The organism is Pseudoalteromonas sp. SaAl2, from assembly GCF_052947895.1.
Genome location: NZ_CM129605.1, coordinates 173,014 through 230,684, shown reverse-complemented (window position 1 = coordinate 230,684; position 57,671 = coordinate 173,014). Strand labels below are relative to the sequence as shown.

The 57,671-nt window shown below is 36.9% G+C and carries 47 protein-coding genes, 2 tRNA genes and 6 pseudogenes (2 of these 55 only partly in view); 9 read left to right on the top strand and 46 right to left on the bottom strand.

The genetic code is table 11. From position 1 onward, the window contains the following. The 7 genes and pseudogenes from ACU8V8_RS01080 to ACU8V8_RS01050 all read left to right on the top strand — a co-directional run. A protein-coding gene (locus ACU8V8_RS01080) for an O-antigen ligase family protein (protein ID WP_446888546.1) crosses the window boundary here: on the top strand, positions 1-885 show its 3' portion. Its footprint begins 432 nt before the window's first position; 885 of the gene's 1,317 nt are visible here — the last part of the coding sequence; the start codon falls outside the window, past its left edge; its stop codon occupies positions 883-885. Continuing rightward, positions 885-2,111, top strand: a complete 1,227-nt coding sequence (locus ACU8V8_RS01075) for a type II secretion system F family protein (RefSeq protein WP_446888545.1) — start codon at positions 885-887, stop codon at positions 2,109-2,111. Before ACU8V8_RS01080 ends, ACU8V8_RS01075 begins: the two co-directional genes overlap by 1 nt. A gap of 435 nt (positions 2,112-2,546) precedes the next feature. Beyond that, entirely contained in the window at positions 2,547-3,452 is a 906-nt protein-coding gene (locus ACU8V8_RS01070; protein ID WP_446888544.1) for a prepilin peptidase, read from the top strand. Position 3,453: 1 nt separating this feature from the next. After that, positions 3,454-4,092 carry a dephospho-CoA kinase gene (coaE, locus tag ACU8V8_RS01065; RefSeq protein WP_446888543.1) on the top strand — a complete coding sequence of 213 codons (639 nt, stop codon included), beginning with the start codon at positions 3,454-3,456 and terminating at the stop codon, positions 4,090-4,092. A gap of 121 nt (positions 4,093-4,213) precedes the next feature. Further along, positions 4,214-5,894: pseudogene (gene pilB / locus ACU8V8_RS01060) on the top strand (type IV-A pilus assembly ATPase PilB). A gap of 264 nt (positions 5,895-6,158) precedes the next feature. Then, positions 6,159-6,389, top strand: a complete 231-nt coding sequence (gene yacG / locus ACU8V8_RS01055) for a DNA gyrase inhibitor YacG (protein WP_087534398.1) — start codon at positions 6,159-6,161, stop codon at positions 6,387-6,389. 250 nt (positions 6,390-6,639) lie between these two features. After that, a complete protein-coding gene (locus ACU8V8_RS01050) occupies positions 6,640-7,116 on the top strand; it encodes an REP-associated tyrosine transposase (protein WP_446888542.1) in 477 nt (158 codons plus the stop codon). Between the two features lie 142 nt (positions 7,117-7,258). Here the strand turns inward: ACU8V8_RS01050 and ACU8V8_RS01045 are convergent. Next, positions 7,259-7,335, bottom strand: a tRNA-Ile gene (locus ACU8V8_RS01045). A 251-nt stretch (positions 7,336-7,586) separates the two neighbouring features. Here ACU8V8_RS01045 and ACU8V8_RS01040 point away from each other — a divergent pair. Further along, the gene (locus ACU8V8_RS01040; RefSeq protein WP_446888541.1) at positions 7,587-8,954 is read left to right on the top strand and encodes an MBL fold metallo-hydrolase RNA specificity domain-containing protein; all 1,368 of its coding nucleotides are present in this window, start codon (positions 7,587-7,589) and stop codon (positions 8,952-8,954) included. A gap of 525 nt (positions 8,955-9,479) precedes the next feature. Here the strand turns inward: ACU8V8_RS01040 and galU are convergent. The 43 genes and pseudogenes from galU to ACU8V8_RS00825 form a co-directional block, all read right to left on the bottom strand. After that, positions 9,480-10,391 carry a UTP--glucose-1-phosphate uridylyltransferase GalU gene (gene galU, locus ACU8V8_RS01035; protein WP_446888540.1) on the bottom strand — a complete coding sequence of 304 codons (912 nt, stop codon included), beginning with the start codon at positions 10,389-10,391 and terminating at the stop codon, positions 9,480-9,482. A 208-nt stretch (positions 10,392-10,599) separates the two neighbouring features. Beyond that, on the bottom strand, positions 10,600-11,607 hold the full coding sequence (locus tag ACU8V8_RS01030; RefSeq protein ID WP_446888539.1) for an NAD-dependent epimerase: 1,008 nt from the start codon (positions 11,605-11,607) through the stop codon (positions 10,600-10,602). A gap of 473 nt (positions 11,608-12,080) precedes the next feature. Continuing rightward, on the bottom strand, positions 12,081-13,247 hold the full coding sequence (locus tag ACU8V8_RS01025; RefSeq protein WP_446888538.1) for a nucleotide sugar dehydrogenase: 1,167 nt from the start codon (positions 13,245-13,247) through the stop codon (positions 12,081-12,083). 318 nt (positions 13,248-13,565) lie between these two features. Beyond that, positions 13,566-15,515, bottom strand: coding sequence for a polysaccharide biosynthesis protein (locus tag ACU8V8_RS01020; protein WP_446888537.1), 1,950 nt, complete (start codon positions 15,513-15,515; stop codon positions 13,566-13,568). Positions 15,516-15,753: 238 nt separating this feature from the next. Then, positions 15,754-16,101, bottom strand: a complete 348-nt coding sequence (locus ACU8V8_RS01015) for a four helix bundle protein (RefSeq protein WP_446888536.1) — start codon at positions 16,099-16,101, stop codon at positions 15,754-15,756. Positions 16,102-16,223: 122 nt separating this feature from the next. Beyond that, positions 16,224-16,772 (bottom strand): sugar transferase, encoded by a 549-nt coding sequence (locus ACU8V8_RS01010; RefSeq protein WP_446888535.1) that lies wholly within the window; start codon positions 16,770-16,772, stop codon positions 16,224-16,226. An 11-nt stretch (positions 16,773-16,783) separates the two neighbouring features. Further along, a pseudogene (locus tag ACU8V8_RS01005) lies at positions 16,784-17,730 on the bottom strand (UDP-glucose 4-epimerase family protein). Next, positions 17,720-18,475: a glycosyltransferase family 2 protein gene (locus tag ACU8V8_RS01000; protein ID WP_446888534.1), complete on the bottom strand. Its 756-nt coding sequence runs from the start codon at positions 18,473-18,475 to the stop codon at positions 17,720-17,722. Before ACU8V8_RS01000 ends, ACU8V8_RS01005 begins: the two are co-directional and overlap by 11 nt. Before the next feature lie 395 nt (positions 18,476-18,870). Then, positions 18,871-19,764 (bottom strand): glycosyltransferase, encoded by an 894-nt coding sequence (locus ACU8V8_RS00995; protein ID WP_446888533.1) that lies wholly within the window; start codon positions 19,762-19,764, stop codon positions 18,871-18,873. Between the two features lie 239 nt (positions 19,765-20,003). Next, positions 20,004-21,071 carry a glycosyltransferase gene (locus tag ACU8V8_RS00990; RefSeq protein ID WP_446888532.1) on the bottom strand — a complete coding sequence of 356 codons (1,068 nt, stop codon included), beginning with the start codon at positions 21,069-21,071 and terminating at the stop codon, positions 20,004-20,006. 6 nt (positions 21,072-21,077) lie between these two features. Beyond that, positions 21,078-21,922 (bottom strand): annotated as a pseudogene (locus ACU8V8_RS00985) (ATP-grasp fold amidoligase family protein). A 120-nt stretch (positions 21,923-22,042) separates the two neighbouring features. Continuing rightward, on the bottom strand, positions 22,043-23,056 hold the full coding sequence (locus ACU8V8_RS00980) for an EpsG family protein (protein ID WP_446888531.1): 1,014 nt from the start codon (positions 23,054-23,056) through the stop codon (positions 22,043-22,045). 155 nt (positions 23,057-23,211) lie between these two features. After that, positions 23,212-23,652: a hypothetical protein gene (locus ACU8V8_RS00975; RefSeq protein ID WP_446888530.1), complete on the bottom strand. Its 441-nt coding sequence runs from the start codon at positions 23,650-23,652 to the stop codon at positions 23,212-23,214. An 85-nt stretch (positions 23,653-23,737) separates the two neighbouring features. Further along, the gene (locus ACU8V8_RS00970) at positions 23,738-24,181 is read right to left on the bottom strand and encodes a glycosyltransferase family 2 protein (RefSeq protein WP_446888529.1); all 444 of its coding nucleotides are present in this window, start codon (positions 24,179-24,181) and stop codon (positions 23,738-23,740) included. A gap of 297 nt (positions 24,182-24,478) precedes the next feature. Next, a complete protein-coding gene (locus tag ACU8V8_RS00965; protein WP_446888528.1) occupies positions 24,479-24,838 on the bottom strand; it encodes a GNAT family N-acetyltransferase in 360 nt (119 codons plus the stop codon). Beyond that, the gene (locus ACU8V8_RS00960) at positions 24,792-25,028 is read right to left on the bottom strand and encodes a hypothetical protein (RefSeq protein ID WP_446888527.1); all 237 of its coding nucleotides are present in this window, start codon (positions 25,026-25,028) and stop codon (positions 24,792-24,794) included. The genes ACU8V8_RS00965 and ACU8V8_RS00960 overlap by 47 nt, the downstream gene beginning before the upstream one ends. 50 nt (positions 25,029-25,078) lie before the next feature. Then, entirely contained in the window at positions 25,079-25,615 is a 537-nt protein-coding gene (locus ACU8V8_RS00955; RefSeq protein WP_446888526.1) for a hypothetical protein, read from the bottom strand. A gap of 143 nt (positions 25,616-25,758) precedes the next feature. After that, a complete protein-coding gene (locus ACU8V8_RS00950; protein WP_446888525.1) occupies positions 25,759-26,031 on the bottom strand; it encodes a hypothetical protein in 273 nt (90 codons plus the stop codon). A gap of 4 nt (positions 26,032-26,035) precedes the next feature. After that, positions 26,036-27,220, bottom strand: a complete 1,185-nt coding sequence (locus tag ACU8V8_RS00945) for an ATP-grasp domain-containing protein (RefSeq protein WP_446888524.1) — start codon at positions 27,218-27,220, stop codon at positions 26,036-26,038. Positions 27,221-27,351: 131 nt separating this feature from the next. Continuing rightward, a complete protein-coding gene (locus tag ACU8V8_RS00940) occupies positions 27,352-28,791 on the bottom strand; it encodes a lipopolysaccharide biosynthesis protein (protein WP_446888523.1) in 1,440 nt (479 codons plus the stop codon). 124 nt (positions 28,792-28,915) lie between these two features. Further along, positions 28,916-29,998 carry a DegT/DnrJ/EryC1/StrS family aminotransferase gene (locus ACU8V8_RS00935; protein WP_446888522.1) on the bottom strand — a complete coding sequence of 361 codons (1,083 nt, stop codon included), beginning with the start codon at positions 29,996-29,998 and terminating at the stop codon, positions 28,916-28,918. Positions 29,999-30,001: 3 nt separating this feature from the next. Beyond that, positions 30,002-30,922, bottom strand: a complete 921-nt coding sequence (gene rfbA / locus ACU8V8_RS00930) for a glucose-1-phosphate thymidylyltransferase RfbA (RefSeq protein ID WP_446888521.1) — start codon at positions 30,920-30,922, stop codon at positions 30,002-30,004. Between the two features lie 8 nt (positions 30,923-30,930). Further along, positions 30,931-31,293, bottom strand: coding sequence for a four helix bundle protein (locus tag ACU8V8_RS00925; RefSeq protein ID WP_192532739.1), 363 nt, complete (start codon positions 31,291-31,293; stop codon positions 30,931-30,933). Between the two features lie 73 nt (positions 31,294-31,366). Beyond that, positions 31,367-32,509 (bottom strand): dTDP-glucose 4,6-dehydratase, encoded by a 1,143-nt coding sequence (locus ACU8V8_RS00920; RefSeq protein WP_446888520.1) that lies wholly within the window; start codon positions 32,507-32,509, stop codon positions 31,367-31,369. A 701-nt stretch (positions 32,510-33,210) separates the two neighbouring features. Further along, positions 33,211-35,450, bottom strand: a pseudogene (locus ACU8V8_RS00915) (polysaccharide biosynthesis tyrosine autokinase). Positions 35,451-35,464: 14 nt separating this feature from the next. After that, on the bottom strand, positions 35,465-35,899 hold the full coding sequence (locus ACU8V8_RS00910) for a low molecular weight protein-tyrosine-phosphatase (protein WP_446888519.1): 435 nt from the start codon (positions 35,897-35,899) through the stop codon (positions 35,465-35,467). Positions 35,900-35,908: 9 nt separating this feature from the next. After that, positions 35,909-37,024: a polysaccharide export protein gene (locus tag ACU8V8_RS00905; RefSeq protein ID WP_446888518.1), complete on the bottom strand. Its 1,116-nt coding sequence runs from the start codon at positions 37,022-37,024 to the stop codon at positions 35,909-35,911. 1,550 nt (positions 37,025-38,574) lie between these two features. Beyond that, positions 38,575-38,988, bottom strand: coding sequence for a transcription/translation regulatory transformer protein RfaH (rfaH, locus tag ACU8V8_RS00900; protein WP_446888517.1), 414 nt, complete (start codon positions 38,986-38,988; stop codon positions 38,575-38,577). Next, complete coding sequence (locus tag ACU8V8_RS00895; RefSeq protein WP_446888516.1) at positions 38,945-39,064, bottom strand: transcription termination/antitermination NusG family protein; 120 nt, start codon at positions 39,062-39,064, stop codon at positions 38,945-38,947. The genes rfaH and ACU8V8_RS00895 overlap by 44 nt, the downstream gene beginning before the upstream one ends. Positions 39,065-39,322: 258 nt before the next feature. Then, the gene (gene wecA, locus ACU8V8_RS00890) at positions 39,323-40,225 is read right to left on the bottom strand and encodes a UDP-N-acetylglucosamine--undecaprenyl-phosphate N-acetylglucosaminephosphotransferase (protein WP_446889560.1); all 903 of its coding nucleotides are present in this window, start codon (positions 40,223-40,225) and stop codon (positions 39,323-39,325) included. A 211-nt stretch (positions 40,226-40,436) separates the two neighbouring features. Next, positions 40,437-40,892, bottom strand: coding sequence for a PssE/Cps14G family polysaccharide biosynthesis glycosyltransferase (pssE, locus tag ACU8V8_RS00885; RefSeq protein WP_446888515.1), 456 nt, complete (start codon positions 40,890-40,892; stop codon positions 40,437-40,439). Continuing rightward, positions 40,889-41,383, bottom strand: coding sequence for a PssD/Cps14F family polysaccharide biosynthesis glycosyltransferase (pssD, locus tag ACU8V8_RS00880; protein WP_446888514.1), 495 nt, complete (start codon positions 41,381-41,383; stop codon positions 40,889-40,891). The genes pssE and pssD overlap by 4 nt, the downstream gene beginning before the upstream one ends. Further along, positions 41,376-42,125, bottom strand: a complete 750-nt coding sequence (locus ACU8V8_RS00875) for a polysaccharide lyase (protein WP_446888513.1) — start codon at positions 42,123-42,125, stop codon at positions 41,376-41,378. The genes pssD and ACU8V8_RS00875 overlap by 8 nt, the downstream gene beginning before the upstream one ends. After that, positions 42,100-43,305 carry a glycosyltransferase family 4 protein gene (locus ACU8V8_RS00870; RefSeq protein WP_446888512.1) on the bottom strand — a complete coding sequence of 402 codons (1,206 nt, stop codon included), beginning with the start codon at positions 43,303-43,305 and terminating at the stop codon, positions 42,100-42,102. Before ACU8V8_RS00870 ends, ACU8V8_RS00875 begins: the two co-directional genes overlap by 26 nt. Beyond that, positions 43,302-44,546: a hypothetical protein gene (locus ACU8V8_RS00865; RefSeq protein WP_446888511.1), complete on the bottom strand. Its 1,245-nt coding sequence runs from the start codon at positions 44,544-44,546 to the stop codon at positions 43,302-43,304. The genes ACU8V8_RS00870 and ACU8V8_RS00865 overlap by 4 nt, the downstream gene beginning before the upstream one ends. Next, a complete protein-coding gene (locus ACU8V8_RS00860) occupies positions 44,547-45,038 on the bottom strand; it encodes an acyltransferase (protein WP_446888510.1) in 492 nt (163 codons plus the stop codon). 9 nt (positions 45,039-45,047) lie between these two features. Next, a complete protein-coding gene (locus tag ACU8V8_RS00855; RefSeq protein ID WP_446888509.1) occupies positions 45,048-46,238 on the bottom strand; it encodes a hypothetical protein in 1,191 nt (396 codons plus the stop codon). Further along, positions 46,238-47,503 (bottom strand): UDP-N-acetyl-D-mannosamine dehydrogenase, encoded by a 1,266-nt coding sequence (gene wecC, locus ACU8V8_RS00850; protein ID WP_446888508.1) that lies wholly within the window; start codon positions 47,501-47,503, stop codon positions 46,238-46,240. The genes ACU8V8_RS00855 and wecC overlap by 1 nt, the downstream gene beginning before the upstream one ends. Before the next feature lie 163 nt (positions 47,504-47,666). Further along, positions 47,667-48,788, bottom strand: coding sequence for a non-hydrolyzing UDP-N-acetylglucosamine 2-epimerase (wecB, locus tag ACU8V8_RS00845; RefSeq protein WP_446888507.1), 1,122 nt, complete (start codon positions 48,786-48,788; stop codon positions 47,667-47,669). A gap of 37 nt (positions 48,789-48,825) precedes the next feature. Beyond that, a complete protein-coding gene (locus ACU8V8_RS00840) occupies positions 48,826-49,785 on the bottom strand; it encodes a Wzz/FepE/Etk N-terminal domain-containing protein (protein ID WP_446888506.1) in 960 nt (319 codons plus the stop codon). Between the two features lie 102 nt (positions 49,786-49,887). Further along, a pseudogene (locus ACU8V8_RS00835) lies at positions 49,888-52,567 on the bottom strand (SLBB domain-containing protein). A gap of 125 nt (positions 52,568-52,692) precedes the next feature. Next, the gene (locus tag ACU8V8_RS00830; protein WP_446888505.1) at positions 52,693-53,463 is read right to left on the bottom strand and encodes a DUF481 domain-containing protein; all 771 of its coding nucleotides are present in this window, start codon (positions 53,461-53,463) and stop codon (positions 52,693-52,695) included. Positions 53,464-53,550: 87 nt separating this feature from the next. Beyond that, positions 53,551-54,370 (bottom strand): annotated as a pseudogene (locus tag ACU8V8_RS00825) (mechanosensitive ion channel family protein). A 282-nt stretch (positions 54,371-54,652) separates the two neighbouring features. On the opposite strand from ACU8V8_RS00825, the gene ACU8V8_RS00820 reads away from it, so the two are divergent. Next, a tRNA-His gene (locus ACU8V8_RS00820) sits at positions 54,653-54,728 on the top strand. Between the two features lie 347 nt (positions 54,729-55,075). On the opposite strand, the gene nagP is transcribed toward ACU8V8_RS00820, so the two are convergent. Both nagP and ACU8V8_RS00810 read right to left on the bottom strand, forming a co-directional pair. Next, positions 55,076-56,365: an N-acetylglucosamine MFS transporter NagP gene (gene nagP / locus ACU8V8_RS00815; RefSeq protein ID WP_290210350.1), complete on the bottom strand. Its 1,290-nt coding sequence runs from the start codon at positions 56,363-56,365 to the stop codon at positions 55,076-55,078. 245 nt (positions 56,366-56,610) lie between these two features. Further along, on the bottom strand, positions 56,611-57,671 hold the final stretch of the coding sequence (locus tag ACU8V8_RS00810; protein ID WP_446888504.1) for a family 20 glycosylhydrolase. The gene runs 1,588 nt beyond the window's last position; only the last 1,061 of its 2,649 coding nucleotides appear in the window; the start codon falls outside the window, past its right edge; the stop codon is at positions 56,611-56,613.

The following is a 57,671-nucleotide window of genomic DNA, read 5'->3' as shown; positions in this document are numbered from 1 at the left end:
GGCGTTTTATATGGTTTTTATAACATTCGATTTTTTAATCAATTTCAAGTCCTAAGCATACCCTTTGTTATATTTTTTCTTTCACACTCTAAGTTACATCGAGTTGCTAAAGTCACTATGACTTTCAATTTCTTTTTGCTACTTTTTAGCAGTGCTCGAGGAGCTTTAATTGCAATATTGATAACTACAATAATTTACTGCTATTTCATAAATAGAAATATGATAAAAGAAATATTATTTTGTCTATTAGCTGCTGTTTTATTATTTTTACTTCATTATTTTTATCTTAGCTTTTACCACTCAGCTGAATACACAATAAGAACTAGTAGCTCTAAAAGATATGAATTATGGCTAGAAGTCATCAACAACATAAGCTTTAAAACACTACTTATTGGTAATGGCCCTGGAGGGTATAAGTCTACAACTTTCGATTTTGGCCATCCCCATAATAGCATCCTTCAAATTTTGAATAACTGGGGAGGAATTGTTTTATCTATTACTGTTTGGTTAACATATAAATTAATTAATCACTCACTAGACTTTATTAAAAAAAACAAAGATAACAGTGAGTTTTTAACCTGTTTTACTTCATTCTTGAGTTTACTAATTTACTCACTAGTCAGTGGCGTGATAGTAATGCCAATACCGCAGACTTTTTTATTTATTTTAGTTGGGATTTTACTTGGGTATTTAGGTTATAATTTATTTGATAACACAGATAAAAAAATAGCACTAATTATTACATTCACAATATCTTTACTTTATGCAGCATTAGTTTTATTGAGCTACAACTGTTTGGCCCCTAAACCGCATGGCCCTAACTTTTGGTCTAACGGGCAATTATCATTTGAACATTGTAAGCTTACTTACTTCGAGGATCAGTAATGGCAAAACAAGCAGATAAAAAAGGACTTGATACCTTCGAGTGGATCGGCGTAAGTGCCCGAGGTAAACGTCTTGAAGGCGAAATGACTGGTGCTAGTATTGCGTTAGTAAAGGCCCAGCTCCGAAAACAAGGCATCACCCCCTCTAAAGTCAAGCGTAAAGCCAAGCCGTTATTTGGCACACGTATGCAAAAAATCACGCCAAAAGACATAGCCCTGGTTACCAGACAAATTGCTACTATGTTGATGGCGGGTGTGCCACTCATTCAAGCGATTGAGATGATAGGTACCGGCTCCACTAATAAAAGCGTCGCTAAACTCATGGAAACCATTGGCGATGAAGTAAAAGCCGGTGGTACGTTATCGAACGCACTTCGTAAGCACCCGCGTTACTTTGATGATTTGTATTGTGATTTAGTTGCCTCTGGCGAGCAATCGGGCGCACTGGACAAAATATTTGACCGCGTTGCTCTTTATAAAGAAAAGTCAGAAGCGTTAAAATCAAAAATTAAAAAGGCCATGTTCTACCCCATCGCAGTTTTGGTAGTCGCCTTAATCGTTACCTCTATCCTACTTATTTTTGTAGTACCGCAATTCCAAGATATTTTCGCCGGTTTTGGTGCAGAATTGCCCGCATTTACCTTAATGGTTATTGGTATATCTGAATTTATGCAAGAGTATTGGTGGATGATGCTGATTGCCATTGTCGGATTTGGTTGGGCATATAAAGAAGCCCTGCTTAAAAGTAAAAAACTGCGAGATGCAAACGATAGAGCGATATTAAAACTACCGGTAATTGGTATGATTTTAAACAAAGCTGCGGTTGCACGTTATGCACGAACTTTATCGACCACGTTTGCTGCCGGTGTACCACTAGTTGATGCGCTTGATTCTGCGGCTGGCGCCTCAGGTAATGCAGTTTATCGCTATGCAATATTAGATATTAAAGCTGAGGTTAGCTCTGGTAACCAAATGAACTGGGCAATGCGTAACTCAAAAATATTCCCTGATATGGTAGTGCAAATGGTCGCCATAGGTGAAGAGTCTGGCTCACTTGATGGTATGCTTGCAAAGGTAGCCACCATTTATGAGCAAGAAGTGGATGATGCAGTAGACGGTTTATCAAGCCTGTTAGAACCTTTAATTATGGCTGTACTTGGTGTACTTGTTGGTGGTTTGATTATCGCTATGTATTTACCAATATTCCAACTTGGCTCGGTTATTTAATCGCTGTAATATATTTATTCACAAAGAGTTGGAAGGTGCTAGGTGCCTTGGCTTTGTGGGAACAGGCTTTAGCCGTGATTGTGTTTGAGGTTTGGAATATATGTAAAAGCTCATCGGCGCTAAAGCGCTCTCCTACAGGGTGTGGTGTGTGATTTGTCTTGTGGAACAGGCTTTAGCCGTGATTGTTTGGGTTTGGATATGTGTTGAACATCATCGGTGCTAAAGCACTCTCCTACAGGGTATAGAGTGTGATTTGTCTTGTAGGAACAGGCTTTAGCCGTGATTGTTTGGGTTTGGAATATGTGTAAAAGCTCATCGGCGCTAAAGCGCTCTCCTACGATGATAAATAGCTTGTATTCATAGCTCTTTACCCGAGCTTTCCTCTTTCAGTTATCTTTGTGAAAATGCTTTTTAACTTAATTTTTTAGGTATGTAATGCACGATTTTTTTCTTGATATAATTACAGTAATGCAAAACCAACTATGGTTTTACTTATTAACCATAGGCCTTGTTAGCTTATGTGTAGGTAGTTTTTTAAATGTGGTGATTTATCGCATACCTGAAATGATGAAACGTGAATGGCATAGTGAGTGTCGAATTTTACTTGCTGATGAGCTAAAACCAACTGAGCAAGCAAAGTCAAAAGCTGAGGTTTTTAACCTTATTAAGCCCAACTCCACTTGCCCTAAGTGTAAAACAGCCATTAAGCCTTGGCAGAATATCCCTGTTATTAGTTGGCTCTTATTAAAAGGCCGCTGCGCAAGTTGTAACACTCCGATATCAATTCGTTACCCCATTGTTGAAATGCTCACAGCTATATTGAGTCTAATTGTCGCCGCCACTTTTGGCGCAACAGATATCGCCTTGCTTTACGTCTTTGTAACCTGGGCGTTGATTGCCCTGACTTTTATCGATATTGATCACATGTTACTACCAGATCAACTCACCCTACCTCTAGTTTGGCTTGCTTTAATAGCCTCTGTATTTGGGGTGACGGAGCTCACAGCTACTGATGCAATAATTGGTGCCGCATGTGGCTATTTAAGCTTATGGAGCGTATTTTGGTTGTTTAAGCTGGTAACCGGTAAAGAAGGTATGGGTTATGGCGATTTTAAATTACTCGCCGTATTTGGTGCCCTACTTGGTTGGCAGGCGCTGTTAACTATTGTTTTGCTTTCAAGCGTAGTAGGTGCAGTGATTGGCATCGCGCTATTGAGCATTCAAGGTAAAGATAAAGCCACACCGATACCTTTTGGCCCCTACTTAGCCATCGCCGGATGGGTTACCTTACTTTGGGGTGAGCAAATTCAAAGCCTATATTTTAATTCTTTAGGTTACTAATATGACCCAAAAAAACAAAATTAATAACTGGGTGTTAGGGTTAACAGGCGGTATTGGTTCAGGCAAAAGCGCCGTAAGTGAAATGTTTGAAAAGCTCAATATAACGGTTGTTGATGCCGATATAGTTGCTCGCCAAGTCGTAGCGCCACAAAGCGAAGGTTTAAATGCTATAACTGCACACTTTGGTACTGATGTTTTAAACCCCGATGGCTCTTTAAATCGCAGTCATCTACGCGAAATTATTTTTGCACATAACGAACAAAAAACCTGGCTGAATAATTTACTCCACCCTTTGATTCGAGAAAAACTACTCACCGATTTAGCTAATGCCACCAGCGAATACGTTATATTAGTTGCCCCATTATTGTTTGAAAACAAGCTAGATCAATACTGTCAACGTACACTTGTAGTAGATGTACCAGAAGAAGTGCAGCTTGCCCGCACTACAAAGCGTGACGATGTAACAGAGCAGCAAACTAAAAGCATTATTGCAGCACAAATGTCGCGCCAAGATAAGCTAAAAAAAGCAGATGATATTATTGATAACAATCGCTGCTTGGACCTAGTAGAAAGTCAGTTGCAACAATTGCACTATCGTTATTTAGCCTTAGCTAAACAAGCTAAAGTAAACGCTAAATGATGAGAAAATCAAAAACATTTCATCTTTTTGTTTGCAAATTAAGCTAAATCAACAAGACTGATGTTATACCCTTCTTTTTTCTGATAAATTGCTAACATGAAAGGATCTTACCGGGTGCGCAATGAACATTAATTCACCATTATTACGAAAATTTATCACACTTGGTCGTGTTGACGCCGAAACAGTTAAATTAAAACAACGTGAATTTAGCTCTACCGCTGAGCTTATCGCTAAGTGCAGTGGAATTAACGGTCACGAGCTAGCTGAGCAATGTATTGATTTATTTCGTGTGCCTTATTTTGACTTACGTGATTTTAATGTTGAGTTAATCCCTAAAGAACTAGTTAAAGAAAAACTCATCAGGCAACACCATATTCTACCTTTAGTTAAAAAAGGCCGAAAACTTTATATCGCCGCCTCAGATCCTACAGACTATGGTGCCTTTGAAAACTTTGAGTTTAGTACAGGGCTTTCGTGCGAAGTCGTTGTTGCTGACTATCAGCAACTAGATAATAAAATTGAGCAATTACTCGATGCGTCTGGCAGTTTGAACTTAAGTGATGACGAGTTTAAAGAGTTTGCCGATTTAGATACTGACAGCTCTAAAGATCAACAAAATACAGGCGAAGACGAAAAAGACGACGCACCGATCATTGTCTACATTAATAAAATTTTAATGGACGCCATAAAAAAAGGCGCATCAGATTTACACTTTGAACCGTATGAACATAAATACCGTGTACGTTTTCGTATTGATGGTATTTTTGCACGAAATGGCAAGCCCACCTAATAGCTTAGCTACGCGGTTGTCAGCACGTATTAAAGTAATGGCGCGCTTAGATATCGCTGAAAAACGTAAACCACAAGATGGCCGCATAAAACTAAAAATTACCGAGCGTAAAAGCATCGATTTTCGTGTAAGCACCCTACCGACTTTATGGGGCGAGAAAATCGTAATGCGTATCCTAGATTCATCAAGTGCCATGCTCGGTATTGATGTACTAGGTTACGAACCCGAGCAGAAAAAGCTCTATATGGATGCCCTAGAGCAACCACAGGGGATGATTTTAGTTACCGGCCCTACCGGCTCTGGTAAAACAGTATCACTTTATACGGGCTTAAATATTCTTAATCAGCCTGAACGTAATATTAGTACCGCCGAGGATCCGGTTGAGATCAACCTTGAAGGGATTAACCAAGTACAAATAAACCCAAAAGCAGACATGACCTTCGCCAATGCACTTAAGGCATTCTTACGTCAAGATCCCGACGTAGTCATGGTCGGTGAGATCCGTGATCTTGAAACCGCTGAAATTTCAATAAAAGCGGCGCAAACAGGTCACTTGGTTATGTCTACATTACATACCAACTCAGCACCAGAAACCCTAACCCGCTTATTAAATATGGGTGTACCTGCATATAACGTAGCAAGCTCAATAACGTTAATTATCGCACAGCGCCTAGCGCGTCGTTTATGCCCTAAATGTAAAACACCCGAGACGCTGCCAGCTGAAGAACCAAAGCGCCAAGGATTTAGCGAGCAGCAAATAAATGAGTTAACTTTATTTGCACCTAAAGGGTGTGATAGCTGCACCGAAGGCTATAAAGGGCGTGTTGGTATATACGAAGTCATGCAAATCACGCCTGAAATTGCACAAATCATTATGCGTGGCGGTAACTCCCTAGAAATTGCAGAAGTGTCGTTAAAATCAGGGTTTAATAATTTACGTTTATCCGGCCTCAAAAAAGCAGCTGATGGAGTAACATCGCTTGCTGAAATAAACCGAGTGACAAGTTTTTAAAATAAGATTCTAGGTGCCTTAGCTCTTGTAGGAACAGGCTTTAGCCGTGATTTTGGGTTGAGGTTATATGTTAAAGCCCATCGGCGCTAAAGCGCTCTCCTACGATGGTAAAGATACTATGTATTGACAGCAACCTTTCTCATTTACCCTCATTCACTTCTCTTTGTGCAAATAGGTATTTTCTTTTATTTATGCCTTATCATTTACACTCATCCACTTCTCTTTGTAAAATAAGCCTCAATGCTTTATTCATGAGAATATATTATGCCAACAGTTGTAAACTGCCCTACTTGTAAAACCAAAGTTGAATGGTCTGAGCAAAGCCCTCACCGCCCATTTTGTTCAAAACGCTGTCAATTGATTGATTTAGGCGAATGGTCATTTGAGAATAACAAGATCTCAGCACCAATTACATCTGCTGAAGACTTAAGCCAAGATATGATTGAAGATATTGAAGAAATGCTCGCCAAAAACGACGACGATTTCTTTAAATAAACACCCAAAAATCACACTCCACATCCTGTAGGAGAGCGCTTTAGCGCCGATTGGCTTTTGCACACACCCCAATCTCAAACACAATCACGGCTGAAGCCTGTTCCCACAAGACAAATCACACTCCATACCCTGTAGGAGAGCGCTTTAGCGCCGATTGGCTTTAACCGCAATAATTTTTGAATCGTGGTGTAACACCTGTCTCTAATTTAATCTACACTTCATTAAATCGTTTTATATTTAATGGATTAAAATGAAACCTCATTCTTACAAATTACGCCAGCACCGCCAATCATGTATTAACAGTTATTACTCTGTCACTACATGCACGCACCTACGAACCAAATTATTTGAAGATTTTTATAGTGCACGAACTTTAATAAGCTCATTAAAACATTCAGATTCAAATGATTTAACACAAACAATCTGTTTCGTAATAATGCCAGATCATATGCACTGGTTATTTCAGCTTAAAACACAACAACCATTGTCTTCAGTGATAGCCAAAGTAAAAGGACGTACATCATTTCTTTTACACAAAGATAAGAAAGAAAAAATTTGGCAAACGGGTTTCTACGATTCATTAATTAGAGATGAAGCGCACTTATTGCATCAAGCAAGATATATCGCTGCTAACCCTATAAGAGCCGGCATTGTTAATAATTTAGGTAATTACCCTCATTGGGATTGTCTCTATTTGAATTCAGGGGGATTACCCAATCACGGCTAAAGCCTGTTCCCACAAGATAAATTACAACACACGAAGGGGTGATTACGGATTTCATTGGATAAAGCTTAAATTAATTAAGTACTTCAGAAGTAACGCAGAGACTTGGGTTGGTGATTTATTTGAAAATCTAAAAGTTGAAAAGTGGTGGCCCCTCCCAGACTCGAACTGGGGACCTAACGATTATGAGTCGTGTGCTCTAACCAACTGAGCTAAGGGGCCATATTGTATTAGCATGTATTAAACATAACTAAATTTTTTGAAGCGTTTAACCACCTAAGCGATTAAAGCGGATTGCAGTATAAAAAGTTTTTACTGGCTTGTCACTAGCAAAAAGCTTTATTTTAACAATCAACAAGCTGACTGCTTAAATTGTAATCGCAAAGCAGCTTTATTATTCATATTGACTATCTACTGTTTAAAATTTCCCTTTTACTGCTACACTTTTCATTTGCAGCTAAAAGGAGTTAACTATGCAAATAAAGCACCACGGAGCAGTAAACGGCGTAACAGGTTCTTGCCACGAGCTGATGGCATCTGAAAATACTTCAATATTAATCGATTGTGGGCTATTTCAAGAAGAAGATGCAGGTATTGATTTATCAATACAATTTGACGTATCAAATATAACGGCACTCATTGTTACCCACTGCCATATTGACCATGTTGGCCGTATTCCATACTTATTCGCAGCTGGCTTTACAGGGCCTATTTATACCTCTATAGCATCGGCGAGCTTGCTACCCTTAGTTATTAAAGATGCGCTTAAAGTTGGCGTAACCCGCGACGAAAATATTATTAACACATGCTTAAATCTACTTAATAAGCGGATAGTTGCCGTAGAGTTCGGCCACTGGTTTACACTACCTACTAATGATCAAGCTCCGCTCAAAGCGCGTCTACAACGAGCAGGACATATTTTAGGCTCCGCTTATGTTGAAATAGATATAGCTGATAGAAAAAATAAACACCGAGTGGTATTTTCTGGTGATTTAGGCGCCCCATACACGCCATTATTACCGGCTCCAAAACCGCTCTACAAAGCTGATACTTTAGTGATCGAATCAACCTACGGCGATAAAAATCATCAAGGCCGTAAACAGCGCACAAAAACGCTCAAAAAAGTAATTGAAACAGCAGTCGCAGATAACGGTATCGTACTTATACCGGCGTTTAGCATAGGCAGAACACAAGAGTTATTGTATGAGCTCGAGCAGCTAATTCACAGCTCAAGTAAGCAATCACCTTGGCGAACCATAGAAGTCATTGTTGACTCTCCTATGGCTGCAAATTTTACCCAGCAATATCGTCAATTTAAAAGCCTGTGGGATACCGAAGCCAAAAAGCGTTTAGCAAAAGGCCGCCACCCACTTAACTTTGAAAGCTTACATACAATCGACAGTCATAAAGAACATATGGCAGTGATCAATTATTTAAGCCAACGAAAAAAACCCGCGATCATACTTGCAGCAAGCGGCATGTGCCAAGGTGGTAGAATCGTCAATTATCTTGAAAGGTTTCTGCCAGACAAAACCACTGATGTTATTTTTGTTGGCTATCAAGGTAGAGGAACATTAGGGAGAGAAATTCAAAAATACGGCCCTCGCGGCGGCTATGTATTTATCAATGCTCACAAAATAATAATTAATGCCAAAATTCACACCATCAGCGGCTACAGCGCCCATGCTGACCAAAACGGATTAGTAAAATTTGTAACCGGCATGCGCAAAAAACCAAAGCATATAAAACTTGTACATGGTGATGATAATGCAAAGCAGGTATTAGCACAAAAGTATCGTGAGGTTTTAGGGGAAGGGGTTGAAGTTGAAATTGGGGAATAGGCTTTAGATATTATATTGCAGAAGAGGAACTGCTATGAACTTTGAACAATTAGATGTATGGAAGCGTTCTGCACGCTTAAGTGCCGATATTTATAAATCAACGATTCGTTAAAAGGCTTAGGGCTTCAACAAAGTATAAATACAATTTGCACAAAGAGAAGTGAATGAGAAAAAATGAGAAGAGTAATGGGCTACAGGAGCCATGCTATAAATCGTAGGAGAGCGCTTTAGCGCCGATTAGCTTTAATACATAAGCTCAAACATCATCACGGCTGAAGCCTGTTCCCACAAAGATAAAGTCCACCTTTAACCTCATAAACCCAGCGCCTCTTAACCACTGTGAATAAATCACTTGAAAAGACTACTAACAACGAGCTACAGGCGGTGCGCTATCAATACACCTAGAACCTAGTAACGTTCTCTTCCCTAGAACCTTTAGTATCCTCATCAGCGCAGCGTCTCTTAACCTCTTTGTGAATAAATCACTTAAAATCAACGCGGCATACAGCCGCGTCAAAGCTAAACTTACACTGCTTTTAAGTGACTCTTTTCTTTTGGCTTAACTAACTCAGACACAAAATTTGTAAAGTCAGTTCCTAAGTTTTCATCCCGCATGCTGTATTCAACAATCGCTTTTAAATAACCTAGCTTATCACCACAATCGTGAGAGTTCCCGCTCATGTGAAACGCCTCAACCGTTTCTTTTTCCATTAGCATATCAATAGCATCGGTAAGTTGAACCTCACCACCTGCACCCACAGGGGTTTTAGCCAGTAATTGCCAAATAGCTTTAGATAGCACATAGCGACCAACAACCGCTAAATTAGACGGTGCATCCTCAGTGTTTGGCTTTTCTACCATAGTTTTGATTTTTGCACTTTCGCCCGCACCAATTACAGCACCATCAATATCAGCAATACCATATTTGCTCACATCTTGCTGTGCAACTGGCTCAAGCATAATTTGACTTGCTTTAACGTCATTAAAACGTTTGATCATTGCCGCTAAGTTTTCAGTTTTTTGGTCAGCTGTGTATGCATCTAAAATTACATCAGGCAATACAACCACAAAGTCGTCATCACCAACGATTGGTTTAGCACATAATATCGCATGGCCTAAGCCTTTAGCTTCGCCTTGGCGAACGCTCATAATAGTTACATCAACCGGGCAAATTGAGCGTACTTCTTCAAGTAAGGTGCGTTTAACACGCTTTTCAAGTGTTGCTTCTAGCTCGTAACTAGTATCAAAATGGTTTTCAATAGCATTTTTTGAGTTGTGCGTCACTAATACGATTTCTTTAATGCCTGCAGCAACACATTCATTAACGATATATTGAATAAGTGGTTTATCCACCAGTGGTAGCATTTCTTTTGGAATTGCTTTGGTCATTGGTAGCATACGAGTGCCAAGGCCAGCTACAGGGATTACAGCTTTCATTATTAGTCCTTTATTCAAGTTTTTATTAATTCAATTTAAGTTTAAATTATCAGTATGAAGATTTATAGGAAGTGAATGAGTTCTAGGTTCTAGTCAAATTATAAAACTATTTGCCCAATAAGAGTAAATAAAAACAATTTACTATCATAACAGGCCTAATAATACTTAAACCTACAACCATTCAACTTATATTTTTTACTAAGCGCTTTTATTTATTATAAAACTCTTTATACCACTCAATTAGTGCTTTCACGCCCTGTTCAACCCCTACTTCGGGTGTATATCCAGTCGCTTTAAATAAATCTTGGGTATCAGCATAGGTTTTGTACACATCACCAGCTTGCATTTCGCGGAAGTTCTTTTTAGCTTCTATGCTCAAAGCAGACTCAATCGACGAAATAAATTCCATTAAATTAATCGGGCTACCATGGCCAATATTATAAACTTTAAATGGCGCTGAGCTTGATGCTGGTGAGCCTGTTTCAACTTTCCATGAATCATTTCGCTCAGGCACAACTTCAGCAGCTCGTACTACTCCTTCAACAATATCGTCTATGTAAGTAAAATCACGCCACATATCGCCATTATTATTTATATCAATTGTATCCCCAGCCAGTATTTTTTTAGTGAAAATATACGGTGCCATATCTGGGCGACCCCACGGGCCATAAACAGTAAAAAAGCGTAAGCCAGTTGTTGGTAAGTTATATAAATGAGAATAGCTGTGCGCCATTAATTCATTAGCTTTTTTAGTTGCCGCATAAAATGATACTGGGTGATCAACACTATCCGTTGTTTCAAATGGTGTTTTTTCATTTAAACCATACACAGAGCTTGAAGAGGCATACACTAAATGCTGTACGTTATTATGGCGGCAGCCCTCTAGTACGTTTAAATGACCTACAAGATTAGAATCAGCGTAAGCATCAGGGTTCTCAATTGAGTAACGTACACCCGCTTGTGCAGCTAAATGAATAACGCGATCAAATTGCTCACTTGCAAAAAGCTCAGTCATTGCTGGACGTTCAGCGATATCCATTTTAATAAAGGTAAATTCAGGATGGTCTTTAAACTGATTTAAGCGAGCCAATTTTAAATTTACATCATAATAGTCATTTAAATTATCAATACCCACAACAGTATGGTTTGCTGCTAATAGTTTTAAGCAAGTTGCTGCGCCAATAAAACCAGCGGCACCGGTTACTAAGTACTTCATGTTAATCCTTTTAAATTTTAGGTTCTAGGTTCTAGGTTCTAGGTTCTAGGTTCTAGGTTCTAGGTTCTAGGTTCTAGGTTCTAGGTTCTAGGTTCTAGGTTCTAGGTTCTAGGTTCTAGGTTCTACAAATTATAAAATATGACACAATGAAAGCTACGAGCCACGAGCTAAAAAGACTTCTAAATCCTAGCACCTTTATATCGTAAGAGAGCGCTTTAGCGCCGATTGGTTTGGAGCACATAACTAAAAAACAATCACGGCTAAAGCCTGTTCCCACAAAAGCTAGACACCTAGCCCCTTTGCTCTTTCACTTTCCGTCTTTAATCTTTTCCTCTGTGATCTCAGTGTTCTCTGTGGTGAATAAATCACTTAAAACAATTTTACCACCGAGGGCACCGAGGCGCTTCGCTACACCGAGAAGAAATGCCACGAGCAGTGGGTAACAACTGGCGAGCTATGAATACACCTAGCGCCTAATCACTACCAAATAAGTCGCGTGTATACACTTTATCAGCAACATCGCTAAGCTCTTCAGCCATACGGTTTGATACGATCACATCAGCAAGCTGTTTAAATTCATTAAGATCTTTCATTACGCGAGAGTTAAAAAATGCATCTTCTTGTAACGCAGGTTCATAAATAACCACTTCAATACCTTTCGCTTTTATGCGCTTCATAATTCCTTGAATTGCAGAGGCTCTAAAATTATCAGAGCCCGTTTTCATTACTAAACGGTATACACCCACTACTTTAGGGTTGCGATTAATAATTGAATCAGCAATAAAGTCTTTACGAGTAGTATTAGCATCAACTATTGCGCCAATCATATTATTAGGTACATCTTTATAGTTAGCTAATAATTGCTTGGTGTCTTTAGGTAAGCAATAACCACCATAACCAAATGATGGATTATTATAATGATTGCCAATACGTGGGTCTAAACTAACACCTTGTATAATTTGCTTTGCATTTAAGCCATGGCTTTCAGCGTAGCTATCAAGTTCATTAAAATAAGCTACCCGCATAGCAAGGTAAGTATTAGAGAATAGCTTAATGGCCTCAGCTTCGGTTGAGTCAGTAAACAAAATCTCAATATCTTGCTTTATTGCACCTTGAGCAAGTAAATTGGCAAACGTTTGCGCACGCTCACTTTGCTCACCTACAATAATGCGAGATGGATACAAATTATCATGCAATGCTTTACCTTCACGTAAAAACTCTGGCGAAAATATGATATTGTCAGTGCCAAACTTTTCTTTAACCGATTGAGTGTAACCAACTGGCACTGTCGATTTAATCACCATAGTGGCCGTAGGGTTTATTTTTATTACATCTTTAATAACCGACTCAACACTATTGGTATTAAAATAGTTGGTTTCTGGATCGTAATCGGTAGGTGTAGCAATAATAACAAATTCAGCGCCAACTAATGCTGACTCTTTGTTAGTTGTAGCGGTAAAATTAAGCTGTTTATTTTGTAAAAAGTCACTAATTTCAACATCTACAATAGGAGACTGCTTACTTTTTAAAAGAGCAACTTTTTGCTCATCTATATCTAACGCAACAACTTTATTATTTTGCGCAAGTAACATGGCGTTAGAGAGGCCTACATAGCCAGTACCAACCACTGCTATTTTCATTTCTTGATTCCTTTAATTTCTATATTTTGCTTCCTAGCACTGAGCGATCATTCTCAGAACCACAGCTATTTATTTAGTAACAGTAATTTGCACAAAGAGAAGACAATGAGGGTAAATGAGAAGACATAAATCTTATTATTTTCCTCTTAAGCCCAGCGTCTCTTTACCTCTTTGTGAATAATCACTTTAAAACATCTATTTGCACCAAGAGAAGTAAGGCACGGGCTGTGGGCTATGAAAAACCTTTAACCTAGCTCCTAGTCACTTTCCTAACACCTATTCATTTCTATTTAACCTTTCGCCTAGCACCTTTACTCTTTAACTCTTAATATTCACTACTTTTTGCTTACCGTCATCTGGTAATAGCTTTTTAGCATTCCATACCAAATCACAAATACCGTCAGTTGGGTTAAAACCTGTTGGTGCGTCTAATAATAACTGGCGAATGGTTTCATGGTCAAAATTATGACAAGCAATATCAAGCGCCTCTAAAAACACATTTAGCTCAGCAAACGGTAACATTACTTCGCTTGCGGTCATGATGCGCTCATGAGTTGTTTCACCCACGTTATCGCCAATAAGTAACTCTTCATATAGTTTTTCACCAGGGCGAAGGCCGGTGCACTTTATTACAATATCACCATGGGGGTTGTTTTCATCTTTAATTTCAAAACCAGATAGGCGCACCATTTTTGATGCTAAATCTTTTATTTTAACCGATTCGCCCATATCGAGCACAAATACATCACCACCTTTACCCATTGACCCTGCTTGAATAACAAGCTGTGCCGCTTCAGGTATGGTCATAAAAAAACGGGTGATGTCTGGGTGAGTTAGCGTTATTGGCCCGCCTTCTTGTATTTGCCTTCTGAATAAAGGCACAACCGAGCCAGATGAGCCCAACACATTACCAAAACGTACCATACAAAAACGAGTTCGGTGTTTAATACCTTTCTTTTGTGCGAGGCCTTGTAATACAAGCTCAGCCATACGCTTAGTAGCGCCCATAACATTAGTTGGGCGTACCGCTTTGTCGGTAGATATTAATACAAAGGTTTCAACCCCGGCATTAACCGCCGCTTTTGCAGCATAGTATGTACCAAACACATTATTACGCACGCCCTCTACCACATTATGCTCAACTAATGGCACATGTTTATATGCTGCGGCGTGATAAACGGTTTGCACACCAAAGGCAATCATTACAGTTTCAATCCGGTTTATACGCTGAACCGACCCCATAATAGGCACCAACTCTATATCAAGCTGATTACTAACAATAAACTCGTTGAGCTCTTTTTCGATTGAGTATAAACCAAACTCTGAGATTTCAAACAACACTAGTTTACTTGGCTTTTGTTTAACTATTTGCCTACAAAGCTCTGAGCCTATAGACCCGCCAGCGCCAGTTACCATTACTATTTTATCAGCAATATTCGCTTTCATTAGCTCGGGCTTTGGCGTAACAGGGTCACGGCCTAGTAAATCTTCAATTTCGACATCTCTAAATTCAGATAGCTTAGCTTTACCCTCAACTACATCTGCCATACCGGGGATTGAGAGTACTTTAATGCTGAGCGGTTCAAGTTGGGCTAACACCTCTTTACGACGTGAGCGACTGGCACTAGGTAATGCCAACAGCACTTTAGTCGCTTTACCTTTATTAATTAACTCGTAAATGCCTTTAAAACTAATTACTGGTACACCTTGTACTATTGAGCCTTGCTTTGTTTCATCATCATCTATAAATGCGCGTACATAATACTCAGGTCCTGCACCCAAAGCTGTAGCAAGTTGGCGACCTGCAGAGCCTGCACCATAAATAATAACCGACTCTTTATTAACCGTAGCCATTCTACCGATCATGGCACGCACTAAAATACGTGAGCCACCCACAGTTAATAAACATAACCAAGCAAATATAAATGGCATTGTTCGAGGAATAGTTATACCAACAAAAAACGAAAGCAGCACTAAGGCAATTGTGGTAATAAAAGTACCTAGTACAATGGCCCACAAAGCTTGTGAGTTCATATACCTAAGTACCGCCCTGTACAAGCCTAAACAAATAAATGCGTATAAACCTGTAGGTATAAGTATTGCGAGTAGCAACCAATTACCTATTTCATAAAAAGGCGCTAAGCTATCTAAGCGCACAATTAAAGCCAACCAAAAAGCAGCCGCAATAAACAGGGAGTCAATAAATAAGGTAATAGCGCGTTTTTTAGCCCGCGGAGCATTTAAAATAGACCGGATAAAACTATCCACAACAAGTTCCTTTTTTTGTACCGTTGATTCAAAATTAAAAAACTATTCTAGCTCTTTAATTGTTAAAATTTTATGAATTATAGCTTATAAAAAGCGGGGGGGCTATCAGCTATCAGCTATCAGCTATCAGCTATCAGCTATCAGCTATCAGCTATCAGCTATCAGCTATCAGCTATCAGCTATCAGCTATCAGCTATCAGCTATCAGCTATCAGCTATCAGCTATCAGCTATCAGCTATCAGCTATCAAATTTTATTTTTGCCTTGAGGGCTGTCAACATTTTTGATAACTCAATGGTTTCATTTATCCACTGGGCGCCTATATTTTTATCTATATAACTAATGTCTATACCAATATAAATCTGTGTTCTAGCTTCCGCTAAAGAAGATCTAGATATGTCTAAAAATCTAAGCCGCTCTTTATTGCTTTCACGAGTCATCCCCTCCGCTATATTACTAGGCACTGATAGGCTGGAGCGTGTTAATTGATCCCTAAAACCAAAATCTTTAAGGTATGCTGTCTTTTTATATACATCAGCACTCAATCGTGCGGCGCGCTTCCATACTTCTAACTTTTCGAAATTCATTACTTGCTCTTTTTAAAGTGTTTTAAAACCTTATAGGTACAAAACAATTAAAAAGCAAATAACCTCTGTGATCTGACGGCTGACGGCTGACGGCTCGAAACTTAGCTCTTCCCTAGAATCTTTTACTTAACCCGATCCCCACTACCACTGCCGGTTACTGTCATTAATATATATTTAAAATAGTTACCAATGGTAAGCGTATCTATCATTTCACGGTCTGTTTTAGCAAGTAACTCAGGAGTAGACATATCAATTTCGTTAACTTGGGCAAGCCCGGTGATGCCAGGGCGCACAGCAAATACCTTTTTAGCATCACGCGCAGCTGTTAATTCTTCTTGATTAAATAAACCTGGGCGAGGGCCAACTAAGCTCATTTCACCTTTTAGTACATTCCAAAGTTGTGGTAGTTCATCTAGCTTTGTTTTACGTAAAAAACCACCGAAAGGAGTTATTGATGCAGTGCTTGCCAGGTGGCTAGCGACAGATGCAGTATCAACTGTCATTGTTCTAAATTTTACAAGAGTGAATGGTTTTTTATCACGGCCAACTCGCTCTTGAGTAAAGATAGGTGAGCCTGTGTCAAACAAACCAATAATGTATAAAATCACTAAAAATGGTAAGGCAAATAATAAACCAAATAGTGAAAACAAAAAGTCGAGTAAACGTATCATTTATAAATCCATTAATTATTTTTTTGAGGTTTTTTAGCAGCTAGTTTGAAACCGTGTTCAACTGAATAAGGCGGAGCCCAATCAAGGGTATTTTTTGTATGAGTAATATCTAATTGAAGAGAGCCGGTTAGCCTGTCAATGACATCGTTTTTATTAAGTAATTTACCAGCTAATTTAAAGCACCAAACAGGCACTGGTAATGCCAAGTTTTTCTTACCTTGTACTTTAGCCATTAATGCAACCATTTCAGATGTTGATAAGTCATGATCGTCACTTGCTAAAAACACTTGATTAGCTGCTTTAGGGTGCTCAATACATACTTTAATTAAATCAGCCAAGTTATAAACTGATACTAAACTACGCTTGTTGCTTTGTATTGCTCTAAACGGTAATGGTAAACCTTTACCTGTAAAACGCATTAATGATGCAAAATTTGCTTTAACACCTTCACCATAAACAAGTGGTGGGCGTATAATCACAATTTCCATACCTGTTTGCTGACCTAATTCTAGCAAGGCAATTTCAGCCTCACTTTTAGATATACCATATGGATCTTCAGGTTGGCGTACATCGCTGTACTTATAAGGTGAGCCTGGTTTAGTCCTCTCGCCGTTAACTTTTATTGAACTTAGGAATATAAAACGCTTAACACCGGCTTCTGCAGATTGACGAGCAAGGTTGAGTGGTTTCCTTGCGTATTAATAGCACGAAACTCTTTTAAAGGATCTATTGAGCAATCATCCATAATATGAACTCTTGCAGCACAATGAATCACAACTTGAACATCGACAAGAGCTTTGCCATAAGAGGCGTGCTCATCTATATTATGATGATAGACAGCGCTTATTTGAGAGTTTTTACGACCTAATAAATTTAATTGATATTTATCTTTTAAGACTTTAAGCAGATTACTGCCTACAAAACCGCTAAACCCAGTAATTAGAATCTTATTTTTCAAAAAATTTCCTCAATCTATTAACTGAGTGACGACTAAGAAACCATAATGATTTGATTATCGATAATTTCTCACTATACCTATAAATCTTGAACATATTGATTAATTTTTTAAGTTTAAAGCTCGAAAGCGAGTCTTTACTAACAGTATAATAAGCATCACATTCGGGACTACGATATGCAACAATACCTAATCGAGTTATTTTAAGCCAAAGCGACCAATCTTGGCCTTGTCTAATATCTGACATATACAATTTCCCCAAGGAATCTTGATTATATACAGCAGTTAAACAACCAATCGAGCAGTTGATAAGTAATTCATTATAATGAACAGTGTGTGGCGTTACTACTAGCTCTTTTAGTCCTTCACCTGTGACTTTAAAATAATCACTATATGAAAAATCACATCTTGTGCGTTCCATAAAGCTTATTTGATTTTCAAGTTTTTTACTTCCCCATAAATCATCAGCATCTAAAAAGGCTATATATTTCCCTTTAGCAATTGCAATACCTGCATTTCTTGCTTTACCAGCCCCAGCATTACTTTGCTTTAAAATAATTACATTAGGATATACTTTGGCTAATTCATCCAATATAGCAACAGATGAATCACTTGATCCATCGTCTATTAAAATATGTTCTAAAACCTGTACAGTCTGTTGTTGTACACACTCCACAACCCTTTTAATATATTTTTCAGAATTATATACAGGAGTTATAACTGTAGTTAAATTTACAACGCTGTTCATATTATTCCTTTAAACTTATACTTTGGTAAAAAAACATATTTTCAAACATCCTTAAAAATGCAAACGAATAAATTAACAACAACAGGTTTAGAGACTAAAAACCTATCTAACTTTAATTTTAGGAATCTAAACACAAGAAAAACAGACCACTTATTACACATCACTATTGCCAAATATTATTTTATTGCTTTTGCGCTATTAAAACACACACAACTAATAAAAAACTCATTATTAGTTACTATATAATAGAGTACTCTTTCATGGTAACTTTCACATTATCTTCATGAAAAGCCAATGAGTCATTCAAGCAAGCTTCAACCAACTTCTCATATTCATACTCCGGTATATTTTGTAGACTCTTTAATATATTAACTAATTCATCTATACTTCTACTTTTATATAAAAAACCATTTTTTTTCATGGTTAACTATTTCATTGTTATAGCGCCAATCACTTGCTATTACAGGAACTCCAGCAGAAAAAGCATCTACCAGACACCCGGGGAAACCCTCACCTTCATAATATGTTGGAAATAAAAAGAAATCATAATTCAGTAGTTTCTCTTGCACTACATCTGGAGAAACAAAACCCATATAGTTTATCGTTAAGTTATTTGTTAATGATGAATTTAAGGTAGAATAAAACTCATCATTAAAATCATCATTTATCCCGCCATAGATATCAAAAATAAATTTTTCATTTTTATAAATCAAAGCAGTTTCATATAAAGCCCTCATTGCATCAAGACACCCTTTAGCTTTTATAACGCGACTCATATAAACAAACTTTGTTTCGCCCCTTCTATCGCATTTCATTCTCATTACGGATTGATGAGATAATTTACTAAAACGTTTAAAGTTTGGTAACACCTTGCTAGACACACCTATACTTTTAAGCTTCTCTCGCATATTTTTTGTTTCAACAAACAATTCGAACTGCTTTGCAACAGAGTTTTTTATCACCTTACTAGTGCCATCTAAAAACTCAGGTAACCACCCCCCTATAACAATATATTTAGCTTCTTTATTAAGTATGTAAAATAAAACAGCCAATATAGGCAAAGCACGTTGAGCGGGCAAAACCACGAATTTTTTATATCTAATTATTGTATAAATTAAACTTAAAATTTTAAGGGGAGAGCTCAATAACGAATATGTATTAAAAGATAAAACATCCTCTTTTGATTCTTCTTGCAGCAACTTAAATATCACATTTGTTTTAATTGTCTGTCCACAATTCCCTTTCCCATGCTCACCAAAATTGCCAATTACTACTTGTTTTCTATTCATATTTCACCAAAACCATTCACTATACAAAAAAATCTAAATATAACTTTGTATACGCTTAAGCTTTTATAGTATTAAAAATAAAGCCTAAGCACTTATTAACAAAAATATCACAACCACCAGAACACCTAGATTAAGGAAAAATATTTAGATAATGTAAGCTTGTGTAACAACAATATTTAATAAGAGTACTTTAAGGCAGTCGAAACAAAACATCATCCCATTTACGTATCACCCCATTATTATAAAATCGCTCTGCTGTTTTTTTTTATATTAACTTCATTATATTTATCTTTATTATCGAGAACTTTTTTTAATCCTATAGCGAGACCTTCTACGCTATTTGATTTAACTAACTCACCATTAACACCTGGAATAACTATTTCACTGGGACCACTTACACAATCATAAGACACAACAGGAGTACCCAACGTAATTGATTCAATAAGTACATTAGGAAACCCCTCATATAATGAGGTTAACACCGTTGCTCTTGCATTACAGTAATAAGGAATAATATTATTATTAAAACTTTCAAAGCAAATCCTTTCTGTCAACCCTAAGCTTTCAGCTTCACTCATCAATTCAGGTAACAAACTTCCTTCCCCTACAATCTTTAAAATAAGCGCTGGATATTCATCACTAATTAAAGCAAACCCTTGTATAATACGATGAAATGCTTTTTGCTTTTCTAGCCTGCCCACACATAATAGGTATTCGCCATTAACATGTTTTTTTTCAGCTACATCAATCGCAAATCGCTCAAATTCCTTACTCACAGGATTGTAAATAACAGATGTTTTTTTATTTAACTTAGGTAATACTCGAAGTAAATCATCTTCCATGGCTTTACATTGATTCACAACATGGTCTACTTGGCTATACAATCTAATTGTTAAGCGTGAAAGTAATTTGGCGCGGAGTGAGCTTGATGTATCTTTTACTTTATTTGACAGAGAGTTTACATTACGGGATATCAAGCTAAATTTAATAAAAAACATTTTTCTTATCAAAATTAAAACAAGTGATACATCATAATTAAATGCAATCACTTTCTTTACATTATTTGCTTTAAAGTACCTGTATACAGGTAGTATAGAATGCCTAATATGATTGACATTCAAAACAACATATTTTACATTGCTATTAAGTTTATCTTCATAAACTGCGTTATGATTATTCAGAACTAACAGTGTAACATTCCAACCAAGCTGAGAGAGCCCATTAGCTAAATTAACACATACTTTCTCAGCTCCGCCTCCTGCCAAAGACGAGATAAAAAAGGTGATATTTTTATTTTTTTGTGTCATGTTTAATCACCCCCTTGCATCTAGTTGCCATAAACTTCCCATCCATCCGTCATAAAACTTAGAAGTAAAAGGAGAAGAACCTGAACCAGGGGCAAAAGTGATCTCACCAAAATATATTTCACCATCAATGTTATACAAATCGACCCTTGCGTAAGAGAAAGGCTCGGCTAAGGTCTTTACTATTTCAAGCATACGCTCATAATTATTGGGCTTAGTTATTGATGTAGTAATAGAATAATATTTAATTGAAAACGGTAACCAATTTAATTTCTCATCAAAAAAGAGCGATTATGGAAAGTATTTCTATCAAAATCTATATGTAAAATAGTTTTCATACTGCCGTCAAGTTGCTTAAACACATGAAACTTATAATCCTTGAGGTCTGTATCACCATCTTCTGGCATTAAACGTTTTTCAACTAAAACTTTACGTTCTATTTCACTGTACCAAGGTTCATCCTTCAAGAAGCCATAGTCAATATTTAGTTGTTTATTAACATTCTCACAAATATTGCTAAGTTGCTCAGGCGTATGCTCAGATTTTGCAATAAAAACAGGGCCTGAGTTATGGTTTGCTTTAACTAAAACATCACCATGTTTATTAATGATATTTTGTAATTCATCAACACCAATATGAGTTCCTTCAAAGTAGTTATCAATTACAATATCAGAAAAACCATTTTCAGCTAAATAACCTTTAACTGCTAATTTATCAGAACAAACCGAAAAAAGCGGATTGCTAGGGCTAGATTTTCTAAGGTTTACTTTTTCGTTATAAGTTACTGGGTTACTTAATGATAAAAAATATCCATTATTTTTATAAAAGCTCCAATAAAACCAGATACGCCTCAATATGGTTGAATTACGATATAAACAACTTCTAACTTTTTTGTATAACTTCAAAATTCACTTCCTAATTTTTCACTCGCAAAAATCACGTTAATTTGGCAATCACTTATAAGATAAACAGGCTTAAAACAGTATATTTAAATATGGAAATACTCCACCGGATCCTGTACTTATCTCTCGGAAAAACAATATGTAAGCAAATAAAACAACAAGCATTGATGCTACTAGCTTTTCATTCATAAACGTTAAGCTCCTTAAATAATAAGGATAGAAAAACACCTGATATATAGAAAAATACATTATGGCTCTATCGCCAAAAGGCATTCTCATAGTCACGTTTAAAAGTATCAAAAATAAAAAATACAATTTATACTCAATTGTTACCTTGGGTGTTGTAAGAGTAATAAATACGAAAAAACAATTGAATATTAATAAAAAAGCGAAATTACCAAGTACATTACCAATTTCATACCTCGCTAAATATTTAGCATAAGACGTATAACCGATTAACTTTAGTACAATATCAGTACCAACAATACCAATAAACATAGCCATAAAAACATAAGCAATTAAAATAGTCTTATTCGTTGGCACCCTATTAACAGCTAATAGTATTAAAGCTATTAAAGCCGAAACATGAAAAAGAGAAGCAAATAAAACAAAAGAGATAAATAGTAACTTTTTATTTTTTAATAAAAAGGCAACACCAAATAGTACTATAACCAAGCTAACTGACTGCCTTGTTATGTTCCATGCTACAAAATAAAAATATAAAAGGTAGTACAATGAGATAGTTAACATGGGGTTAGGGCTATATTTTTTAGCAAAAACAAATAATGGAACCAGTATTATTAGACTAGAAAGCACCATCAAATAACGGTAATCTCCCCAAATAAATGCTACAATATCATTTAGTAATATCCATGCAGGTTCTATGTAATCTCGCTGCCAGCCATGATTTTCAATAATGTGATATAGATTTAAATAATTTAATGTATCTGTACCGACACTTGTTTCACGAAAAGCTGAAAGTATAAATAAAACGAAAAAACTAACGACCAAACAAGCTGTTTGTCGCTTTACTGGAAGCAAAGCCCCAAGTAAAAACAAAAATGATAGTACATAAAAATACAGCACCAATTAAACCTCTATAAACATTATATTAACCATCTCTCACACAAGATATTTCTTTCATGTAAATCAACCTTGATTTTTAAATTATATGCGTTAAAAAGTTCTGATTTATACAGGTTAAAATAAAAACATGCTAAATAAAAAATAGTTGTTATAAATCAACTATTTTTTCCTGTAAGTAAATAATAAGAAAAATGATAAAAATTGTATAACTCTAACCGCTTAACAAAACCTAATAAAAATTTAGTTTTCGTTTTAATAAGATGTAACTTTAATATAAAACGCTGACCTTCATAAGCATCCATGAGGTGCCGACAACATTTATCATGCTTTATTCTCAACTCTATTAACCTATTGATATTTATGCTTTTATTCTTATTAGTCCAAGAACCCACAGCATTCATACGATAACAACAGCTTTTAATAGGTAAATATAGAGCTCCTCCCTCCATTGCGGCAATGACTTGAATATAATAATCTCCAACGGGGGCATTTTTAAACCATTCTGGCATATTTTTCAGAATTTTACTCTTTATAAATAAGCTTGCTGTTGGCATAAAAAAACCGCCGCCTAAGATAACTGCTGAAGCATTAATCATCTTTTCTCGAAGCCCATTATCCGAAATAATTTCAGTTGTGTAATTACTTTTTAGCCCCAAACCTTTTGTGAAACAAATATTGACCTCAGGTTTTTTTTACCATTGAGTCGTACTGTTTTTGCAGCTTGATGCTTTCTATCCAAAAGTCATCCCCTTCACAAAATGCAATATACCCCCCTTTAGCATGAGCAGCACTTAACAAAGAGATTTTCTTTCCTTTCGAGTATTGGTTTTCTGTTTGAATAATAGGTTTAAAAATTTTAGGGTAGCGTTTTGCATATTCTCTAACAATATCACTAGTGCCATCCGTAGATGCATCATCATGCACTATAACTTCAAAAACGAAGTCAGTTTTCTGAATTAAAAAACCTCGAAAAGCATCTTCAATATACTTAGCTTGATTAAATGTAAGACAAATCACACTTACTACTGGCTTTTTTATATCACCTTGCCAATTTACTATGACCTCTTCTTCCGTTGGTAATTCCTTTTTCCTAAAGTCACTAATATTAAAACTCTTATCCTGCACCTAATTGCACTCCATAAACACTGCTAACTTTATAAAAACGAATAACCTAAATCTATAATATGGTAGTTATATACAAAATAGTGTTTCATTACTTTATACAAAAAAGAATTATAGCACTTAGATAATAGTACTTGCTTTTAGTTTTTGTAAGCCTTTTATAAAAAATTTACTTTTTCTAATTGTAATAAATTATTACGCACAATCAGTAGATTTAACACCTATTCACTGCTATTTTTTAATACCTAAATCAAGCTAAAACTAACAACTTAATTTAATTAGTATTTCACTAATTTAGTCTTACTTAGAAATACTATTTAGTATTTCATCAAAATCTTCACGAATAACCGACATTAAATTCAGATCCTTTAATTCTCCACTTTTAAAAGCCGCTTTTCTTAACTTTCCTTCGGCTTTAAAACCACACTTCTCATGTACTCGTATAGATCCTTTATTATCAAGCAATTGCCTTGACTCAATTCTTTCAAGCCCTAAATCATAAAATGCATGGTGCAATATAAGTAATATGGATTCTCTTCCGAAGCCAACTCCCCAATAAGATTTATCACCAATCAATAGAGCTAGTGATCCTGACTTATTAAAATAATCTATATTACTTAAGTAAATATTTCCTATGTAAGTCCCTGTTTCCTTTTTCACAAATGGCCAGCTTCAAGTTATTAGGTGAAGTACTTGCTTTTGCTACCCATTGCTTTTCAGCTTCTTCTGACACAAAGTAACGTCGGCCAACTACCATCCCCCATATTTCAGGATCTTGTCGCCAAGCTAGAGATGTTTTGTAATCATCAAGTTCGATTGCTCTTAAAAATACTTTTAAGTTATTTAACATATAAACCTCTGGGAGATATAGTTTCAAGGCACTAAAAATAAAACACCAAATCATTTTAATATAGAGAAAATAACCTTTAAAATTCTATCCATATCTTCCAAGCTATATCGCTGATCAATTGGTAAAGGTACTAAATACCTTATAAGGTTATCTTCCATGCTATTTTCATCAACACGTTTAATAGCGTCTTGCCAATAACTAGCAATATAAATTTTACTATTGATTAATTCGTTTTTTAAATTTTCTTTTATTAATAATGGATAAACCATTGGCACAGCTGATTGTTCCGTTTGAATATCAATTAAATTAATGCTACTTAATGCGTTTGCTAAATAAGTGAAGTTTTCTACTCGTCTTTTCTCTGCTTGTTGATAGTCAATAATACCCATTAGAGATTCGGTTAATTTTGACATTTTCTTAACAGGTTGGCTAACTAAGCTACTTTCCGATGTACGATATTGTTTATAGAAATCAGATGCATTTAACTCATACCTACCCAGAACATGAGTCATATTATTTGAAGAAAAATCATATTCTAATTCATTATTTATCTTTTTATTTGTATATAAATAACCGCCATCGGCCACGCCAAAAAATTTCCTCGCGCTATAGAAAGTATCTATATTTAAAGGCGGTTTATTAAAAAATGCCTGCGTATTATCAACAATTAATTTCTCAGCGTAAAGTTCAATAAGTTTTTTAACAAACTTATCCTTTAAACCAAAATAATTTATATAAAGAAAACGCTCCCCTCCCCTAATTTAGGTAGTGAAACAGGGTCAAATTGTTTATCTATGTAATAAAACTCATATGCTACATTTTCTATCGTTAAAGGCTCTATAAGGCTATCGCAGCAATAAGCAGGTAACCAAACTTTTGTAGGTTTACTCGCCTGTAATAGGTACTTAAAACAGTTTCTAGCTGAGTTAAGCTTTAAAGCGTTAGTATGATATTGCTCACCTTTAGGCAAGTCTAATTCAAAAAACCCACCAATTTCTTTCATATTATTACTCAACAATAACGCTCACTAAATTATTTATATTATCCATATAATTATCTCGAACTTCAATCGAAGGGAACTCTAATAACAAAATACCTATCGTGGTATGAGAGCCGCAATATTCTTCAACTTCATCACCTTGCTTTTTAAAGTTTTGCTCATAAAAAACAAATGGTTTTAAAGAAGGCGCAATGCTAACGCTGTTAAAAATCCCTTTAGTTTTTGAATGGACGATGTAATACGCCCCAACCCCATTTTTGACACTTGTATTAGTAGGCACTTGTTTACCTAGACTATTTTTTAGTACCGCATCAACATAATTGAAACCAGTTAATTTTTCTTGAATTATAGGAACAAAATTTCCACCATTTCTAGCGCCTACTTCAATAATGTAGACTTTGTTATCACTTGAGACTCTTGCTTCTATATTAATAGAACCATTTAAATAACCACTAATAACAGATAATGACTCTAATTGAACTTTTAAGTTTTCGAATAATTCTTTATTGATTTTTGATGGCCACCTGGTTGAAATTGGTACGAAGCTATTCGTGGCGGTATAAAAGTAGTGATCTCCCATGTAAGAAGCTACTAATTCACCATTTTGTAAAAACGCATCTCCATGTATTTGAGGACCATCTATAAATTCTTCGATGATACATTTTTTACTACGCGAAAAGCTTAAAGCATAGCGAATACAGTCTTCAGTATTTTGACGCGACCCGTCGCTTAAACGAACACCTTTACTGCCTGATGAATCTACCGGCTTAACAATATATTTCTTACTTTCATCTAACCCTTCAGGGATTGCCTCAGTTTCAGTAATATAGAAATCTGGAACATTTAATTTGGCTTTTTTTAAAAGCTCTCTAAATAAGTTTTTGTTAGTAAATGAATTTGCGGCAAATGCACTAGGACCTGGTAAACTTAATTTTTCAGCAACAAAAGCAACTGTAGGTATCGCGGGATCAGAAGAAAATGTTGTTATCGCATCAATTTTATTATCTTTTGCTACCTGTAATATCGCGAGTTGGTCTGTCGTACTCTCATTTATATATTGATCAGACAATTTATGTCCCGGATTTTCAGGCAAGTAATCACATGTAATAACAAATAAACCCGCTTTTTTCGCTGATTTAATTAATGGTATTTGAAAGTCTGAACCACCCAATATTAAAATCTTTTTCTTCATTTTCTCAATCCTTCAATAATTTTTCTTATATCTCTAGCTGACCTTACGACTGTCACATGCCGCTTTACAAAGAACCGTATTAATTTTTTAACGTGACAGGTTCAAAGTTACTATTATTTCACTCTGTATTTTTAAGGGCTTTGTCTAAAAATAGCATTTAAAATTTGAGTATATAAGTCTTTTTGTGAGGCGCGAATCACCATAATATATAACAAAGGCATTACAACCAAATTAATCAATAGATGTATATAAACATTCATATCATTTACAGAGTCGACATATACAGCTATAAAATGTGCTATTGAAGCACAAGTAAGAGCAGCAACCCAGATAGGAAACAATACGAAGAGTTGTTTACTTATTTTTAGTCGACTAAACTGTCCGGTGTAATATGAGTTAATGAGCAGCGCAATATAAGAATTAATTACAATGCCTATACAAATAGCTTTAATACCTAGCGGCACTGTTATACATAAAATAAAAACTATTAAAGCCTTCTTAATCACTTCAAGTTTTAAAAATATATCTGAACGGCCTTTTACATTTAATAAATTTAAATTAATAGCGTGAATCGGATATAACATTAAACCCAAAGTTAAAATTGTTAATAACTCTGCGGACGCTAACCACTCTTTACCTAAAGTTATTGTAATGAATGGTATGGCTGTTATACCTAAGCCAACCATTAATGGAAACACAACAACAGCAGCCATTCGTAAGGTTAACAAATATGCTTCTTCAAACTTCTCAACATCATTTTGTATGCTACTTAACATTGGGTAAGTGACGCGCTGAATAACAGTAGTTAGTGTCATTGCAGGTACACTCGCTAATTGATTTGCCTGGGTAAACAAACCTACTTGAGCAGCACTAAAGTGCTTACCTATAACGATTTGATAGATATTTTTAAATATTGTATCAAGTAAACCAGCTGCTAATAACTTAGAACCAAAGCCAAATAAATAATCGAATGAGTTTTTACTAAACCCTGTAGAAGGTAACCACTTAAGGTAAATGTTAAGCAATATAACATTACAAGCTGCATTTGTTATCGTTTGCCCAACTAAAGCCCAAACACCAAAGTCAATGTTAGCTAAATATATACCAACTCCACAGCTAACAAATACACTTATAAGCGAGGCTTTAGCTTGAGTTTTAAAATCCATACCTATAGTCAGTTTTGCACGCTGTACAATAGCAAAGCTATTAACAATTATCGTTAAAGCTAATACTCGTAATAAACTAATTAACTCAGGCTGCTCAAAAAACTTAGCTACATAAGGAGCTGCCACAAACAAAATAGCGTAACACAAAAAACCAACAACTATATTAAAGTAGAATGTTGTTGAAAAGTCTTCCTCTGTTCGTTCAGTGCGCCTTATTAAAGCTGATGAAAAACCACTATCAACAAAAGTCTGACTGATTGCAATAAATACAGCTAACATACCAACCAAGCCAAAGGCTTCTGGTCCTAATAGCCTTGCTAAATATAGCATGACTATTAGCTGTATTACTTGGGTAGCTAAGCGTTCAATCGCACTCCATTTTAAACCATTGGCTGTAGACTTCATTTATCTTTATGCTTTTTTATATTTAATAAAACTATTGAGTAACAAGCAAACATTTGACAGCAACTCCGTTTAGATAACAAAGGTTAAACAACAACTAAAAAACAATTATGATTAATTAAATAGTTCATTTAACCATTAATGCTTTTATTTCGCTGGTCACCTGTAAAACATCTTTATTTTTCATGTACGCATGTAAAGGTAAACAAACAACACCACCCGCAGTTTTCCGGCTAGTATCACTACTAAAGCTGTGTAGTTCGCTGTAAGCAATATCAAGTGAGGGTGTGAAATAACGACGACTTTGAATGTCTTTACTTGCTAAGGCATCTATTACGTTTTGCTGTAATGTTTCATCAGCAATATAAATAGGCATGTAAGCACCATTAACATTTGCTTTATCATGCCATTGTGGTATTTCAACAATATCTTTTAATTCATCACAATATAAATTAAATAGTGATGCTCTGTGTTCTATTACTTGCTCTATATTATCAAGTAAAGTTAAACCTACAGCGCATTGGTACTCATTAAGCTTTGCATTGATACCAGGCTCGCCTAAACTAGCATCAGCCTGAAGACCAAAGTTGATTAGCTGTTTTGCTTTTTCATAATCTGCTTTATGCTTGAAAACAATAGCGCCACCTTCAACCGTGTGGAATATTTTAGTTGCATGAAAACTTAATGTGCTAGCGTCGCCAAAATTGAGTACGGATTCATCACCAACCTTTATTCCAAACGCATGGGCTGCATCATATACTATTTTTTTATTGTGCTTATTAGCTATTTTTTTAAGTGACTCTATATCACAAGGGTTACCATAAACATGGGTAGCTACAACGCCATCATAATGATCGTCTTGTGTTAGGGCTTTATCTAATGCTTTTGGACACAGGTTATAACTCTTTGCATCAATGTCACTAAATGCGGTTTCAATACCTTGCCACAATAAAGAACTCGTTGTAGCGACAAAGCTGAACGGAGTAGTTATTGCAGAGTTGATGTTCAATGTTTTACAAGCTACCTGAATAGCTAATGTGCCATTCGATACAAGCAATAGGTTTTCAACACCTAGGTAATCTTCTAAGCGCTTAGTCAGTTGCTCATGTAATGGCCCAAAATTTGTGTACCAGCCACTGTCGTTGACTTGCGCTAAGTACGCTGTCAGCTTTATTAGGTCTGGAGTGAGAGGTTTATTGAGTAAGATCATAATTTAATTTTTAATTAATTCCATTAAATATTGGCCATAGCTATTTTTTAAAAACGGTTTTGCTAGCTCTTTAAGTTCTTCTTTATTAAGCCAATCATTGTTAAATGCAATTTCTTCAAGGCAAGCTATTTTATAGCCTTGGCGTTTTTCAATAGTTTCTACAAATTGTGCGGCTTCAAGCAGGCTTTCGTGTGTACCAGTATCAAGCCAAGCAAAGCCACGCCCCAAAATCTCTACGTTAAGTTTACTTTTCTGTAAATACATTTCATTAAGGCAGGTAATTTCTAACTCACCACGATGAGATGGCTCAACTTTTTTTGCCAGTTCAATAACTGAGTTGTCGTAAAAATAAAGCCCTGTTACTGCAAAGTGAGATTTGGGTTTAGTTGGTTTTTCTTCGATAGAAATCGCCTTTTTATTTTGGTCAAACTCTACAACACCAAAACGTTCAGGGTCTTTTACTTGGTAACCAAAAACAGTGGCACCTTGACCGTTTTTGGCATTTTCTACCGCATGCTTTAATTTAGGCGTAAAACCTTGCCCATAAAAAATGTTATCACCTAACACTAGGCATACGTCATCATTGCCAATAAAGTCTTCACCCAAAATAAATGCTTGGGCTAGTCCATCAGGGCTCGGTTGTACCGTATAACTAAGCTCAATACCAAACTGTGAACCATCACCTAATAAGCGTTTAAATGAGTCAAGGTCTTCAGGTGTAGTAATAATCAATATTTCACGAATACCGGCCAGCATTAAAACTGACAGCGGATAATAAACCATTGGTTTATCATAAATGGGTAATAATTGTTTAGACACACCCATAGTTATTGGGTAAAGGCGCGTACCAGAACCACCGGCTAATATAATTCCTTTGGTACTGCGTAATGATGAATTTGTAGTGCTTAATTTTGAATTATTCATATCCATACTTATTTGTTAGTCTGTGACGTTTTTACAATACTTGTTAGTAACTTAGCTAACTCGTTACTTTCCTTTTGTAAGGTTTCTACATATAGCTCTTTGCTATTTAAATAATCAGTTTCAATGAGTAAATTAATCCAATACTGCGTTTCACGAGCTTCTTTGCTGGCAATACTCATTTTGGCAACAAAATCAGCCTTACTCTGAGCTGCTTGTGCTTCATTTACATTTGCACCAATTGACGTCCCTGAACGAAGTAACTGCTTAGATAACACAAACTCTTTATGCTCATTCACCAAGTACTTATATAATTTCACAACACGAATTGAAAACTGAAAACTTTTATCTAATACTGCATTTTGTTTTGCCATACACGTTCCATGTTATGCAATTTTAAATTAATGTTTCAAAATTAACAGCTAATTCAACATTCACAACTTAAAATTACAAAGCCCCTAATCGCTCTCTTTGGTATGAACCATCTTGAACATTTTTACACCAAACTTGGTTATCTAAATACCATTGTACCGTTTTACGCAAACCCGTTTCAAAGGTTTCCTCTGGTGTCCAGCCGAGCTCTTTTTGCATTTTACTTGAGTCAATAGCATAGCGGCGATCATGACCAGGACGATCAGGAACATTAATTATTAATGATGAATAGTTAATGCTTAATTGATCATTTTTATCCTTCATTGGTGCTAGTTCATCGAGTATTTCACAAATGGTTTGCACCACTTCAATATTTTGTTTTTCATTATGACCACCAATATTATATGTTTCGCCCACTTTACCTTCAGTCACTACCTTGTATAAAGCACGTGCATGATCTTCAACATAGAGCCAATCACGAATTTGGTCACCTTTGCCATAAATAGGTAATTCTTTACCTTCAAGTGCATTAAGTATGACTAATGGAATCAGTTTTTCAGGGAAGTGGTAAGGCCCATAGTTATTTGAACAATTAGTTATGATTGTAGGGAAGCCATACGTACGTAACCAAGCACGTACTAAATGATCACTTGATGCTTTACTTGCCGAGTATGGGCTACTTGGCGCATAAGAGGTTTGCTCAGTGAAAAGAGGTAAATTTTTAATTTTTAATTCATCACTACTAAATTCACCATTCACCAGTAAACATTCATCATCATAAATATCACTTGGATGTGGTAAATCGCCATAGACTTCATCTGTTGATATATGATGAAACCTGAAAGCTTGTTTAGCTGGTGTATCTAGTGTATTCCAATATTCTCTAGCAGCCTCTAATAAGGTATAAGTACCAACAATATTTGTTTGAATAAACTCAGCAGGGCCAGTTATTGAACGATCCACGTGGCTTTCTGCTGCCAAGTGCATTATTGCATCTGGTGTATGCTGCTTAAACACACGGTCAAGCTCTGCGCGATCACAAATATCTACTTCTTCAAATGAATAACGGTCGCTACTTTCAATCGATTCCAAGGACTGTAAATTGCCAGCATAAGTTAACTTATCTAAATTAACAACTGAGTCTTGTGTATTTTCAATTATATGACGAACGACTGCAGAGCCAATAAATCCAGCTCCACCTGTAACGAGAATTTTCAAAATCAATCCTTTCTATATCAAATTTACTATCTGCTACTGTGTGGTATGAAGGTTCTAGGTTAATCAGTTTCAAGGTACGAGGTTAAAGTCTTTCGCGGCTAAAGCCTGCTCCTACGAATACCATTTTTACTTTTTAAGCGCGGGATAAACCCGAGCCTACAAACCACTTTACCACCGAGGGAACTGAGGATAAAAGCCACGAGCTGCGGGCTTAGTGCACACCGCTACATTAACTTTTTCCTCTGTGAACTCTGTACTCTCTGTGTGAAGCTTTACTTTTTCGCGGCTAAAGCCTGCTCCTACGAAGACCATTTTGCACAAAGAGAAGTGAATGAGTGCCAATGAGAAGACAAAAATATATTTCACTTCCCTAGCTCCTTACCTTGACCTCTTAAGCGCAGCGTCTCTTAACCTCTTTGTGAATATATTACCTAGCACTTTCGCGGCTAAAGCCTGCTCCTACGAAGACCATTTTGCACAAAGAGAAGTGAATGAGTGGGAATGAGAAGACAAAAATATATTTTACTTCTCTAGAACCTAGCTCCTTCTCCTGACCTCTTAAGCACAGCGTCTCTTAACCTCTTTGTGAGCAAATCACTTAGCACTTTCGCGGCTAAAGCCTGCTCCTACGTTTTAATAAATAGGAGCTAAATTTTAGGATCTAGGTCCTAGTCTCTTCCCTAACACCTAGTACCTTTCATTTATTTATCCGATTTATATTCGTAGTTGTAGTAACCATAATAACCGTAAGCGTTGCTGGCTTTTTTAACTACGCCATTAAATACCACACCTTTTACGTCGGTGCCATTTTGCTCAAAGCGGTTACGGGTTAGCTCTATTTCTTTAATATGATTTTGTCCAAAACGCGTCACTAATAGTGTAGTACCAGTATGAGCACTAACAATTGCCGGATCTGTTACTGCCAAAATAGGTGGCGTATCTATAATTACTAAATCGTACTCAGCACTTACCTCTTCCACTAATTTGCTAAAATTAGCGTGCATTAGTAGTTCAGACGGGTTTGGCGGTATTTGCCCACGAGTAATTACACTTAAACCATCAACTTGAGTTGGTTTGGTAACTTGTGCAAGGTTTAAACGCCCTGATAAGTAATCACTCAAGCCATCATCCCAATTTATGCCGAATTGAGTTTGCAGGTAGCCTTTACGCATATCGGCATCGATGATTAACACCTTTTTACCGCTTTGCGCGAGTACTGAGGCTAAGTTCACCGATATAAATGATTTACCTACACCCGGGCTTGGGCCTGATATTGCTATAAGGTTATTTTTAGCTTCCATCATCGCAAAATGTAAGCTGGTACGTAGGCTACGTAATGCCTCGATTGATAAATCTGCTGGGTTATCAAGCGCTAATATAGATTTAGGTTTATTTTTATTTTTACGGGCTTTGCTAAAACCTGTGAGTTTATCTTGATAATCTGAGTAGGGTACGCTGGCGTATACAGGTAGGCCTATAGCTTCAATCTCGTTAGGGTCTTCAACGCCTTTATGCATGGCTTTTTGTACTAGCACTATCGCAACAGCCAACATACCACCTAGCATGGTTGCCATAACAACAATCAGTGCTTTTTTAGGCTTAACTGGCTTTGAGGTATTTACCTCAGCGTAGTCAATAATACGTACATTACCTACCGTACCTGCTCGTACAATATCCAACTCTTGGGTTTTGGCAAGGAGTAGGGTATAAATTTGATTACTTACTTCTACGTCGCGCTTTAAGCGCAGCAGCTCTTGCTGAGTCTCTGGTAGGTTACCTACCTCACCAACTAGCTCATCTTTTTGTGCATTAACAGCGCGAATTTGTTCAACCAAGCCTTGGTAGGTTGGGTGGTCTTTTTAAATTTACGGCTTAGCTCGAGGCGTTTTAGCTCTAGCTCTTGTAATTTAGTTTCAAGTTTTACAACTTGCTCTAATACACCTTGTGTCTCAAGAGTAATATTGATTGATTGACGTTTTATTTGGTAGTCATTAAAGCGCTCTTCAGCGTACTCAAGTTGTTTTTTTATTTCAGGGAGTTGCACCTCTAAAAACTCAAGGGACTTTTGTGCTTCTGCACTATTACGCTCAACATTACGGCGTACATAAATAGCCGCTACTTTATCAAGCACTTTTTCAGCGTAATTGGGTTGTGCGCTCTGCAGGCTTAAGTTAATAATGCCAGAGTCTTTACCCTTTTCACTCGCGCCTATATCTTTTTGTAAATCTAAAATTGTATTGAGGCGATCTCTGCGGCTAATTATAAACTCAGTGCCAGCGCGGGCATTTAAGCTACGCACAGTTAGGTTTAATTTACCGTTTGTAAGCTCTTGCCCTACTTTACCTGCTAAAACCTGTTCACCTTCACCGTTTAATAACACAAGGCTATTATTCTCTTGTGCTTGTAGAGTAAAACCAGCACCAATCTCAGATTTTGGTACATCAAACCTAAATACATCAATGCTTTCACCGCCCCAAGCGTAGGAGGTCGTACCAAAGCTCGGTTCAGCCAAATCACCTTCACTCATTGGGGTAAATTTACGAAATGCACGGCCACCAATAAAGGGGAACCATTTGGGCTGAGCAATTATATCAAGCTTTAGGGTATCAACCGCTTCACCTATGATAGAGCGTGATTTTAGTAGTTCGATTTCGGTCACCGCGGCAGAGGTGCTTTCAAACATGCCTGCCATGTCATCAAACCCTGGTACTGAGCCACTGCTATCTTCAACTTGGATCATTGCTGTAGCTTGGTATATTGGGGTAGAGAGTACGGCGTATACTACACCAACAAACATAAACACAGCAGTTATTGCAATGATAAAATATTTACGATCGAGCAATGCGCCTAATAGCGCCATTAAGTCAATTTCTTGGATTGGGTTTTGTTCGTTTGTGCGATTTTGCTTATTTGTTGCTATTGCATTGGGCTGAGCATTCATGTACTAGCCTATCCTTATAAATACTTTTGCCAAGCGCTACAAGCGCTATCGATTAATTCATATACGTGTTCAAATGCTTCAAGGCTTTGCCTATAAGGGTCGGGAATTTCTATATCGCCTAACCATTTACCAAGTAAAAACGTTTTACCTCGGGCCTCTGGGTAGCGGCTGCATAAATCAGTTAAATGGCGTTGTTCCATCACTAAAATTACACTATTTTGTGCCACTAGACTTGAGTTGAGTTGGCGACCTTGGTGCGCATCCATATTTATGCCATACGGCGCGGCAATTTGTTTTGCCGTTGCATCGGCTGGCTTACCTTCAAGTGCGGTTAACCCGGCTGATGACACTTTAATCTGTTTACCTTCAAGCTTACTTTTCAGTACGTACTCTGCAGTCGGGCTGCGGCAAATATTACCCGCACACACCACTAAGATAGAATCAAACATCGCATTCCTTTAGTTAGTTGCTAAATCGTCGATAGAATCAACTGTCGCGATAGACGGTAGTAATAAGCTTATTACACGGTTCCAGCGGGCTAGCGGTGCTGATGTAACATATACAATATCGTGTGGTTGTAATTCAAACTGCTCAGCCAACACTAGTGCAGCTACGTTTTTAGCATGTAACTGGTAAACATCAGCTATTACACCATCACGTTGTAAATCACGTTTACGTAATACAAATACACCGTTTGCATCGGCTGTACTTTCGTTTAAGCCACCAGAATTTGTTAGTGCCTCGGCTAGGTTTAAACCGTAACGGTTAATACCAACAGAACCTGCACGTTTTACATCACCTAATACAAATACGTTTTGTAGGTCATTACGGCTAACGTGCACTATGTCGCCATGTTGTAATAAACGATTTTGTGAAATATCACCATGAGCATAAAAGTCATCAAGCTTAATGACTTCTGTTTTGTCGCCACGGGTAAAGGTCACCGTGCGCCAGTCAGCAGCATCGGTTAAACCACCGGCTTGGTTTAGTGCATCAATTAAAGTTAATGGGATTTCTGTTACTGGGTAAACACCAGGCTTTGATACTTCGCCAGTTACATAGGCTTTTTGGCTTCTGAACCCTACTACTTTTATGTCGATTTGTGGGTCTTCAATCACACGGCTTAGGCGTTTTACTAATTCAGTGTGAACCTCTTGTACGGTTTTACCTGCCGCTTGAATATTTGGTGCATACGCATAGGTAATAGTGCCGTCGGCTTGCACGCGAAAGCCGTCAAACTCAGCGGTACGCTGTACAGCAGCGGGTATTGTTAGCTCTGGGTGATCCCAAACGCCAATGGTAAGTACGTCGCCCACACCTAATTTGTATTGATAATCGCTGGTATCAATGCCATCAAGGCTCGAAGGTGGTTTAGCTTTTTTAGCGGTTTGTTTTTGTTGATAAATCAACGAGGAGTCAATTATTTGGATATTGACCTTTTCAAGGTCTTGCTCAAGGTTTTTTGTTTGTTCACCCGATTCGATTCCTTCGAAATGGCTACCGGGGATGATTGTACAACCTGTCATTGTGAGCAAGGTAAGTGATGCCACAAGTGTTTTACAGCTTAGCGCCATTGTATATTCCCAAATATTATAAAATTCTAAAACTTTCAGCTTAGTTATTGATATGTGCTGTTATATTTTCGCTGGCTAATTAAAGCATGGCTCTGTTTACTGTGCAAGGTTGGTTGTACAGTAAACAAGCAAGCGAGTAATTTTTTTTGTAAATTTAGTTAAAAGGTTCTAGGTTCTAGGTTCTAGGTTCTAGGTTAATTAGTTTCAAGGTACGAGGTTAAAGGTTAAAGGTTAAAGGTTAAAGGTTAAAGGTTAAAGGTTAAAGGTTAAAGGTTAAAGGTTAAAGGTTAAAGTTCACCTAAACAAAACCATTTTTGCACAAAGAGAAGTAAATGAGCGTAAATGAGAAGACAAAAATATATTTCACTTCCATAGCTCCTAGTCTCTTTCCTAGAACCTAGTTCCTTCGCTTGCACCTCATCAGCGCAGCGCCTCTTAACCTCTTTGTGAATAAATCACTTAAAAATTTTGCTTGTCTAGTCCTTCGGACACGCTTCACGTTCCAGTTCGTCGCAGAGCTCCTCTCGCTCCAGCTTGAAAGCAAAACTATTTGCTTGTCTAGTCCTTCGGACACGCTTCCGCCCCTAGGTTGCAGTTCCTACGTACTGATTAACTTTAAGTTTTAAGGTGCAAGGTCAAAGTCTTTCGCTAAAACCATTTTTGCACAAAGAGAAGTAAATGAGAGTAAATGAGAAGATAAAAATATATTTCACTTCCATAGCTCCTAATCTCTTTCCTAGAACCTAGTTCCTTCGCTTGCACCTCATCAGCGCAGCGCCTCTTAACCTCTTTGTGAATATATCACTTAACACTTTCGCGGCTAAAGCCTGCTCCTACGTAAATCACCTTTGCACAAAGAAAAGATAATGAGTGGAAATGAGAAGAAAAATAAATATGTTACTTCTCTAACGCCTTCCTGTGCATCTCTTAAGCGCAGCGTCTCTTAACCTCTTTGTGAATATATCACTTAACACTTTCGCGGCTAAAGCCTGCTCCTACGTAAATCACCTTTGCACAAAGAGAAGATAATGAGTGGAAATGAGAAGACAAATAAATATGTTACTTATCTAACGCCTTCCTGTGCATCTCTTAAGCGAAGCGTCTCTTAGCCTCTTTGTGAATATATCGCTTTAGCACTTTCGCGGCTAAAGCCTGCTCCTACGTAAATCACCTTTGCACAAAGAGAAGATAATGAGTGGAAATGAGAAGAAAAATAAATATTTTACTTCCCTAACTCCTTCCTGTGCATCTCTTAAGCGCAGCGTCTCTTAGCCTCTTTGTGAATATATCACTTTAGCACTTTCGCGGCTAAAGCCTGCTCCTACGTAAATCACCTTTGCACAAAGAGAAGATAATGAGTGGAAATGAGAAGACAAAATAAATATGTTACTTCTCTAACGCCTTCCTGTGCATCTCTTAAGCGCAGCGTCTCTTAGCCTCTTTGTGAATATATCACTTTCGCGGCTAAAGCCTGCTCCTACGTTTAAAGCATAGGCGCTAGTCACTTCCCTAGGGCCTAGAACCTTTCTCTTCCTAGTACCTTTAACCTTTTACCCTACTTTTCTTATATCTTTATTATCTACTGTTACTTCTATTTTTTGGTTTAGTAGATTAATTAGTAATATGCTGCGCATGTCGCCGTCTGGCTCTTTAAATATTGCTTGTACGTCTTTGAATGAACCGTTATTCAGGTACACTAAATCACCCGCATTTGGCAGGTCGTTGGTATTTAAATTTGGTTCAAAGTTTTGTAATTCGCTGATCAACTGCTCAGGTACTATTTGATATGACGCACCATACGACACAAAACCACTGATGCCACGGGTATTTTTTACCGCAGAAAAGTTACAGTTTTGTGAATTCAAACGAACGAATAAATAGTTTGGGAATAACGCAGACTCTTTAACAGTACGACGACCTTTAACGAGTTTTTCTGTTTTTAGAAGAGGAAAAAAAAGCCTCAATCCCTTGGTTTTGTAAATTAATTTTCGCTCGTGCTTCCTGACGAGGTTTACAAAATAATAAGTACCAACTATCCATATCAATCCCTAAAATACTGACTTTACGTCTGATGATTATTTTTAATTTTGCCACAGACGGCGGGATTATACGTGTTTAATCAGTACTGTGTCTATAAAAGCTTACTAAAAAGCTATGTTTTTATAAGCTAGTACAAACTTGGGTTTTGAATAACGGTACTGTCTAAATTGATATTGCTAGTAGATAGTCCTGTTAATTTATAATGAAAATGCCATACCGACACTCAGTAACACTAAGGAAAGTAAAAGAATCTAGTACTTATTCAATGTCAAAGTCAAACTTAGGAAGGTTAAGCATCCTTCTAATAAAGTTCATAAAATTACAGTAATTCACCAATATAATTAGGTAAATTATAAACAAAAACAGAAAACCATAAAACATATAATACTCTGGCAGCTGTAGTATTTCGCCCATAATTCCTATACCAGCGAATAGCGATGCTATGAAACATATGAATACTAATGTTTGCTTAGATGACAAGCCTAGGGTTTGACATACATGATGTAAATGTTCACGATCAGGCTTAAATGGCGAGCTGCCCTGCTTTATACGTCGGAACATAATAGCAACCATATCCATTAATGGAACAGCTATTAACCAAAGTGCCGTTACAGGTCTAATTGCTGCAGCTTGGTCAGGCTGGCTCGAAGTGATAAGTAGCCAAATTACAGTAAAGCCTATCATCATACTACCGGCGTCCCCCATAAATACTTTACGTTTATGCCCAATCAAACCCAAGTTCATAATGATATACGGCAACATTGTAATGACGATTAATATACATAAGTACGCTAAATTAAGCTCACCCGATGAACCAAGTAATATGGCTAAACTACTAAATGTAACAACTGATAGCCCACCTAACAGCCCGTCTATTCCATCAACCATATTAAACGCATTAATTGAGCCCGTAACAGCAAATACCGTAACAATTACAGCAAAACTATCTAAGGTTATATTCCCAAAGCCAAAGATATTTCCTAAAACGCCAAGCTCTGAGCCTGCATAATAAACCATAGCTATAGATACTAAGGTTTGAACTAGCATCCTTAATTTAACGCTAAGATCAAATTTATCATCCAACGCACCTACAAATGTCAAGATACTAATACTTGTTATAAATAGGGTGGAATTTTCTAGCAAGTCAGGGTTGTTATAGATGTATTGGACAATCGTAATACAAATAGCTACCCCCCCACTAATGGGACATTTCCGCTATGTTTTTTTCTATCATTTGGCTTATCTACCAAACCAACTTTTCGCGCGACTCTACGCAATAAAAATAGCGACGCCAACGCGAAAAAGAATATCAACAAAAAATCAATTAACATTTAAGTACCATAAAGATAAGGTGGTGAGCATGAGAAAGTAACTATCTATATTTTAATTTAAATAGCTCTAAAATACTATTGATATCATCAAAGCACTCTTTGTGATAAGTAGAGAATTGCTTAGAGTCAGACTCTTTGAGTACTTCACCTAACAGCTCTAAATTATAACATACAGAACCAAAGTTACTATCTCTCACATAATCAGCTAATTGAGACTGGTGTTGATCCTTCCTTGTTAAATTAGGCACAACTACGATCCGCTTGCCGAGTTCCAGTAGTTTATAAACTGAGCCAGCACCAGCATGTGTTATAATTAAATCTGCCCATTGATAATATGTAGAAATGTCATCCACAAAGGTGAAAAATTTGCAGTTTTTAGATGTTGAAGTTTTGCTAATAGGCGATTGAACAATAATTTCATACTCTTCACTTAACGCTACTACAGCATCAATAAGCGGCCCAAACTCAGTAGTACCTGTTGTTACAAAAACCTTCATAATCTACCTTTATAAATTGCCGATTTATAAAATTTCTTCATAGTTTTGTTTTGCACATAAAACAAGTTCACAAACTTAGATAAAAACCGACCAGAAAAGGAAGGTGCAGAAAAACGAGACCAACTTTCAAAACCAACCGTTTTGACCTTAAGAAAATGCAATATAAGTGTAGGTAAAAATGAGACACCTGGTCCAGTCGAAAGTACACCGACTATATTATATTTCCGGTATAGCTTATATACTGCCCATATCTGACTTAAAGAAGTGGGTATTAAGAATACTAATGTTTTGAGCGTACTCTGTTTATCTCTCAGCTCTTTAAACCTTATATACTCTACCACCTGCTCTTGAGTGGCTAATTTAGAGGTAGAATCAGTAATAGCAACAAATTGTATTTCTTCTGTTGTTGATTCTGCTAATAGACTTACAAGCCTTCTAATTTGTTCTTGATGACCACCTGAACCATAAGTTAAAACTATTGTTTTAATCATTTTTACCTTCTGCCGTTTTCAATTCCAAGTTATAAAAATTTACATTCGATATGGAGTCAGGCTTGTAACTTATCGAATGACCTCCATGAAAAAAACTAAACAGAAGCTTGGTTATAATATCAGGCTGCTTTAGATCATTAGAAAAGGTTAGATCATCTTTACATTTTTCATTTAAAAGTTGTGAATTACCTTGTACATATTGGCTTGCAGAAAAACAAATTTTACCATTTTGCTGTTTAGTATTGATGCCCACATTTAATGTAGCTTTATAAGTTTCACCAACTTTAAGGTTTACCTTATTTAAATAAAAAAAGTTTCCATAGCTTTGCTTATCATTTGGTAGATAATAGTAAACCCCTAATGCACCAGACTTTCCAAATACAGCTCTGACACTCCATCCTTTGACAGATTTATCGCCTCTAGCCATACCTCCGGATAAAATATGCTCTGGCGCCAATCCTAATAACTTCCCGCCTTTTGCAAAATCAAAATTTTCACCAAAACTAAAGTCAAAGCTTAACTCTAAATTAGAATAGCCTTTGTCGAGATCAAAAACCCTAATGACTCTTTCACTACCATAATCAGTAGGTATAACGGCCACTTTATAAGCAAGCTTATTGTCTAATTTAATGGGAGATATATTTTTATCACTAAGCAAGCAGTCTATTAGCTTATTAGTTACGTCTCCAACCGCTATTTTTTCTTCGCAATAGTAGTTATTTGCATACGCCATGTTTGGCATAATCATATGCTTTAACATAAAAACTAGAGATATTGTCCCAAGTACGAACAGTGTGCGCATAATTCGCTCCGTTAACTATAATATTTTTATTTAACTCTTCTGTAGTAGAGCGCATTAGTTTACTCAAGCTAGAAACCGATTCTGGTTTAAAAAACATACCATTATTATTACTTTCACCGCCACAGACTTCAACAATACCGCCTACGGAACTCCCCATAAATAATCGTCGAAATGCCATAGCCTCTAATGGCTTTAAGGGAGTGACTGTATTGCATATTTTTAAATTTAGTCTTGGAATCACAACCGCATCAACTGACTGATACACCTTGACTAGTTCATCTCTAGTAAATGAGCCATAATTGACTATTCGTGGATCGTTTTTATCGCTAATCAACTTATTTAATTTAGCTTCAAATGGACCTCTTCCATTAAAGTGCAATGTATACTTATTTGCATTACTCGCATCTTTAGGAAAAGCATCTGAAAATGCATTAATTAAGATGTCTAGGCCTTCAATCTCGCTAAAGTTACCAATATATCCAAATGAATTAATTTCTTTAGGTGCCTCAAAGTTCGTTGACAATTCAATAACACTATTTGAAATAGCATTTGGAACCACGCTAATTTTTTCTTCTTTAACCCCGCGCCCTACGAGCTCATCTTTTAATCCATTATTTATAACCACCACTGAGTCGGCTAATTTTAATGCCCACGTCTCTAACTTTTTTATAAGCTTGTTTTGTAGTCTATTATTAAACCTTTCTTCCCAAACAGATCTAAACTCATAAACAAAAGGTACTTTTAGTAGTTTAGCTGCTACATAGCTTGGGTATGCGCAAAAAAACATGCTATGCGCGTGAATCACATCAATTTTTTTTTCTTTGCTTAACTTATATATAGCGGATGTAAAAGGAAAAACATAAAATATTTTTTTTAACCTTTTCAATAAGCTGACTCGTTCTTCTGATATTGAAAGCTTACGCCCTTCGTTATAAGTTCTATGTACTTCGATGCCGTTAATAAATTCAACTTTGTCATCTGAATTTCCCTGCTGAAAAGGCGAGGTTATAACGGTTACTTCATTGCCATTTTTTTTCTGACTACTAACTATCCCCTCACTTCTTATCGTCGAGCCTGTCACATCAGGAAAGTAGGTGTATAAAACATGTAAAATTTTCATTTTTTATAAATCTTTATTTTATTTAACATTAAAAAATAGAATACAACAATAAGTAGTGACGTAACGTATTCTGGCTTTAAAAAACCACGATGAAATAGGTGGATATATTGCGTGAGCAATAATGTATAAACAGGGATGAAAAGCAAATTTCTGTAGGCCTGCACAATTATAAGCTTAAAGAGCACCCCCATACCAATTAAAAACAAAAATGCATACAGACCATAATCAATGTACAAGCCACCTAAGATACCAGGGGTTAACCCTCCACCTTCGACTGTTCCAAAAATTTTTCCTAATGTTTGCCCAGCGGCAAGCCTTTCCCCTGGTAATACTGTAAATAGATCGGCAAAGAATAATGGGTAATCATTTATATTATTTGTAATATTTTCTGAGATTAGTTTATTTGATAATCCAATAGTTTCTTTAAAGCCTAAATAAAAAGGAATAATTAAATATAAAAGCGGTGAGTTATAGTCAAAATATATATCAATAAGAACATCCACGGTGGCTAGCTCAGAACTTCCCGTTCGTCTTAGATAAAACCCCGTGAAAACAATTAAAAAACATATGAGCCCTAAAAAATAGTAGGTTTTATTTCTATTATTTTTTTTACCTAAAAGCTTATTCTTACAACCATTGACATACCATAACGTAATTAAATAAGAAACTAACGCTAATACTGATGTCCCTCGATACCCCATAAGTATAGCAGGCAGTACAATAATACTGACAAGAAGGAAGTGCTTCCTTGCCTTCATCAAAGGAACAAACGCTGCAATTGGAAGAGCAGATTTTATTATGTACTCTATCGCTGTCGGCACTCCAAATCTTAAGCTTTGATTTAATATAATCGGCCCTTTAGTTCCGTAAATATATAAAACACATAAGTAAACTATTGCTAGGTGTAAAGCGACTCCGAGTAAAACAAAGTTTTTATCACGCCCTAACCGAACTCGAATATCTTTTTTAATATTAAAATTTAGCATTAGAGGCATACATAAACACAAAAATGCAAAAAAATATAATTTTAGTGTATATACATCCGTATAACCTCTCCATGTGGAGATATTGAGTAACGCCACCATTAAATAGAAGGTTATAAAAAAAACAAAAGGCCTTTCAAGTTTTTTGCTATTGACACAAGTAAATACTGTCAATATAAAAAAGACAATATAAATTGCTATATAGTTATCCAGCAATAAACAAATTAAAGAAAGTATGATTGGAAATAGGTATTTCATTTACTGTCTATTTGATATCGATTTTGCAGGATTACCACCTACAACCTCGTATTCCATAACATTTTTGGTTACAACACTGCCAGCACCCACTACAGCTCCCTTTGCTATTGTTACCCCCGGCAGAATAATCACATTACTGGCAACCCAGACATCATCTTCAATAATCACCGCTTTGTAGTCATAGCCTTGTTGATTAATTTTATCTGTTTTACTTTTAAACATGTGGTTTTGACTATAAATTGTTACGTTAGGTCCTATGAGTACATCATTACCAATATGCACTCCTCCCCCAGCATTAATAATACAGCCGCGATTTACCGATGTATTTTCACCAATAGTTAGTTTACTTGGATAATCAATTTGCACCTGATCCCATAGCATACTTTGCTTACCTAATTTACTAGGTAACAACTTACCCCTTAGGTAACAACCAATTTTTCCTGGTATATTTTTTAAGAAAAATTGATACCACAAAATTAATTCATACTTCATGATAACACCTTACGCTAATTGGTAATTTGATTGATGGCGAACAAAAAAAATGAAAGTTAATAATCTACTGAACCAAACAACCGCCACTGTATATAAAATCAAAGAAGGCTGCTCGTTTATTATAAAACATGAGAAAACAAGACTAATAACAACCGCCAAAATAGTAACTAAATTAGACACTTGAATTTGCTTTGCAGTTCCTTTCAAACCAAACAGAGCTGAATACAAGGAATACACTGATTTGACAATAACAATAATTAAACATGGTAAGAAATAGCTAAGTTCAATTGTTAGTTCTAAATAACTACTGAACACCAGTAGAGCTACAAACCAAACACTAAAAGCGATTAACAGACCTGAAGTTACAAGTAGTACCTTTTTATTAAACTCCGTTTTAATATAACAAGTTTTTAATGCTGCAACTTCTTTAAACCCTATATACGAAGATATAATACTAAAGGGCATTATAAGTAACGATAGTAAATATACATAACTTGAGAATTGCTCTTTTTCAAATAGCTTTTCAACAAAAACTCTATCGAAGTTATTTAAAAGCACCAACACTAGCAAAGACATTGAAAAACTAAAAAATAGAGATGTTAAATTAGTTGGTGTCTCACTCGTTATTTTTAAATGTGAAAACAACTTAATTAGTACACCCACAGTAATAAATGAGCAAAGAGCCAACGCTATATATAATGACTCTTTTACATTTGAACCATTTGCAATCAACACTGCAAAGAATAGAGCAATTTTCCAAAAGTTATTTATAAATTGAGATGCAGTAAAACACTTGGTAATACGTAATAAGTTATATGCAAACACACTGCTAGCACTTAATAGTGCAACTAAAGCGGTCAACAAATAGTCCCCAACCCTAAACAACATTATGTTAGTAAGTAGAGAGAAACCAATTAAATAAAGTAGAAAACTAACAAACATAACTTTCAATATACTTTTTGGTATTTGATATTGAGTTCCTTTGACTTCACCACACCTAAGAAAAAGTTGTTCCGAGCCAAAAAAACAAAAGGAATATGAAATTGCACTAATCGTTAATAGTACATTCCAATAATAAAAGTCACCTTCGTTCATTGTTTTTTTTGCTAAAAATGTTGCCATAAAATAAAGCAAAGATGATAGCGCCATAATAAAAAATGATTTATTAGCAGTAATAAATTTGCTTATTTTCTGTTTCATTAAATGTAGAGCCCTTTTGTATCAACAACGATACCGTTTGGTTTAGCTGAATTTTTAAACTGAGTATGCTCTACTAAAAAGACATGTATATCTGCACTATTAGTTGCGGTATTAAAATCGGTCATTTCAACACCATCAATTACTGCATTTAAACTATTTAAGTTGGGTTCTACAGCTAAGATAGTACCTAGGTTAAGTTTTGATATCTTTTCAACTATTGTCATAGCTGGGCTTTCCCGTAAATCATCAATATCAGCTTTAAATGCAAGCCCATAGCAAGCTATTGTTATCTGCGATGCAGACTTATTAGGATTCATAAGTAAGTGTTCCGAAATAGCTTTTTTCACACTTTCTACAACCCACTCAGGCTTACTATCATTAACTAACCTAGCTTGATGAATTAGCTTCGCTTCATTAGGTGTTTTACTTACGATAAACCAAGGATCAACAGCAATACAATGCCCGCCCACGCCTGGTCCAGGCTGAAGTATATTGATTCTAGGATGACGGTTAGCAAGAGATATTAACTCCCAAACGTTTATATCCAACTGCTCACAAATAATAGAAAGCTCATTTGCAAACGCAATTTGCACATCACGACAGGAATTTTCAGTTAACTTAGCCATTTCAGCTGTACGTGCATTAGTTATTACACACTCGCCCTGCACAAACATTTTATAAAGCTCTATCGCGCGATTTGAGCACTTTAAGGTCATCCCGCCAATAACACGATCATTCTCAACTAACTCGCGTACAACATGGCCTGGCAGTACTCGCTCTGGACAATGAGCTACATTTATATCAGAGTCTTCGCCGGCAACTTGTGGGAATGTCAAATCAGGACGAGCTGTTGCTAACCACTCTGCCATTTGCTCTGTAGCGCCAACTGGTGAGGTAGATTCTAGTATTACTAAATCACCTTTTTTAAGTACAGGAGCGATTGCTTCGCTCGCTTTCTTAATATACGTTAAATCTGGCTCTGGTATTTCTGACTCATTATTTTTAAATGGTGTCGGCACAGCAATTAAAAAAGCATCCGCAGGCTCTGGTGAAGTCGTTGCTTTTAAGTACCCCTCTACCACTGCTGCATGTACGATCATATCTAGATCTGGTTCGACTATATGAATTTCGCCACGGTTAATTGTATCAACCGTTTTATGATTAACATCTACGCCGATCACTTTCTTTTTTCGAGAAGCAAACATTGCCGCTGTTGGTAAGCCAATATAGCCTAGACCAATAACTGAAATTACATTAAATGACATAGGTATCCTTTTAAATAGGTTCTAGGTTCTAGGTTCTAGGTTCTAGGTTCTAGGTTCTACAAATTCTGGTTGTAAAGTATTTATGGCAAGTTTTATATGTATATATTTAAACTTGCCAAACTATTTTTTGTAAGAGTGTGCATGGGGAAAACATACGCCTGCGCTATTCTTTTGCTAATATATCGCAGATACGTTGGCATGCTTGGCCGTCACCATACGGATTATGAGCACGACTCATTGCTTTATAGGCAGCTTCATCCGCTAGTAACTCATTTAGTGCTGTGGTTATTTTTATTACATCAGTGCCAACTAATTTTACTGTTCCCGCTTCTACCGCCTCAGGGCGCTCTGTTGTATCTCGCATTACCAGTACTGGCTTACCTAGGCTTGGCGCTTCTTCTTGAATGCCACCGGAGTCAGTTAAAATAATGTGTGAGCGATTCATTAAATACACAAATGGCAAGTATTGCTGTGGCTCTATTAAATGTACGTTATCAACATCTTTTAAAATACGTTTTACTGGCTCTTGTACATTTGGGTTTAAGTGTACTGGGTAAAGTATTTGTGCATCAGGGTGCTCTTTGGCTGTTTGTGCTAGTGCTTCACAAATACGCTCAAACCCACCACCAAAACTTTCGCGACGATGACCTGTAACCAAAATAAGCTTTTTACTTTCGTCAAGCATTGGAAATTGCGTAGCTAGTATATTACTTAGTTCTGCATCGTCTTCTATTTGCTGCTTCACCAGAAGTAAAGCGTCAATAACTGTATTGCCAGTGACAAATATACTTTCATTCGCATAACTCTCTTTTAAAAGATTCGCTTTAGACGTATCTGTTGGGGCAAAATGAAACTTTGTTAATGCACCAGTTAATTTACGGTTACCTTCCTCTGGCCAAGGTGAGTAAATATTACCGGTACGTAATCCGGCTTCAACGTGGCCTACCGCTATTTGCTCATAATAAGCGGCTAAACTTGAAGCAAAAGTGGTCGCAGTATCACCATGTACTAACACAACATCTGGTTTAAATTCTTTAAGTACAGGTGTTAACTCCTGCAAAATACGGCTTGTTACTTCCGGTAAGGTTTGGCCTGTTTTCATTAAGTTTAAGTCGTAGTCAGGAGTGATTTTGAACAATGCTAGAACCTGATCTAACATCTCACGATGCTGCGCTGTTACACACACTTTTACATCAAATCGCTCATCATTCTTCAGCGCATGTACAAGAGGCGCCATTTTTATTGCCTCAGGGCGTGTACCAAAGACCAGTAAAACTTTTTTCATTAAGTTTTTCATTTTTCTATACCCTATGCAGAAACGCTTACGAAACCAATTTTTGTTTGGCTAAAAAGTGACGAACCAACACAAATGCAATGCCAAAGACAAACCCAAATAATGTTCCTAAAATAACAATCAAGGCTCTTTTAGGCCCAGCTTTTTCTTCAGGAATGATAGCTGGATCAATTGTTTTAAAAATATATTCTTTTCTAACCTCAGAAAACATTATTGTTTTCTCTTGCTCTTCAACCAGGTTATGCAAAATCTTTTTAATATCGTTAATTGGTGTCTCAGCAATTTTTTCGTATAAGTAAACAATGCTTTGTCTAGCCTCAGCTACATCTTGCGCTTTCATTTCTTGATTGATATCTACAACTAACCAAGTTACCCAATCATGCGCAAGATTAGGAGAATAATGCTCAAGAGCAACTTTGACCATCCCTGTTTCAGTATCTAGTGAAACCGAAAATAGCTCTTTAAATCTTTTATATGCTTCTTGATCCGATGGTACTTTACCATAGGGTGCTACAGGCTTTCTAAGCCAAGAGTTTGTTTTAGCATCATATAAATCAGTATCATAAAACACTTCTCCACTAGCCTGATTCCAGTCAATTGCAGCTATAAGATCTGGTAAGATATTATGTGTATTGATAAATTTAGCTATAAACTTTCTAGATTTCATGACCTCGATAGCTAATTGTGTTTTATTAGCTGATGAGCCGCCGCCCAAATCAAATCCGGCGATACTCGCAAGACCTCCCAATTGGTCTGCCAACCCTGATATACCACCACCTTGCGCTTCACTGGAGGGCGAAAGTAAGGCCTCAGAACGATAAATATTAGGTTGCATAAGTGAAAAAATAATACTAACGACTGCGAAAACAACTGCAAGTAAAAATATTACAAGTTTCCCTTTACTTATGGCTGTAAAAACCTCTGTTAGATCTATTTCATCATCATGATTATTTTTTCCGAACTCATTTAGCATTTGTGGGTCAAGCATTAATTATTCCTGTGGCAATAAGTTTTTTGTAAATATATAGCTCTACAATAACTAAGCAGTAACAATACCTTAGCACTATTTTGAAACTGTATTGTCTAGTTATTAAATACTACTAATCGCAGCAACTGCTACACCTAGTTGATAAACAATCTGTGTTGCGGTGCTCCACAGTGTTAAGTTATCCATATAACCTGAGTCAAGCGGTACTACAATTGTGTCGCCCGGTTCAAGCATTTCTGAGTCATTAACGGCAAACCAGCTACCTGAGTCTGGAATTTTGACTGAGCCATTGGCTTTAATAATATAAATTCGCTCATCATCAGCGCGTACTTTTAAACCACCACTTAGAGCGATGTAATCATCAACGCCAACACCTGGTTTGAATAAATGTGATGTTGAGTAGTTTACTTCACCTATAACACTAATAGAGTCGCGTTTGCTTGGCACATAAAGAGTATCACCATCTTGTAAAACTAGCTTTTGCTTGTCTTCGACGATTAATGGCAAATCAATAACTAAGCGCCCTACAGCTTCAACATCAGCTAAGTCGATAAGTAGCTTGTTCATTTCGTCGTAGGAAAGCGAGGTACCGCCTACTGAGTTCTCAAAGCTCTTTTGCGCGATATCACGGCGTAACTCTTCAGATAATTTAGCTAATTGCCTTTGCTCTTGAACCCGAATTGACTCTCGGGTAAATATTGCTGCATTTTCTTCAGCAAATTCTGAAAAGCCACCAGCTCTTTTTAGTAAATTAGTTAATGTTTCGCCGCGACGTATAGTATAAACACCAGGAAACTTAACCTCCCCTTTAAGCTCAACTTTTACATTTTCTTGCCAATTAGGAATTGAGAAAACATTTAAACTGTCTTTACTATGCAAGGCTCGGTTATTACTGCTATCGCCTAACATTGCTTTTTGTAGGTTAAACTTAAAATGTTCAACTTTTGATGAGTCACCTGCTACTACACGTGTAATTTCAGCTTGCTCCGTGTAGGCTGATTCAAGTAAACCACCTGCCGCAATTATAAGTTCATTTACTTCAGCGCCAACAGTAAGCGGATACACACCGGGGTAGTTTACATGACCGTTAACTTCAACCAGCTGCATGGCTTTTTGCACTGAAGCTTGCTGTTTTAACTTTGCTTTGATTGGATGTAATAAATTATAGCGGCTAAAGATAGCGTAATCTTCAGGTGCAAGCTCGTCTTCACCTTGCTCTTCTGCTTTACGCTGTTTTGCTAATTGCGCAATTGTGAGATTGGCTTCTTCTTGTGCTTTTATGAACGGGTCTTCATCTTCTAGCACCCCTATGTATCTTTCAAATTCTTGTTTTTGATACGCATGCCATTGTTGAGCTTTAATTTGCTGCTGTTGCTGCTGTTCAGTTAGCGCCATATTTTTTTAAAGCTAGCTCTTCTGCTTCTTTTTCTTCAAAGCGACTAAATACTAATAGTTTATCGTTGGCCTGTAATACTAAATCGTGTTTCGCGGCTTTAACAATGGCCTGCGCTACATCAAATTGATATACCTCAATATCGCCTGCAATATTGATCTCTCGGATCAGTAAACCGTAGCTTAAATCAGCTTGAGGGAGTAAATCTCCACGTACTGATTTAAACACATCAGAAATACGCTTACCTTGATGCCACTGGTAGTGACCCGGACGAGCGACAGCACCTATTACACTGATTGAGTTTTGATACTGCAAGCTGATTGGGTTAAAACGAAGGCGATCGCCATCTTTTGGCAGATAATTTATATTTTTGGCGGTAAAATCAAATGAAAGAATTTCCTTCGTATTGTAATCACTATAACGCTCGACTACAGCTTTACTAGCATAGGCTTCAGGTTTTAATCCGCCAGCCATGTTCAATAGGTCTTCAGCGGTTTCACCCTCTTTGAGTTCAAAAATAGCAGGACGCTTAACAAGACCTTCTACCGCAACCTGAGCCCCTACCGACGGAACAAATACCACGTCGCCCGGCTTTAAAATAATATCGTTGCTGCTATCGCCTTTAATCAATAGATCATAGAGGTCAAAATTAGCGACAACTTTACCCGCTCGTTTTACTTGAATGTTACGCAATGAAGCAATGTCAGATACCCCACCACTAACAAATAAAGCATGTGAAACCGTGGTAAGAGATGAAACGCTATAGCTACCTGGCTTGTAGGCTTCACCCAATACTAATATACGAATGCTACGCAGCTGACCAACAGAGACAAACGCTTTTATACCTATTATTTCTTGTTCTACTTTTGCTTTTATTAGTTCTTTTACTTCGGCAAAAGTTAACCCAGCAACTTGTACTGGGCTTAAATTTGGTATGCTAATGCGCCCTTCACGGTCAACCGTTACAACATGCTCTTCACTTTCTTTACCATAAAAATTAATATTTAGCTGATCACCTCGCCCTATTAAATAGGTGTCTGGCACTGCTGCGTTCTCATTTGGCATGAATGAAGTTGGCTCGCCTGCGAATAGCTGATAACCGAAAGGTTCAACAGTATCAGCTTTTGGTTTAAAGCGCTCTTCATCGGTCAGTGCTTCTTCTTCACTCTTGGCACGAGGCTGAATTGTAGGTTTCTCCTCGGTGCTGGTTTGCTGAGCGCTAGATCCGGTAATTGTGGATAAGTCGACACCATACTGCTTTGCTAAAGCTTCTTGTTGGGCTTTTGGTAGTTTTTTAAATTGCTCAATTTGCGCCGCACTTGGCGTGAAAGCCCAAGCAGTTACAGTGCTAAAAAATAACAAAGTCATTAAAAGTTGTTTAAAAAACATCACAAGTAGGTGCATCCCGAGTTCAACAGCCAAAAGATTGGCTATTCTACATTATTTCAGTACAAATAAAAAAGGGACCTAAGTCCCTTTATTACAGTTAAATGTCATTATAGTTATTAAATGTGTTAAAAACTGTAAACCAATGTCAATGACGTTTCAGTATCTGTATTTTCTTTGTCATCAGCAACGTCTGAGTTATGCGTAATATTGTACGCAACTTTCATTTGTAATGAGCCGTTGATTTTTGCAAGTAATGCCGTTTCAGAGCGAGTTTTAGTGTTAGTATCACCATACTCAACTGCAACTAGTTGCGTAAATTTAGCGTTATCAGAAATCTGCCAATTATAATCAAGTTTACCTAACGCAATGATTTCACTGTCAGACTCACCTGCATTTGGAATGCCATCTTCATCAACACTGCCTTCAGGGAATTCAAAATATTTGTAACCTGGACCAATTTCAGCGTTTAACCACATATCAGAGCGGTCAAGTAAGCGTCTGCCGTAACCAGCTGAAATTACTGCTTCGTTACGATATGCACCAAAGTAATCTGACACATATGAGCCGTAAATATATAAATGAGAGTGCTCTTCATTTAATTTGTAGTTACCTTGTGCTGATAACGAGTACTTTTCGTTAGTACGCTGGGTTTCTTTAGTGCCGTCAGAATTTTCTACTTCGTCTTCTTTATAAAGTCCGTCGATTTTGTATTCATTGTTCCAGTTTTCTAGGTTATGTAACGCTTTAATACCACCTTTTAAAGTGGTTGTTTCAGTGTTACCGCTAGTGATAATTGCACCTAGCTCACTAGTAATATCCCATGTTTGAGTTTCTTCTGCGAATGCGTTAGTTGAAGCTGTTGCTGCAACTAAAATTGATAAAAGCTTTAATTTCATTTAAAAAATAACCTTTGCTACTTTGAGTTAAATTAGAATGCACTAAAAGGTGGTTTAACCACCTTTTAGTTTAAAATGTTTTAGATATTAATCTTGCTTGTGAAAATGCACATCCATTTGTGGGAATGGAATATTAATATTTGCATCATCCAGTGCGATTTTAATGTTTTCCATTAAATCGAAATACGTTGGCCAGTAATCAGCTGCGTTAACCCAAGGACGCACTACGAAATTCACACTTGAATCGCCTAATTCGTTAACGGCTACTGTATAAGCAGGGTCTTTAAGTAAGCGTGATTCTTTATCTAATACAGATTTCAATACTGCTTTTGCTTCACGCAGATCTGCATCATAGCCAACACCAATTACTAAATCGATGCGACGTGTTTTTTCACGAGAAAAGTTAACAATTGGGCCTGACATAATAGATGAGTTAGGCATGATAATTACTTTATTGTCTGGTGTGCGTAATTCAGTAGAGAAAATCTCAATTTTATCTACACTGCCCATTTTGCCACCGGCTTCAATAAAGTCGCCAGATTTAAATGGACGAAGAAGAATAATTAAAACGCCAGATGCAAAGTTTGATAAAGAAACCCTGTAATGCTAAACCAACGGCTAAACCAGCTGCACCAAGAATTGCAATAAATGATGTAGTCTCAATGCCGATTTGCGATAGTGCCATTAAGATAGTTGCCATAAATACGATGGCATAGACAATACTAGAAACAAAAGAGCCAACCGCTCTATCGACGTTCTTTTTAGCGAATGCTTTTTCTGTTAGTCCAGCACAAAATTTTGCGATACGACCACCAAGTAAAAAGATTACCAATGCAATAACAGCTTGTATGCCGTAATGTAAAATTAAACCTGAATTTTCGTTTATCCAATTAATGATTGTATCCATATTCACTCCTGATGTGGTATTAAGCCGTTTGTAGCTTAAATTATATCTCATTTAAAAGTATTATTTTATAAATTTATAGACTTATATATCAAACACTCTATTAAATACGAAATTTCTGAGGGCCGTAAGTCTATTTAACTAATATGAACATAGCATTAAAGTGTGTTTTTTGGGCAGGCTACGCCATTTTAAAAACTTTTTTAGCTTTTTTTTGCCTTTTCCCCTTCACAACATTTATAAAGTTATGTATTATCCGCGCCACACCAAACAAGGTGTGTTGTGGCGGTTGTAGCTCAGTTGGTAGAGCCCCGGATTGTGATTCCGGTTGTCGCGGGTTCAAGCCCCGTCAATCGCCCCATTTTTTCCCTTCTATTTAATTTCGTATCTTTTTTAATATCCCATTTCAATTTTTATATCGCAAATCCAAATATAAACACAATCAAGACTAAAGCCTGTTCCCACGTTATATTTACACGTGGGAGAGCGCTTTAGCGCCGATTAGCGTACCCTCGCTAACTTTACTCTCGCCAGCTCGCAAGCTGCTTTCTTGCAGACAAAAAAATGCCACCTTTCGGTGGCATTACACACGGGATTATTTCTACATGTAGAAATTCTTTTCAAAAATTAGGTTCTAGGTTCTAAAGGGCTTAACTTGAACCTTTAATCTTGTTTCTTGCAACTTTACCCTTTTAACTTGCAGCTCGATCATTTCCAGCTTTTCATTTTATGCCCTTTTATAGCATAAAAAAGGATAAACAAATAACAAGGTAGCATAACAATATAGGCAGCTTGCTGGGCATCAGCTGAATCTACACCACCACTGGCGAGACCCCAAAATAATGGACCAAATGCACCACCGGCAATACCCATCACTAATAACCCTGAACCTACGCTGGTTAATTTACCTAAACCAGATAACGCTAGCGGCCATACCGCAGGCCAAACAATTGCATTGGCAAATCCTAACACAGCTATCATCAATAGTGTATCAGGTAATTGCACTTCTAAACCTAATGCGTTTGCAACAACCACGGAGCTTGAATCACTAAATACCACAGCTAGGGTTAACACGCTACCTAATATCGCAGAAGAACTTAATGCTGCTTGCTGCGATATAACGCGTGGGATAAGCGCAATACCAATAATATACCCCAGTACCATACACGCCATGGTGTATGAAGTCATAACGCTGTATTTTTCAACACCTAGCGATAGTGCAAACGTTCCTATTGTATCACCTGCGATAACCTCTACGGCAACGTATACAAATAATGCAACAACACCCAATGCTAAACTTGGATGTGCCAGTGCCGCTTTCACTTGGCCTTTTTCATCTTGTTCTTCGTCATCAAGTAGCTCAGGCAGTGGCATTTTTGTTACCGCAAAGCCTAGCGCACCAATAAATAATGCCATGCCTAAATACGGGTAGATTAGGCTATTTGCCATTGCATCAATTTCTGGCTGTGTTAACTCTTTACCTACAGAGCCTGTAAAGTCACTTAATATCAGTGCAGTAAATACAATAGGTGCAATAACACCCGCACCTTTATTTAAAATGCCCATCACACTTACACGCGCTGCAGCCGACTCTTCTGGCCCAATACGCACAACATACGGGTTAACCGCCGTTTGTAATAAGGTTTGACCAGCCCCCATAACTAACTGAGCAAATAAAAACAGCGCAAACACTTGAGTTTTAGCCGCAGGGATAAACAGTAAGCCAGCGACCATCATGGTGGCCATACCCAGCGCCATACCATTTTTATAGCCTACCTTACGGATGATCATTGCTGATGGCACTGCGGTAAAAGTTACTGCAATATAGAAAGAGAATAAAATCAGCGATGCTTGGAACGGGCTAAGCTGCAATACTTGTTTTAAGTAAGGCATTAATGAGCCATTTAACCAGGTTGCAAAACCGAGTATAAAAAATAGAGTGGCAACGATGGCCATGGGTATAAAATTACTTTGCTTATTTGACACGGTGGCTTCCATAAAACATTCTTCTTGTTGTGTGCTTTCGTTATAGTTATCTATATTTTTAGTAAGTATCTTAACTAGATTTACTTTCACATAGCTTGATTCTAGTGGGTAGTTTATAACATTACCCTAACAAAAATGACAGCGCTGCCATAAAACTTTACTTTAATTACAGGCATATTACTAGTAACGATTTATTTTACAACTAACGAAAAAAAGGGCCTAAAGGCCCTTTCATTTTCATTATCATTTATAATACATTAATTTATATGAGTAATTCTGCTGTTAATTTGTTCGTTCAAGCGGCTACGCAGAGCAATAGCTTGATTTTCAGAAACACTGATCGGAGCTGTATAAAGCTGCCAAGTGTTGCCATTGTCTAAACTATACTCAACATCTAAATAAGCAAATGGTGTATTAACATGTAATTTACCATTTTCAATTACCCCACCAGGGACGGGTAAATTTATACTTACATCAGAACTTGCAAGCTTAGTAAGCTCTTTTATACCTACCGCTGCGGCAAATTGTGACCAATCTTCTGCGCGCGCTTTTGTATTAACTTGTTCCCCTTCCCATGATGCTTTATGCCAAGCACGCTCTGCGACTGATAAAATACGCGGGAAGATCATTGCAAGAACTTGCTCTTCGGTACGAATAGTCTCAGACCAAACCTGACCTTGCATACCTAAAATATTCTCAGGCTTTTCAAGTTGTGGTAATGGGCGGCCAACAAGTGCTTCTAAATTATCAATTGGCTCGCGGGTACGGGTGTAATCAGCATTGGCGTACACATCATCGGGCATATAATTAAATGTTTTTGCTGTATCAGTAAAACGTGTTGCCCAGTAGTAGCCGCGTTCTTCTGGGTGTGCTTCGTACGGGTGATCAAAATACAAATGCGTACCGTGAGATAGAATAACTTGATAACCGGCATTTGCTAAACGGTATGCTCTATCTGCAACGCCCCATTCCCAAATGTTGTCCCATACATTTGCGGTAAAGGTTTTATTTGGAAATTCATCACGTTTAAATGGGTTGGTGCGGTCGTACATTAAGCCGTCTTCCCAGGCGCCTGGTGAAATGCCACGTTTTTCTAGTAGTTTAGCTACACGCTGAGTAAAGTAAGGTTTTAAGTCAGCAGCTCCGGCCACGCCGTTATTAGGATCAGCAAACATGGCTTGGCAGATTGGTGAGTCAACCCAAGAGCCTGCGCCAACTTCATCACCACCAAAGTGCAAATTAGTAAGCTGAACACCCGCTTCACGATACATTTGCTGCAGTTCATATGTTACTTTATCTAAAAATGCGTAGGTCGAGT

Excerpts from the sequence above, each read along its gene's own strand:
- ACU8V8_RS01075 (WP_446888545.1), top strand. The coding sequence starts at position 885 with ATGGCAAAACAAGCAGATAAAAAAGGACTTGATACCTTCGAGTGGATC.
- ACU8V8_RS01070 (WP_446888544.1), top strand. The coding sequence starts at position 2,547 with ATGCACGATTTTTTTCTTGATATAATTACAGTAATGCAAAACCAACTA.
- coaE (WP_446888543.1), top strand. The coding sequence starts at position 3,454 with ATGACCCAAAAAAACAAAATTAATAACTGGGTGTTAGGGTTAACAGGC.
- yacG (WP_087534398.1), top strand. The coding sequence starts at position 6,159 with ATGCCAACAGTTGTAAACTGCCCTACTTGTAAAACCAAAGTTGAATGG.
- ACU8V8_RS01050 (WP_446888542.1), top strand. The coding sequence starts at position 6,640 with ATGAAACCTCATTCTTACAAATTACGCCAGCACCGCCAATCATGTATT.
- ACU8V8_RS01040 (WP_446888541.1), top strand. The coding sequence starts at position 7,587 with ATGCAAATAAAGCACCACGGAGCAGTAAACGGCGTAACAGGTTCTTGC.
- galU (WP_446888540.1), bottom strand. The coding sequence starts at position 10,391 with ATGAAAGCTGTAATCCCTGTAGCTGGCCTTGGCACTCGTATGCTACCA.
- ACU8V8_RS01030 (WP_446888539.1), bottom strand. The coding sequence starts at position 11,607 with ATGAAGTACTTAGTAACCGGTGCCGCTGGTTTTATTGGCGCAGCAACT.
- ACU8V8_RS01025 (WP_446888538.1), bottom strand. The coding sequence starts at position 13,247 with ATGAAAATAGCAGTGGTTGGTACTGGCTATGTAGGCCTCTCTAACGCC.
- ACU8V8_RS01015 (WP_446888536.1), bottom strand. The coding sequence starts at position 16,101 with ATGAATTTCGAAAAGTTAGAAGTATGGAAGCGCGCCGCACGATTGAGT.
- ACU8V8_RS01010 (WP_446888535.1), bottom strand. The coding sequence starts at position 16,772 with ATGATACGTTTACTCGACTTTTTGTTTTCACTATTTGGTTTATTATTT.
- ACU8V8_RS01000 (WP_446888534.1), bottom strand. The coding sequence starts at position 18,475 with ATGAACAGCGTTGTAAATTTAACTACAGTTATAACTCCTGTATATAAT.
- ACU8V8_RS00995 (WP_446888533.1), bottom strand. The coding sequence starts at position 19,764 with ATGAATAGAAAACAAGTAGTAATTGGCAATTTTGGTGAGCATGGGAAA.
- ACU8V8_RS00990 (WP_446888532.1), bottom strand. The coding sequence starts at position 21,071 with ATGACACAAAAAAATAAAAATATCACCTTTTTTATCTCGTCTTTGGCA.
- ACU8V8_RS00975 (WP_446888530.1), bottom strand. The coding sequence starts at position 23,652 with ATGATTAATGCTTCAGCAGTTATCTTAGGCGGCGGTTTTTTTATGCCA.
- ACU8V8_RS00960 (WP_446888527.1), bottom strand. The coding sequence starts at position 25,028 with ATGTTAAATAACTTAAAAGTATTTTTAAGAGCAATCGAACTTGATGAT.
- ACU8V8_RS00950 (WP_446888525.1), bottom strand. The coding sequence starts at position 26,031 with ATGAAAGAAATTGGTGGGTTTTTTGAATTAGACTTGCCTAAAGGTGAG.
- ACU8V8_RS00945 (WP_446888524.1), bottom strand. The coding sequence starts at position 27,220 with ATGAAGAAAAAGATTTTAATATTGGGTGGTTCAGACTTTCAAATACCA.
- ACU8V8_RS00940 (WP_446888523.1), bottom strand. The coding sequence starts at position 28,791 with ATGAAGTCTACAGCCAATGGTTTAAAATGGAGTGCGATTGAACGCTTA.
- ACU8V8_RS00935 (WP_446888522.1), bottom strand. The coding sequence starts at position 29,998 with ATGATCTTACTCAATAAACCTCTCACTCCAGACCTAATAAAGCTGACA.
- rfbA (WP_446888521.1), bottom strand. The coding sequence starts at position 30,922 with ATGAATAATTCAAAATTAAGCACTACAAATTCATCATTACGCAGTACC.
- ACU8V8_RS00925 (WP_192532739.1), bottom strand. The coding sequence starts at position 31,293 with ATGGCAAAACAAAATGCAGTATTAGATAAAAGTTTTCAGTTTTCAATT.
- ACU8V8_RS00910 (WP_446888519.1), bottom strand. The coding sequence starts at position 35,899 with ATGTTTGATTCTATCTTAGTGGTGTGTGCGGGTAATATTTGCCGCAGC.
- ACU8V8_RS00905 (WP_446888518.1), bottom strand. The coding sequence starts at position 37,024 with ATGGCGCTAAGCTGTAAAACACTTGTGGCATCACTTACCTTGCTCACA.
- ACU8V8_RS00895 (WP_446888516.1), bottom strand. The coding sequence starts at position 39,064 with ATGGATAGTTGGTACTTATTATTTTGTAAACCTCGTCAGGAAGCACGA.
- pssE (WP_446888515.1), bottom strand. The coding sequence starts at position 40,892 with ATGAAGGTTTTTGTAACAACAGGTACTACTGAGTTTGGGCCGCTTATT.
- pssD (WP_446888514.1), bottom strand. The coding sequence starts at position 41,383 with ATGATTAAAACAATAGTTTTAACTTATGGTTCAGGTGGTCATCAAGAA.
- ACU8V8_RS00875 (WP_446888513.1), bottom strand. The coding sequence starts at position 42,125 with ATGCCAAACATGGCGTATGCAAATAACTACTATTGCGAAGAAAAAATA.
- ACU8V8_RS00870 (WP_446888512.1), bottom strand. The coding sequence starts at position 43,305 with ATGAAAATTTTACATGTTTTATACACCTACTTTCCTGATGTGACAGGC.
- ACU8V8_RS00865 (WP_446888511.1), bottom strand. The coding sequence starts at position 44,546 with ATGAAATACCTATTTCCAATCATACTTTCTTTAATTTGTTTATTGCTG.
- ACU8V8_RS00860 (WP_446888510.1), bottom strand. The coding sequence starts at position 45,038 with ATGAAGTATGAATTAATTTTGTGGTATCAATTTTTCTTAAAAAATATA.
- ACU8V8_RS00855 (WP_446888509.1), bottom strand. The coding sequence starts at position 46,238 with ATGAAACAGAAAATAAGCAAATTTATTACTGCTAATAAATCATTTTTT.
- wecC (WP_446888508.1), bottom strand. The coding sequence starts at position 47,503 with ATGTCATTTAATGTAATTTCAGTTATTGGTCTAGGCTATATTGGCTTA.
- wecB (WP_446888507.1), bottom strand. The coding sequence starts at position 48,788 with ATGAAAAAAGTTTTACTGGTCTTTGGTACACGCCCTGAGGCAATAAAA.
- ACU8V8_RS00840 (WP_446888506.1), bottom strand. The coding sequence starts at position 49,785 with ATGCTTGACCCACAAATGCTAAATGAGTTCGGAAAAAATAATCATGAT.
- ACU8V8_RS00830 (WP_446888505.1), bottom strand. The coding sequence starts at position 53,463 with ATGAAATTAAAGCTTTTATCAATTTTAGTTGCAGCAACAGCTTCAACT.
- nagP (WP_290210350.1), bottom strand. The coding sequence starts at position 56,365 with ATGGAAGCCACCGTGTCAAATAAGCAAAGTAATTTTATACCCATGGCC.